This window comes from Bradyrhizobium sp. CCBAU 45384, from assembly GCF_028128665.1.
GTDB classification, from domain to species: domain Bacteria; phylum Pseudomonadota; class Alphaproteobacteria; order Rhizobiales; family Xanthobacteraceae; genus Bradyrhizobium; species Bradyrhizobium manausense.
The window spans coordinates 1-54794 of sequence record NZ_LBIZ01000086.1 but is presented as its reverse complement, the minus strand read 5'-3'; the positions used below and the strand labels follow the sequence as shown (position 1 = coordinate 54794).

General features: G+C 61.7%; 62 protein-coding genes and 3 pseudogenes (1 of these 65 running past the window's edge). 31 read left to right on the top strand and 34 right to left on the bottom strand.

Going from position 1 to position 54794, the window contains the following annotated elements:
• Positions 1–930: the 5' portion of an aspartate transaminase gene (locus tag XH80_RS06165; RefSeq protein ID WP_271597787.1), read on the bottom strand. It extends 279 nt beyond the left edge of the window; the window shows 930 of its 1209 coding nt (coding positions 1–930); the start codon lies at positions 928–930; its stop codon lies off the left edge, out of view.
• 142 nt (positions 931–1072) lie between these two features.
• On the opposite strand from XH80_RS06165, the gene nac reads away from it, so the two are divergent.
• From nac to XH80_RS06105, 12 genes are all read left to right on the top strand, one after another.
• On the top strand, positions 1073–2011 hold the full coding sequence (gene nac / locus XH80_RS06160; RefSeq protein WP_271597786.1) for a nitrogen assimilation transcriptional regulator NAC: 939 nt from the start codon (positions 1073–1075) through the stop codon (positions 2009–2011).
• A gap of 112 nt (positions 2012–2123) precedes the next feature.
• Positions 2124–2564, top strand: coding sequence for an acetyl-CoA carboxylase biotin carboxyl carrier protein (locus tag XH80_RS06155; protein WP_271597785.1), 441 nt, complete (start codon positions 2124–2126; stop codon positions 2562–2564).
• A gap of 4 nt (positions 2565–2568) precedes the next feature.
• Positions 2569–3921, top strand: a complete 1353-nt coding sequence (gene accC / locus XH80_RS06150; protein ID WP_271597784.1) for an acetyl-CoA carboxylase biotin carboxylase subunit — start codon at positions 2569–2571, stop codon at positions 3919–3921.
• Positions 3918–4577, top strand: a complete 660-nt coding sequence (pxpB, locus tag XH80_RS06145) for a 5-oxoprolinase subunit PxpB (RefSeq protein ID WP_271597783.1) — start codon at positions 3918–3920, stop codon at positions 4575–4577. Before accC ends, pxpB begins: the two co-directional genes overlap by 4 nt.
• Positions 4574–5560 carry a biotin-dependent carboxyltransferase family protein gene (locus XH80_RS06140; RefSeq protein WP_271597782.1) on the top strand — a complete coding sequence of 329 codons (987 nt, stop codon included), beginning with the start codon at positions 4574–4576 and terminating at the stop codon, positions 5558–5560. The genes pxpB and XH80_RS06140 overlap by 4 nt, the downstream gene beginning before the upstream one ends.
• Positions 5557–5976, top strand: a complete 420-nt coding sequence (locus tag XH80_RS06135) for a hypothetical protein (protein WP_271597781.1) — start codon at positions 5557–5559, stop codon at positions 5974–5976. The genes XH80_RS06140 and XH80_RS06135 overlap by 4 nt, the downstream gene beginning before the upstream one ends.
• Entirely contained in the window at positions 5973–6749 is a 777-nt protein-coding gene (locus XH80_RS06130; RefSeq protein ID WP_271597780.1) for a LamB/YcsF family protein, read from the top strand. Before XH80_RS06135 ends, XH80_RS06130 begins: the two co-directional genes overlap by 4 nt.
• Positions 6750–6850: 101 nt before the next feature.
• Positions 6851–7618 carry an SDR family oxidoreductase gene (locus tag XH80_RS06125; RefSeq protein ID WP_271597779.1) on the top strand — a complete coding sequence of 256 codons (768 nt, stop codon included), beginning with the start codon at positions 6851–6853 and terminating at the stop codon, positions 7616–7618.
• A 14-nt stretch (positions 7619–7632) separates the two neighbouring features.
• Entirely contained in the window at positions 7633–8334 is a 702-nt protein-coding gene (locus XH80_RS06120) for an amino acid ABC transporter permease (RefSeq protein ID WP_271597778.1), read from the top strand.
• A gap of 2 nt (positions 8335–8336) precedes the next feature.
• The gene (locus tag XH80_RS06115; RefSeq protein ID WP_442869123.1) at positions 8337–9095 is read left to right on the top strand and encodes an amino acid ABC transporter permease; all 759 of its coding nucleotides are present in this window, start codon (positions 8337–8339) and stop codon (positions 9093–9095) included.
• A 39-nt stretch (positions 9096–9134) separates the two neighbouring features.
• Positions 9135–9869 carry an amino acid ABC transporter ATP-binding protein gene (locus tag XH80_RS06110; protein WP_271597777.1) on the top strand — a complete coding sequence of 245 codons (735 nt, stop codon included), beginning with the start codon at positions 9135–9137 and terminating at the stop codon, positions 9867–9869.
• Positions 9870–9909: 40 nt separating this feature from the next.
• Positions 9910–10755, top strand: coding sequence for an ABC transporter substrate-binding protein (locus tag XH80_RS06105; RefSeq protein ID WP_271597776.1), 846 nt, complete (start codon positions 9910–9912; stop codon positions 10753–10755).
• A 104-nt stretch (positions 10756–10859) separates the two neighbouring features.
• On the opposite strand, the gene XH80_RS06100 is transcribed toward XH80_RS06105, so the two are convergent.
• Positions 10860–11756 carry a LysR substrate-binding domain-containing protein gene (locus XH80_RS06100; protein WP_271597775.1) on the bottom strand — a complete coding sequence of 299 codons (897 nt, stop codon included), beginning with the start codon at positions 11754–11756 and terminating at the stop codon, positions 10860–10862.
• A 108-nt stretch (positions 11757–11864) separates the two neighbouring features.
• Here XH80_RS06100 and XH80_RS06095 point away from each other — a divergent pair, with 108 nt between their 5' ends.
• The 5 genes from XH80_RS06095 (at position 11865) to XH80_RS06075 (ending at position 17593) form a co-directional block, all read left to right on the top strand.
• Entirely contained in the window at positions 11865–12614 is a 750-nt protein-coding gene (locus XH80_RS06095) for an SDR family NAD(P)-dependent oxidoreductase (protein WP_271597774.1), read from the top strand.
• A 24-nt stretch (positions 12615–12638) separates the two neighbouring features.
• A complete protein-coding gene (locus XH80_RS06090) occupies positions 12639–13478 on the top strand; it encodes a transketolase (RefSeq protein WP_271597773.1) in 840 nt (279 codons plus the stop codon).
• Positions 13475–14485 (top strand): transketolase family protein, encoded by a 1011-nt coding sequence (locus XH80_RS06085; RefSeq protein ID WP_271597772.1) that lies wholly within the window; start codon positions 13475–13477, stop codon positions 14483–14485. Before XH80_RS06090 ends, XH80_RS06085 begins: the two co-directional genes overlap by 4 nt.
• Before the next feature lie 193 nt (positions 14486–14678).
• On the top strand, positions 14679–15704 hold the full coding sequence (locus tag XH80_RS06080; protein WP_271597771.1) for a TRAP transporter substrate-binding protein: 1026 nt from the start codon (positions 14679–14681) through the stop codon (positions 15702–15704).
• Positions 15701–17593, top strand: a complete 1893-nt coding sequence (locus tag XH80_RS06075; RefSeq protein WP_271597770.1) for a TRAP transporter large permease — start codon at positions 15701–15703, stop codon at positions 17591–17593. Before XH80_RS06080 ends, XH80_RS06075 begins: the two co-directional genes overlap by 4 nt.
• A 46-nt stretch (positions 17594–17639) precedes the next feature.
• Here XH80_RS06075 and XH80_RS06070 read toward each other — a convergent pair whose 3' ends face one another.
• The 7 genes and pseudogenes from XH80_RS06070 to XH80_RS06040 all read right to left on the bottom strand — a co-directional run.
• The gene (locus tag XH80_RS06070; protein ID WP_271597769.1) at positions 17640–18530 is read right to left on the bottom strand and encodes an SMP-30/gluconolactonase/LRE family protein; all 891 of its coding nucleotides are present in this window, start codon (positions 18528–18530) and stop codon (positions 17640–17642) included.
• A 34-nt stretch (positions 18531–18564) separates the two neighbouring features.
• Positions 18565–19668 carry an ABC transporter ATP-binding protein gene (locus tag XH80_RS06065; RefSeq protein WP_271597768.1) on the bottom strand — a complete coding sequence of 368 codons (1104 nt, stop codon included), beginning with the start codon at positions 19666–19668 and terminating at the stop codon, positions 18565–18567.
• A gap of 10 nt (positions 19669–19678) precedes the next feature.
• Positions 19679–20518, bottom strand: a complete 840-nt coding sequence (locus XH80_RS06060; protein ID WP_271597767.1) for a carbohydrate ABC transporter permease — start codon at positions 20516–20518, stop codon at positions 19679–19681.
• The gene (locus XH80_RS06055; protein WP_271597766.1) at positions 20515–21438 is read right to left on the bottom strand and encodes a carbohydrate ABC transporter permease; all 924 of its coding nucleotides are present in this window, start codon (positions 21436–21438) and stop codon (positions 20515–20517) included. Before XH80_RS06055 ends, XH80_RS06060 begins: the two co-directional genes overlap by 4 nt.
• Before the next feature lie 62 nt (positions 21439–21500).
• A complete protein-coding gene (locus XH80_RS06050; protein WP_271597765.1) occupies positions 21501–22937 on the bottom strand; it encodes an ABC transporter substrate-binding protein in 1437 nt (478 codons plus the stop codon).
• A 136-nt stretch (positions 22938–23073) separates the two neighbouring features.
• Positions 23074–23349 (bottom strand): hypothetical protein, encoded by a 276-nt coding sequence (locus XH80_RS06045; protein ID WP_271597764.1) that lies wholly within the window; start codon positions 23347–23349, stop codon positions 23074–23076.
• Positions 23350–23414: 65 nt separating this feature from the next.
• Positions 23415–23729 (bottom strand): annotated as a pseudogene (locus tag XH80_RS06040) (ABC transporter permease subunit); the annotation flags it as partial.
• On the opposite strand from XH80_RS06040, the gene XH80_RS06035 reads away from it, so the two are divergent.
• The 5 genes from XH80_RS06035 (at position 23686) to XH80_RS06015 (ending at position 27122) form a co-directional block, all read left to right on the top strand.
• Positions 23686–23922 (top strand): hypothetical protein, encoded by a 237-nt coding sequence (locus tag XH80_RS06035; protein WP_271597763.1) that lies wholly within the window; start codon positions 23686–23688, stop codon positions 23920–23922. The pseudogene XH80_RS06040 and the gene XH80_RS06035 overlap by 44 nt on opposite strands.
• Before the next feature lie 303 nt (positions 23923–24225).
• Positions 24226–24627, top strand: a complete 402-nt coding sequence (gene tnpA / locus XH80_RS06030; protein ID WP_271597762.1) for an IS66-like element accessory protein TnpA — start codon at positions 24226–24228, stop codon at positions 24625–24627.
• Positions 24628–24650: 23 nt separating this feature from the next.
• Entirely contained in the window at positions 24651–24971 is a 321-nt protein-coding gene (tnpB, locus tag XH80_RS06025) for an IS66 family insertion sequence element accessory protein TnpB (protein WP_425304745.1), read from the top strand.
• 45 nt (positions 24972–25016) lie between these two features.
• On the top strand, positions 25017–26678 hold the full coding sequence (gene tnpC, locus XH80_RS06020; RefSeq protein WP_271597761.1) for an IS66 family transposase: 1662 nt from the start codon (positions 25017–25019) through the stop codon (positions 26676–26678).
• A 306-nt stretch (positions 26679–26984) separates the two neighbouring features.
• Positions 26985–27122, top strand: a complete 138-nt coding sequence (locus XH80_RS06015; protein ID WP_271597760.1) for a hypothetical protein — start codon at positions 26985–26987, stop codon at positions 27120–27122.
• Between the two features lie 286 nt (positions 27123–27408).
• Here XH80_RS06015 and XH80_RS06010 read toward each other — a convergent pair whose 3' ends face one another.
• The 11 genes and pseudogenes from XH80_RS06010 to XH80_RS05955 all read right to left on the bottom strand — a co-directional run bounded on the left by XH80_RS06010 (position 27409) and on the right by XH80_RS05955 (position 38188).
• Positions 27409–28632 (bottom strand): MFS transporter, encoded by a 1224-nt coding sequence (locus XH80_RS06010; RefSeq protein WP_271597759.1) that lies wholly within the window; start codon positions 28630–28632, stop codon positions 27409–27411.
• Positions 28633–28804: 172 nt separating this feature from the next.
• Positions 28805–29023: pseudogene (locus XH80_RS06005) on the bottom strand (hypothetical protein); the annotation flags it as partial.
• Positions 29024–30180: 1157 nt separating this feature from the next.
• Positions 30181–31584 carry an adenylate/guanylate cyclase domain-containing protein gene (locus XH80_RS05995; RefSeq protein ID WP_271597758.1) on the bottom strand — a complete coding sequence of 468 codons (1404 nt, stop codon included), beginning with the start codon at positions 31582–31584 and terminating at the stop codon, positions 30181–30183.
• Between the two features lie 213 nt (positions 31585–31797).
• Positions 31798–32184, bottom strand: coding sequence for a nuclear transport factor 2 family protein (locus XH80_RS05990; protein ID WP_271597757.1), 387 nt, complete (start codon positions 32182–32184; stop codon positions 31798–31800).
• A gap of 44 nt (positions 32185–32228) precedes the next feature.
• Positions 32229–33089 carry an alpha/beta fold hydrolase gene (locus tag XH80_RS05985; protein WP_271597756.1) on the bottom strand — a complete coding sequence of 287 codons (861 nt, stop codon included), beginning with the start codon at positions 33087–33089 and terminating at the stop codon, positions 32229–32231.
• 126 nt (positions 33090–33215) lie between these two features.
• A complete protein-coding gene (locus tag XH80_RS05980) occupies positions 33216–33779 on the bottom strand; it encodes a cytochrome P460 family protein (RefSeq protein ID WP_271597755.1) in 564 nt (187 codons plus the stop codon).
• 214 nt (positions 33780–33993) lie between these two features.
• Entirely contained in the window at positions 33994–34947 is a 954-nt protein-coding gene (locus XH80_RS05975) for a LysR substrate-binding domain-containing protein (protein ID WP_271597754.1), read from the bottom strand.
• Between the two features lie 96 nt (positions 34948–35043).
• A complete protein-coding gene (locus tag XH80_RS05970; RefSeq protein ID WP_271597753.1) occupies positions 35044–35601 on the bottom strand; it encodes a carboxymuconolactone decarboxylase family protein in 558 nt (185 codons plus the stop codon).
• A 108-nt stretch (positions 35602–35709) separates the two neighbouring features.
• Complete coding sequence (locus XH80_RS05965; RefSeq protein WP_271597752.1) at positions 35710–36387, bottom strand: DJ-1/PfpI family protein; 678 nt, start codon at positions 36385–36387, stop codon at positions 35710–35712.
• 220 nt (positions 36388–36607) lie between these two features.
• Positions 36608–37159, bottom strand: a complete 552-nt coding sequence (locus XH80_RS05960) for a carboxymuconolactone decarboxylase family protein (RefSeq protein ID WP_271597751.1) — start codon at positions 37157–37159, stop codon at positions 36608–36610.
• A 141-nt stretch (positions 37160–37300) separates the two neighbouring features.
• Positions 37301–38188 carry a LysR substrate-binding domain-containing protein gene (locus XH80_RS05955; protein ID WP_312016668.1) on the bottom strand — a complete coding sequence of 296 codons (888 nt, stop codon included), beginning with the start codon at positions 38186–38188 and terminating at the stop codon, positions 37301–37303.
• Between the two features lie 145 nt (positions 38189–38333).
• On the opposite strand from XH80_RS05955, the gene XH80_RS05950 reads away from it, so the two are divergent.
• Both XH80_RS05950 and XH80_RS05945 read left to right on the top strand, forming a co-directional pair.
• On the top strand, positions 38334–38720 hold the full coding sequence (locus XH80_RS05950; RefSeq protein ID WP_220003184.1) for a hypothetical protein: 387 nt from the start codon (positions 38334–38336) through the stop codon (positions 38718–38720).
• Between the two features lie 13 nt (positions 38721–38733).
• Complete coding sequence (locus tag XH80_RS05945) at positions 38734–39204, top strand: MarR family winged helix-turn-helix transcriptional regulator (RefSeq protein ID WP_271597750.1); 471 nt, start codon at positions 38734–38736, stop codon at positions 39202–39204.
• A 162-nt stretch (positions 39205–39366) separates the two neighbouring features.
• Here the strand turns inward: XH80_RS05945 and ku are convergent, their stop codons facing one another.
• Complete coding sequence (ku, locus tag XH80_RS05940) at positions 39367–40293, bottom strand: non-homologous end joining protein Ku (RefSeq protein ID WP_220003182.1); 927 nt, start codon at positions 40291–40293, stop codon at positions 39367–39369.
• Positions 40294–40460: 167 nt separating this feature from the next.
• Here ku and XH80_RS05935 point away from each other — a divergent pair, with 167 nt between their 5' ends.
• Complete coding sequence (locus XH80_RS05935) at positions 40461–40691, top strand: hypothetical protein (protein ID WP_060910194.1); 231 nt, start codon at positions 40461–40463, stop codon at positions 40689–40691.
• Positions 40684–40932 (top strand): hypothetical protein, encoded by a 249-nt coding sequence (locus XH80_RS05930; protein ID WP_220003181.1) that lies wholly within the window; start codon positions 40684–40686, stop codon positions 40930–40932. The genes XH80_RS05935 and XH80_RS05930 overlap by 8 nt, the downstream gene beginning before the upstream one ends.
• Before the next feature lie 7 nt (positions 40933–40939).
• On the opposite strand, the gene XH80_RS05925 is transcribed toward XH80_RS05930, so the two are convergent.
• The 7 genes from XH80_RS05925 to XH80_RS05895 all read right to left on the bottom strand — a co-directional run bounded on the left by XH80_RS05925 (position 40940) and on the right by XH80_RS05895 (position 45428).
• Complete coding sequence (locus tag XH80_RS05925; RefSeq protein WP_271597749.1) at positions 40940–42127, bottom strand: extracellular catalytic domain type 1 short-chain-length polyhydroxyalkanoate depolymerase; 1188 nt, start codon at positions 42125–42127, stop codon at positions 40940–40942.
• Between the two features lie 5 nt (positions 42128–42132).
• The gene (locus XH80_RS05920; protein ID WP_028150805.1) at positions 42133–42552 is read right to left on the bottom strand and encodes a CopG family transcriptional regulator; all 420 of its coding nucleotides are present in this window, start codon (positions 42550–42552) and stop codon (positions 42133–42135) included.
• 91 nt (positions 42553–42643) lie between these two features.
• Positions 42644–43756: a glycosyltransferase family 4 protein gene (locus XH80_RS05915; RefSeq protein WP_220003178.1), complete on the bottom strand. Its 1113-nt coding sequence runs from the start codon at positions 43754–43756 to the stop codon at positions 42644–42646.
• A 13-nt stretch (positions 43757–43769) separates the two neighbouring features.
• A complete protein-coding gene (locus XH80_RS05910) occupies positions 43770–43904 on the bottom strand; it encodes a hypothetical protein (protein ID WP_264653567.1) in 135 nt (44 codons plus the stop codon).
• Positions 43898–44107 carry a hypothetical protein gene (locus XH80_RS05905; RefSeq protein WP_028150804.1) on the bottom strand — a complete coding sequence of 70 codons (210 nt, stop codon included), beginning with the start codon at positions 44105–44107 and terminating at the stop codon, positions 43898–43900. The genes XH80_RS05910 and XH80_RS05905 overlap by 7 nt, the downstream gene beginning before the upstream one ends.
• A 461-nt stretch (positions 44108–44568) precedes the next feature.
• Complete coding sequence (locus tag XH80_RS05900; RefSeq protein WP_271597748.1) at positions 44569–44946, bottom strand: response regulator; 378 nt, start codon at positions 44944–44946, stop codon at positions 44569–44571.
• 116 nt (positions 44947–45062) lie between these two features.
• Positions 45063–45428, bottom strand: coding sequence for a PRC-barrel domain-containing protein (locus XH80_RS05895; RefSeq protein ID WP_211391507.1), 366 nt, complete (start codon positions 45426–45428; stop codon positions 45063–45065).
• A gap of 158 nt (positions 45429–45586) precedes the next feature.
• Between XH80_RS05895 and XH80_RS05890 the strand changes: the two genes are divergently transcribed.
• On the top strand, positions 45587–45727 hold the full coding sequence (locus tag XH80_RS05890) for a hypothetical protein (protein ID WP_220003176.1): 141 nt from the start codon (positions 45587–45589) through the stop codon (positions 45725–45727).
• A gap of 298 nt (positions 45728–46025) precedes the next feature.
• Here XH80_RS05890 and XH80_RS05885 read toward each other — a convergent pair whose 3' ends face one another.
• Entirely contained in the window at positions 46026–46493 is a 468-nt protein-coding gene (locus XH80_RS05885; protein ID WP_028153401.1) for a hypothetical protein, read from the bottom strand.
• Between the two features lie 36 nt (positions 46494–46529).
• Positions 46530–46757: a hypothetical protein gene (locus XH80_RS05880; RefSeq protein ID WP_035681739.1), complete on the bottom strand. Its 228-nt coding sequence runs from the start codon at positions 46755–46757 to the stop codon at positions 46530–46532.
• A 216-nt stretch (positions 46758–46973) separates the two neighbouring features.
• Here XH80_RS05880 and XH80_RS05875 point away from each other — a divergent pair, with 216 nt between their 5' ends.
• The gene (locus XH80_RS05875) at positions 46974–47636 is read left to right on the top strand and encodes a protein-L-isoaspartate(D-aspartate) O-methyltransferase (RefSeq protein ID WP_271597747.1); all 663 of its coding nucleotides are present in this window, start codon (positions 46974–46976) and stop codon (positions 47634–47636) included.
• A gap of 74 nt (positions 47637–47710) precedes the next feature.
• On the opposite strand, the gene XH80_RS05870 is transcribed toward XH80_RS05875, so the two are convergent.
• Positions 47711–47902: a CsbD family protein gene (locus XH80_RS05870; RefSeq protein WP_028153403.1), complete on the bottom strand. Its 192-nt coding sequence runs from the start codon at positions 47900–47902 to the stop codon at positions 47711–47713.
• Between the two features lie 361 nt (positions 47903–48263).
• Between XH80_RS05870 and XH80_RS05865 the strand changes: the two genes are divergently transcribed.
• Positions 48264–49154, top strand: coding sequence for a 3'-5' exonuclease (locus tag XH80_RS05865; protein WP_271597746.1), 891 nt, complete (start codon positions 48264–48266; stop codon positions 49152–49154).
• Positions 49155–49163: 9 nt separating this feature from the next.
• On the opposite strand, the gene XH80_RS05860 is transcribed toward XH80_RS05865, so the two are convergent.
• Both XH80_RS05860 and XH80_RS05855 read right to left on the bottom strand, forming a co-directional pair.
• A complete protein-coding gene (locus XH80_RS05860) occupies positions 49164–49952 on the bottom strand; it encodes a hypothetical protein (RefSeq protein WP_271597745.1) in 789 nt (262 codons plus the stop codon).
• Positions 49953–50029: 77 nt separating this feature from the next.
• Entirely contained in the window at positions 50030–50713 is a 684-nt protein-coding gene (locus XH80_RS05855; protein ID WP_271597790.1) for a methyltransferase domain-containing protein, read from the bottom strand.
• 12 nt (positions 50714–50725) lie between these two features.
• Here XH80_RS05855 and XH80_RS05850 point away from each other — a divergent pair, with 12 nt between their 5' ends.
• Positions 50726–51748, top strand: a complete 1023-nt coding sequence (locus XH80_RS05850) for a site-specific integrase (RefSeq protein ID WP_271597744.1) — start codon at positions 50726–50728, stop codon at positions 51746–51748.
• 718 nt (positions 51749–52466) lie between these two features.
• Here XH80_RS05850 and XH80_RS05845 read toward each other — a convergent pair.
• Positions 52467–52700, bottom strand: coding sequence for a DUF6894 family protein (locus tag XH80_RS05845; protein WP_271597743.1), 234 nt, complete (start codon positions 52698–52700; stop codon positions 52467–52469).
• Positions 52701–53916: 1216 nt separating this feature from the next.
• On the opposite strand from XH80_RS05845, the pseudogene XH80_RS05840 reads away from it, so the two are divergent.
• A pseudogene (locus XH80_RS05840) lies at positions 53917–54794 on the top strand (nuclear transport factor 2 family protein); the annotation flags it as partial.

Genomic DNA, 54794 nt, shown 5'->3' with positions numbered 1-54794 from the left:
GCGCGTCAGCACGTGGTCGCGGCGGGTACGGTAAGTAGCGACGCTTTCAGAAACGAAGCTCTGATCGCCGTTGAGCGCTTCGACAGCGGCGGCCTGGCTGATCGAGCAGGCGTTGCCGGCTGCCTGCGACAGCAGCGTGTTCAGCGCACCGATCAGATCGGAGGGCCCGGCGATCCAGCCGATCCGCCAGCCGGTCATCGCGTAGGTCTTCGACACGCCGTTGACCGCAAGCACGCGGTCCGCCAGCTCGGGCGCGGCGTTCAGCAAATGCGGCGTCGCGCGACCATCGAAGCGGATGTGTTCGTAGATGTCATCGGTCATGACGAGCACGTGGGGATGCCGTGCGAGGACGTCGGCCAGCTTGCGATATTCCGCCGCCGAGTAGCTCGCGCCTGTCGGATTCGACGGCGAGTTGATGATCAGCCATCGCGTCTTGTCCGTGATCGCAGCTTCGAGCTGCGCCGGCGAGATCTTGAAACCCTGGCTTTCCGGGCATGCGACAATCTTCGGAACGCCGTCGCAGACGATCACCATATCGGGGTACGACACCCAGTAGGGTGCCGGGATGATCACTTCGTCGCCGGCCTCGATCGTCGCCTCCAGCGCGCTGTAGATACCGCTCTTGCAACCGTTGGTGACGATGATGTCGGAAGGGGAGTACACGAGATTGTTCTCGCGCTTCAGTTTCGCGGCGATTGCCTGGCGCAGATCGACGGAACCGGCCAACATCGTGTAGCGGGTTGCCCCATTGTCCATGGCCTTTGAGGCCGCGGCACGAATGTTTGCGGGCGTATCGAAATCCGGCTCGCCAACGACGAGGCTGACGATGTTCTTGCCCTCCCGCTTCAGCGCCGTTGCCCGATCGGCTGCCGCCGAGCTGGGCGAAGGCTTGATGCGCCTCACGCGCGCGGAGATACGAGGATGGCTCATAGTGATTGACCCTGGCTAAGCGAGGTGCGACGCTAGAGACAGAGCCGGGCGCTGGCCAACACGAGTTCAATCTGGCTTGATAGGCATATCTTATGGATACTCTGCTCCCGGTCCAGAGCAGAAGGTGGTCTGAGGAGACGACATGAATCTCAGGCGACTGCAGTATTTCGTGAAGATCGTCGACGTCGGGAGCCTGACGCAAGCCGCCGATGTGCTGCATGTGGCGCAGCCGGCGCTCAGTCAGCAGCTCGCGACTCTGGAAGGCGAGGTGCGTCAGCAGCTTCTGGTTCGCACCAAAAGCGGTGTAGTGCCGACCGAGGCCGGCAAGGTGCTATATCGCCACGCCCAGCTCATCCTCCGGCAATGCGATCAGGCGCGCGCCGACATGAACGCGGCCGCCAAGAACATCTCCGGCGCGGTGGCCGTGGGATTGGCGCCAGGCACTGCGGCGGCAGGACTGGCCCTGCCGCTGCTGCGCGTGGTGCGGGCGCGGCACCCCGGCATTCTGCTGTATTTGAACGAGACCTATGGCACCACGCTTTCCGAGCTCGTAATGAATGGCCGCATGGACTTGGCGGTTCTCTACGGCGGCAAGACTGCCGTCCACGGCCTCGCATTCCAGCCGCTGCTGCGGGAGCCGCTTTATCTCGTCGGCCGTGGCAGCATGGTGGCTCCGCCGGCCGAAGTGCCGCTCGCGATGCTCGTTGACACCGAACTCTACCTCGCGCGCCCCTACAATGTCGTCCGCAAGATGGTGAACGACGCTTTTGCGGCCATCGGCAAGCTGCCAAAGGTTGTGGCGGAAATCGAATCAGCCAGCACTCTGACGGCCGTGATCTCTGATGGGCTTGGCGCCACCATCCTGCCCGAATCGATGGCGCGGCAGGTCGCATCGTCCTGCGATGCCTGGCAATCCTGCATCATCGATCCGGTGATCGAGGCGCCGCTGGCGTTGTGCCAGTCCGATCATTTGCCGCTCTCCGAACCGGCACAGGCGATCAAGGAAATCCTGCTGGAGCTTGTGGCCGGTCTGCCGGGAAACCTCGTTGCGCATGACGAGCGGTCTCAAAAGGCGTCATAGCGCTCCCTTATAGGGGCAAAGCCAATCCGTCTTGGTCGTCAGGATTCGATAGCGTTAGCGTCGAGGCCGGCTTTGCATGTGCAAGGCCACGATCCCGTATGGGTAGCGAAACATGGATTTGGACCGGATCAAGTCCCTGATCGATGCGATGACGGCGTCTGATCTGAACGAGATGGAATTCAGCGAAGGTGGCTGGTCGCTCAGGCTGGTCCGTCGGGCGCAGCCGAACGATATGGTTCAGGCGCCGGTCAACACGGCCCCATCCACACGCTCCAGACAGCGGCCAACTCGCGCCGAGCCCGATGCAGCGCCGAACAGAGAGGCGAACGTCGCAGCACCCCTGTTCGGAATTGTCCATCTGCAACCGGCGCCGGATGCGCCGGCCTTTGTTTCGGTAGGTCAGGCTGTGACGGCCGGAACGCCACTCTGCGTCATCGAGGCGATGAAAATGTTTCACGAGGTTCGCGCCGAACAAGACGGCACGGTGTCGGCGATCCTGGTTGCGTCCGGTCAGGAAGTCGAGGCCGGACAAGAACTGATGCGGTTCGCGTGACCCCATGTTTAACTCGGTCCTCATAGCCAACCGGGGAGAGATCGCCCTGCGCATCCAGCGGACGTGCCGGCGTCTCGGGCTGCGAACAATCGTGGTCCATTCCGAGGCCGATCGGGAGGCGCTGTATGTGAGCCATGCCGACCAGGCGCTATGTATTGGGCCGGCCGCGGCAGCGCAGAGCTACCTGAACCAGAAGGCGATTTTGTTTGCGGCCGAGGTCAGCGGCGCCGAGGCGGTCCATCCAGGCTACGGATTTCTGTCCGAGAATGCCGGCTTTGCCGAGCAAGTTGAGGCTGCCGGCCTGACATTCATCGGTCCGACCGCCGCGAGCATGCGCGTCATGGGTGACAAGATCGCGGCCAAGCGCGCCATGAGAGCGGCGGGCGTTCCGTGCGTTCCCGGTCCGGATGCAGCGCTGACTGAGGATCTCGATGTCGTGCGCATGGCGGCGCGCGAGATCGGGTATCCCGTGATCCTGAAAGCCGCGGGCGGCGGGGGCGGTCGCGGCATGCGGGTGGTGGAGAGTGAGGGAGGCTTGCGCGACGCGCTGCTCCTAACCCGAGAAGAAGCGCGGCGGGCGTTCGGCAACAGCGAAATCTATGTCGAGAAATTCCTGGGTCGCCCACGCCACGTCGAGATCCAGGTGATCGCCGACACCCACGGTGAGGCGGTCTGGCTTGGCAGCCGCGATTGCTCGCTACAGCGGCGACATCAGAAGGTGATTGAGGAGGCGCCAGCCCCGCTAATCCCGGATGCGCTGGTCCGTGAAATCGGCGAGCGCTGTGCGGAGGCTTGCCGGCAGATCGGCTATCGCGGCGTCGGCACTTTCGAATTTCTGGTCGAAGATGACGCGTTCTACTTCATCGAGATGAATACGCGCCTCCAGGTCGAACATCCCGTGACCGAGATGACCACCGGAATCGATCTTGTCGAGGCTCAGATCCGTGTGGCGCAGGGTGAAAGGCTGCCGTTCGGGCAGGGTGACATCGCCTGTCACGGTCATGCCCTCGAGTGCCGTATCAATGCCGAAGACCCGGACAACTTCGTGCCTTCACCCGGCGTGATTGACACCTGGCAGATGCCAGGCGGGCCTGGCGTGCGCATCGACAGTCACGCAAGTGGCGGTTACCGCGTGTCGTCGTATTACGACTCGCTACTCGGCAAGCTTGTCGTTCACGGCGCGACGCGCGAGGAGGCGTTGGCACGGTTGCGGGTTGCGCTCGACGAGGCTCGGATCGAGGGCATTGCAACGAACCTGCCGCTGCACCGGCGCCTCGTCGCCGATCCCGATTTTATCCGCGGTGGTGTTAGTATCTACCATCTCGAGACGAAACTTCGCCGGAGCGGGCAACCATGACGACGGATCGGCCTCGCACAAGCCTGCTCGGGACGACGGCCCTGCTGTTTGAGGCGCCCGGCGAAACCACGCTCAAAACACAGCGGCGGATTTGGGCCATGGCGCACGAGGCTGCTGAGTTTTCCGGTGTGCGCGAGGCCGTGCCAGGCGTGAACAACCTCATGCTGGTCTTTGGCGAGCCGCCGCGACGACCACAAGAGATCGAACACAGACTCGTCGAACTCTGGAACGGCGTCGAGCCGCTTCCGATCGCAGGGCGCTGCATCGATCTGCCCGTCACCTATGGCGGAGAAGCCGGGCCGCATATGGCTGATGTCATCGAACATACCGGCATGAGCATCGATGAGATCGTCGAACGCCACAGCGCGCCGACCTACACCGTGTTCGCGCTCGGAAGTCATCCGGGCTACTGCTATCTCGGCGGCATGGACGCGCGTATCGCGACGCCGCGTCGCAAGGTGCCGGTGCTGAAAATTCCACGCGGAGCCGTGTCGATCGGCGGCAGTCAGACTGGCGTGTCTGCCTCCGATGGACCGAGCGGTTGGAATACGATCGGCAGCACACAGGTCGCCTTCTTCGATGTCAATCGCAGCCCGCCCGCGCTGCTTCAGCCGGGCGACAGCATCCGCTTCAGGGTTGTGCGGGTGCTGCGATGATCAGGATCTTGTCAGCAGGCGCGCTTGCGACGGTCCAGGACCTCGGCCGCACCGGTGGCCTCAATCTTGGCGTTGGGGTATCGGGCGCCATGGATCCGCTCGCGCTTGCCGGAGGCAATATCCTGTTGCGCAACGAGGAGAACGCCGCAGCCATCGAGATTCCGGTTCTTCCTTTCAAGGTTCGTTTCGAGCACTCGACGGTTTTTGCTCTCACCGGCGCCGACTGTGCGGCAAGGATCGACGAGACGGCAATATTGCCGTGGTGGGCGCATCGCGCCGAAGCGGGGCAGGTGCTATCGCTGTCGCTTCCCAGGCAAACGACATGGCGCGCGAGCCGCGCCTATCTGTGCGTCGCGGGTGGCATCGACGTGCCGGCCGTCCTCGGCTCGCGCAGCACGCAGTTGAGAGGCTCGTTTGGTGGCCACGAGGGACGGCCGCTCCGCGATGGCGACGAACTGCCGACCGGACGTTCGAGCGGCCGAGCCACTCCCGGCTTCGGCCTGGTCCCGCCCGCGCTGTCGCTGCCGCTCGAAGTCGATGGTGTGCCCGCCGTTCGTGTGTTACCGGCCGCCGAGTACGACTGCTTCACCGATTCATCGCACGATGCATTGTGGTCGACGCCCTGGAAGATCACCGTGCAGAGCGACCGCTACGGCTACCGGCTCGCCGGACACGAGCTCAACACACGACGTCCGTTGGAATTGCGCTCGCATGGCATCGTGCCCGGCGTGATTCAGGTGCCCCACGGCGGCCAGCCGATCATCCAGATGCGCGATGCACAGCCCTCCGGCGGCTATCCCAAGATCGGCACGGTGATCGAGGCAGACCTCTGGCGCCTCGGCCAGGCTCCGATCGGGAGCAGCGTCCGCTTCAACCGCTGTAGCTGGGACGAAGCGCTGGGTGCCTCGGCGGATATCCGCCGCTGGCTTGCCAACGCCCGCCGTCTCGTCGAGCTTTACTGCGGCGAAGGGGGAGGCCGATGAGCAATCCTCTCGATCACGTCGACCAGTTGGGCGTCTGGCTCAAGGACGCCGGCCTCGCGCTGCTCGAGCTGCGCAGTCCGAGCGCGACGTTGCGCCTTGTCAACGACGGCGCATCGGTGCGCGTCGTCGAAGGTGAGGAGATCCCGTCCGCGGATGCGCCGTCAGTGACCGTCCACGCTCCATCGCCAGGCATTTTTCTCGATCGTCACCCGCTTCACGAGCACGCAATCGCTTTGACCGACTCCAATGTCGGGGCTGGCGAGCCTCTCGGCTTCCTGCAAATCGGGCCTTTGCTTTTGGCCGTGCCTGCGCCCCAGGCAGGGACGGTGACCGATGTGCTGATCGCCCACGGCACCGTCGTTGGCCACGGCGAGCCGCTGTTCCTACTGCGTCCGATTGAAGGTGAGACCTCATGAAGATCGATCTCAACGCCGATATGGGCGAAGGTTTTGGTCCGTGGCCCATGGGCAACGACGAGGCGCTGCTCGACCTCGTATCTTCGGCCAACGTCGCATGCGGCTTTCATGCTGGTGATCCCCTGATCATGCAGCGCACGGCGGAGCGCGCCAGGGCGCGCGGCGTCGACCTTGGGGCGCATGTCGGGTTTCCTGACCGTCAGGGATTTGGCCGGCGCGTGATGCAGATCGCCGCCGCCGAGCTCGCCGCCATGGTCACTTACCAGCTCGGGGCACTCGACGGCATCGCGCGGGCCGTCGGGCATCGCGTCACGCATATGAGCTTTCACGGTGCGCTCGGCAACATGGCAGCTGCCGACGCCGATCTTGCCCTGCCATTGGTTCGCGCGGTCGCCGCGTTCGATCCCAATCTCATGATCGTTTCCTCGAGCAGTCGCGCCATCGAGGGTGCGGCGGCGCAGTGCGGTATCAGGGTCGCCACGACCTTCCTGGCGGACCGGGCTTATGACGACGACGGCCTGCTGGTGTCTCGGGCAAAGCCGGGTGCAGTCATTCACGATGCCAGGGCAGTCGCCGAGCGCGTCGAGCGTCTGCTGCGCGACGGAGTGGTCATTGCCGCCAGCGGAAAGGCTCTCGCGATGCCGGTCAAATCGATCCTGATGCATGGGGATACCCAAGGTGCCGTCGAGCTGGCCCGAAGGATTCGGGCCTCGATCGAGGCCGCGGGCGGCGAGATCGTGCCGATTTCCCGGCTTGTGGCGGGCTCCGGCTGAGCGGGTGGGCGATCATAAGGGGACCTTATCCCACCACATTTAATCCGTCTTGGCGGGAAAGTTACGCGATCGTTTAGCGTGTTGAAAAGGCGAGGAGCCAGATGCCATTCTCCGATTACAGGACTGCTCTCATTACCGGCGCCTCGTCGGGCATCGGTCTTGCGGTCGTCGAGCGGTTGGCGCGCGAGGGACTCAAGGTTCATGCGCTCGCGCGGAGCGGGGATGCGCTGAACGCCTTGGCCGATCGCACCGGCTGCATCCCGCACGCGATCGACGTCAGGGATAGCGCTTCTATCACCAAGCTTGTCCAGGGCATCGAGGTCGACGTGCTCGTCAACAGCGCGGGCGTCGACCGGCCGAAGAAGTTTCTCCAGGCAGATGCAGAAGACATCGACCTCCTGGTCGACGTCAACCTGCGCGCGATCCTGCATCTCTGCCGTCTGCTCGTGCCGGGCATGGCTCAGCGCGATCGCGGCCATGTGGTGAATATCACGTCGATTGCCGGCGCTTACAACTTTGCAGGCAACTCGAGCTATCACGCGACCAAGGCGGCCGTCAGCATGCTGACCAGTCAGCTCAGGGTCGATTGCTTCGGCAAGCGCGTGCGCGTCACCGAGATCTGCCCAGGCCGGGTTGCAACCGATATCTTCGCCCATGTCCACGGCGACAGCGCCGAAACGCGCGCGAACTTCATCGAAGGCTTTGAACTGCCCGAGGCAAAGGACATTGCCGATGCGATCGCGTTTGCGATTGCGGCTCCGGTCGCGGTGAATGTCGGCTACATCGAGATCACACCGACCTTGCAAGTGCCGGGTGGCTTATCGACCACGCGCCCCGAGGGCTCTCCAAAGCCCGTTCTTCCGACCTAGACGAGGGGCGCGCGATGAAGGGTTTCGACCTCATGGCCGTCCTGCTCAATCCGGAGTTCAGCCGGATGCTGGTCCATGGGGTGAAGATGACCTTCATCATCTTCGTCGGCTCCTGGCTGCTGGCCATGAGCCTTGGAATGATCCTGCTTGCGGTCCGGATGCTGCCGAGCCGGATCGCCAGCGGTTTCGTCGCGATCTACGTCTCCTACCATCGCAATGTGCCGACGCTGGTGCAGCTCATGCTCTGGTATTTCGGCATTTCGAGCCTGCTGCCGGACTCCGTTCAGATGTGGCTCGGCGACCACAATGGCGAAGCAGTGTTCGCGGTCGTTGCTCTTGGGTTGTGCCAGGCTGCGTATTTCAGTGAGGATCAACGCTCCGGTTTGCGTGCCGTGCCGAGGGGGCAGTGGGAAGCCGCCCGTGCTCTGGGGCATAGTTACGTCGGAGCCATGGCCTACATCTTGCTGCCGCAGGCCGTTCGCAACGCGATGCCGGCGCTGGTGAACCATACGGTCTCCTTGTTCAAGAACTCCAGCCTTGCAATGGCGATCGGCGTCGCCGAGCTGACTCACGCGGTCAAGGAGGTCGAGAACCAGAGCTTTCGCCCGTTCGAAACCTACCTGATTGCCACGATCGTTTACCTCGTCTGCTCGCTGTTGCTGATGTGGCTTGGTCACTATCTCGAGCAGCGCAGCCGCATGGCCGGAGCGGTCTGATCATGTCGCTGCCCCTGAGCATGATCGAGATCGTCAGGGACAACTGGCTGTTGCTGCTTGTCGGCCAGTATCCGAACGGCCCGCTAGGTGGCATCGCAGCCACCCTTATCCTCTCCGTCCTCGGCATTGCCTTGGCCTTTCCGCTGAGCGTCGCGATGGCGCTGGCCAGCCTGTCGCCGTGGCGCGCATTGCGCTGGCCGGTCATGGCTCTGGTCTACGTCACGCGCGGCGTGCCGCTGCTGCTGATCATCCTGTGGGTCTATTTCGTGCTGCCGCTCTTGATCGGGCATAGCGTACCGGCGTTCGCGACTATGCTGGTCACGCTGGTCGGCTATGAAGCCGCATTCCTGAGCGAGATCGTGCGTGCCGGCATTCAGGCGCTGCCACAAGGTCAGATGGACGCCGCCCGGGCGCTCGGACACAGCCGTCTGGGCGCGATGCGCTACGTGATTCTGCCGCAGGCTCTGTTCAACATGATACCTAGCATCCTCAGCCAGTTCGTCTCCACCATCAAGGAGACCACGCTCGGCTACATCATCAACGTCCCGGAGCTCACCTTTGCAGCCGGCCAGATCAACAACCGCTTGCTGACCAAGCCGTTCGAAGTCTACTTCATCCTCGCCATCTGCTATTTCATCGTTTGCTGGACCTTGACGCAGGCCATCAACATGGTCGAGCGGCGGATTACCGCGCGCCGAACTACAAGTGTGGCTGCCGCGTCCATACTGCCCGCCACATCCGCAAGCGTATCAGGGGCATGACACATGACGCATGAAACTCCATCCCCAGACGCCGCTCCCATGATCCAGTTCGTCGCTGTCCACAAATTCTTTGGAGCGTTGGCCGCGCTGACGGATGTCAACGCCGAGGTCAAGAAAGGCGAGGTAGTGGTGGTCTGCGGGCCGTCCGGTTCGGGTAAGTCGACGCTCATCCGCACCGTCAACAGGCTTGAGGATATCCAGTCCGGCTCGGTGCTGTTCGAGGGCAAGGACGTGCACGCCAAGCTGCGGGGCTCGGCGCTGAACCACCTCCGGAGCCGTATCGGCTTCGTCTTTCAAAGCTTCAACCTGTTTCCACATTTGAGTGCGCTCGACAACGTCATGCTTTCGCCGATGAAGGTGAACGGCGTCAAGCGCAGCGACGCGCGCGAAACGGCCCTTCGGCTGCTGGATCGCGTCGGGCTCGCGGCCAAAGCACAGAACTATCCGGGCCAGCTCTCCGGCGGACAGCAGCAGCGCGTGGCGATCGCCCGTGCGCTTGCCATGGAGCCGCCGGCGATGCTGTTCGACGAACCGACCAGCGCGCTCGATCCGGAGATGGTGGGCGAGGTGCTTTCCGTCATGCGCGGGCTCGCGCGCGATGGAATGACCATGATGTGCGTGACCCACGAGATGAACTTCGCGCGCGATGTCGCCGATCGCGTCTGGTTCATGGACGCCGGAAGGGTGCTCGAGACGGGAGCTCCGGTGGACTTCTTCCGCTCACCACAACATCCCCGTGCGCAGCGTTTCCTGTCGGACCTGCACACAAGGTGAGCGCGCTGACTTGATGTGACCAATCTGGAGGAGAACACGAATGTCTTTCAAGAATCGTTCAATCGGCCTGGTGGCCGCGATCGCAGCCCTTGCCGGGATTGCGCCGGCGGCGTACGCCGATCAGCTCTCGGACATCATCCAGCGAAAGGAGCTGCGCTGCGGAACCTTCGCTGACGTGCCGCCATTTGCGGCCCCGGATGCCAAAACACGCGAGATGGTCGGCTTTGACGTCGACCTCTGCAAGGCGATCGCCCAACACTGGGGCGTTGCCGCCAAGGTCACGCCCCTCTCGGTCGAGGCGCGGGTGCCTGAAGTCAAGCTTGGTCATGTCGACATCACGGTGGCGAACCTCGCCTATACGCTGGGGCGCGCCGAGCAGATTCAGTTTTCCGACCCCTATTATATTGCCAAGGAGATGCTGGCAGTGAAGGCGAGCGACCCGGGGACCGCCAAAGCCGATTTCAAGGGGAAGCGGCTGGCGTCAACCAAAGGATCGACGTCGGAACTCGCGATCAAGATGAATGAATCCGACCCGCTGACCTTCGTCGACACCGGTTCAGCCTTCATGGCGGTTCAACAGAACAAGGCGGTCGGAATGGTGGCGAATACCATGACCATTACCAAGCTCGTCAGCCAGTCCAAGGAGGCGGGGCAGCCCCTGAAGATGATCGACGAGCCCATGGTGCTGCAGCCGATCGGCATCGGCATGAAAAAGGATGAGCCTGCGCTGCTCGCGAAGGTCAACGAGACCCTGCTCGCGATGGACAAGGCCGGGGAGATCAACCAGATCTGGGACAAGTGGCTCGGTCCCAGCACCGAGTTCAAGATGACCCGTACCGACAAGGTCGCGCCGCTCAGCCAGCTGAAGTTCACGCCGCTCCCGTGAGTGTGGATTTGGCGCCATTCGCACCCTTCAGAGGAGCTGGACTAGGCGCCCGCAGGCAGCTCCTTCGCGGGGCGTGTGTACCATCGAACGTGGTGCGAAGAACTTCAGCGCGGGGAAATGGCATCCTCGCCACCGAGTTGCGCTACTAGCCAATCTGCAAAGGCTCGTACTGCAGATCTCTGCCGGCTGGCGCGCGGGTAGATTAGGCGGTGACCGACGTAGCGGATGTCGTTTGCGCGCCCTGCCAAAGGAGCGACCAATCGTCCGCTCGCCAGTTCGCGTTCGGCCAGAAGCGTTGATTCCAACGCTACTCCCAATCCCTCCGCAGCCGTTGCGATTGCCAGAAAGCTGCGATCGAACCTCATCCCGTGCAGCGCAGGTGCTTCCAATCCATTCGCCGCGAACCATTGGTGCCACTGAACCTGCTTCACGTCGGAACGGATGAGCGTTTGATCGAGGAGATCGGCAGCAGTCCTGATTGATTTTGCGAGCGCCGGGGAGCAGAGCGGCGTGACCGTCTCTTCCGGCAGAGGAACGACCTCGACACCTTCCGCTCGCGGCGGGCCGTAGACGATATCGATATCGAAATCATCGTTGCTGAAGCGCGCGTAGTCCGTGCTCGCAGCCAGCCGGACTTCGAGCTTCGGATGGGCGGCGAGAAACTGTGCAAGCCGAGGAGCCAGCCATTGCGCAGCAAAGCTCGGCGCGGAATGGACGCGCACCAATTGCGGTCCGCGCGCGGCGACTTCCTCGAGGCCGCGGCGAAGCTGATCAAACGCAGCGCCGGTATGACGCATCAAATTCTCGCCCGCCGGTGTGAGCCGCACGGAGCGCGCGCTGCGCTCGAATAGAACGGTCCGAAGCGTGCCCTCGAGCTTGCGGATGGCATGACTGACCGCACTCGGCGTCAGGTGAAGTTCATTCGCCGCATCGCGAAACGAGCCGGTGCGGGCAGCCGCTTCAAAGGCACGAATTGCCGATATGGGGATATTCGACAGCATCCCATAAGTGAACCAGATTCATCGATCCGTGACAACTGCGCGCTTGTCCGCTGGCCGCCGGCGGGTCATTCCTAAGCGCCAAGGAAGAACAATTTGCGGGAGGAACTGATGCTGCTCAGCGGTAAGACGGCCATCATTTCGGGCGCGGCCTCGCCGCGCGGGATCGGGCTTGCCACCGCCCGGCGGTTCGCCGCCGAGGGCGCTCGGGTCGCCATTCTGGATATTGACGCCGGCGCTGCGGCGGATGCTGCGGCATCGCTCGGGACATCGCACATCGGACTAGGGTGCGACGTCGCCAACAAATCGTCCTGCGAGCAGGCAGTCGCCCGAGTGATCGAATCCTTCGGCGCCATCGATGTCCTGATCAACAATGCCGGCATCACCCAGCCGGTGAAGTTCCTGGAGATTTCGGCAGCCGATTGGGATCGCATTCAGGACGTCAATCTCAAGGGCATCCTGTTCCTCTCCCAGGCGGTGATCCCGCATATGCGCGGACGGAAATCCGGATCGATTGCATGCATGTCGTCGGTCTCGGCCCAGCGCGGTGGTGGAATTTTTGGCGGCCCGCACTATTCGGCCGCGAAGGCCGGCGTGCTTGGTCTCGCCAAGGCGATGGCCCGTGAGTTCGGCCCGGACGGCATCCGCGTCAATTGCGTCACGCCCGGCCTGATCGGCACCGATATCACCGCGGGCAAGCTGACCGACGAGATGAGGGCGAAGATCCTGGAAGGCATTCCGCTCAATCGTCTCGGCGCAGCGGAAGACGTCGCCGGGATCTACACCTTCCTGGCCTCGGATCTCTCCGCCTACGTCACTGGCGCCGTGATCGACGTCAACGGCGGCATGCTCATCCACTGAGCCGGCAAGACAAGGTCTAGATCGATGGAAACGCTGACCAACACGCCCAAGCTGGCGGACCGCGCCTACAACATTCGCCGCAATGCGCTGCGCATGGGCGAGGTCCAGGGCCAAGGCTATATCGCACAGGCGCTGGACATCTCGGACGTCCTCGCCGCGGCCTATTTTCACGCGATGCGCTACAGGCCGGAAGATCCCTCCTGGGAAGACCGCGACCGCTTCCTGCTCTCGAACGGGCACTATGCCATCGCGCTCTACGCGGCTTTGATCGAGGCGGGGATCGTCCCCGAGGAAGAGCTCGAGACCTATGGCAGCGACGAGAGCCGCCTGCCGATGTCGGGCATGGCCTCCTACACGCCCGGAATGGAAATGTCGGGCGGCTCGCTCGGGCTTGGGCTCAGCATAGCAGTCGGCATGGGCCTGGGGCTCAAGCGCAAGAAATCCGACGCGCGGGTGTACACGTTGTTCTCGGACGGCGAGCTGGACGAAGGCTCGGTCTGGGAGGCCATCCAGTCGGCGGGCCATTACAAGCTCGACAATCTGATCGGCATTGTCGACGTCAACAATCAGCAGGCGGATGGTCCCTCGACACAGGTCATGGCATTCGAGCCGCTGGTCGACAAGCTTCAGGCTTTCGGCTGGTTCGTACAGCGGATCGACGGCAATGATCTCGATGCGGTCATTGCGGCGTTCGATGCTGCCAAGTCTCACCGCGCGCCCAAGCCGCGGATGATCGTCGCTGACACGCTGATGGGGAAGGGCGTTCCCTTCCTGGAGCAGCGCGAGAAGAACCATTTCATCCGCGTCGAGCAGCACGAATGGCAGCTCGCGCTGGCCGCGCTGGAAGCCGGGAGGCAGGCATGAAGACCGTCAGATCAGCTCCCCAGCCGGGCAAGCCGCGCCTGACCACCTCAGCCATGATCGCCTCGATCGCGTCCGAGGGACAGAAAACGAAACCGGCGCCGTTTGGACATGCGCTCGTCGAGCTCGCGCGCAGCCGTCCCGATGTGGTCGGCATGACGGCCGATCTCGGCAAATACACCGACCTGCACATCTTCGCGAAGGAATTCCCGGACCGCTACTATCAGATGGGCATGGCCGAGCAGCTTTTGTTCGGCGCCGCCTCTGGCCTCGCCGCCGAAGGCTTCATGCCATTCGCGACAACCTACGCGGTGTTCGCGTCTCGGCGGGCTTATGATTTCATTCACCAGACCATTGCGGAGGAAGACCGCAACGTGAAGATCGTCTGCGCATTGCCGGGCCTGACCTCGGGCTACGGCCCGAGCCATCAGGCCGCGGAGGACCTCGCGCTGTTTCGCGCCATGCCGAACATGATGGTCATCGATCCCTGCGATGCCCACGAAATCGAGCAATTGGTGCCCGTGATCGCGGCACATCAGGGGCCAGTCTACACCCGCCTGCTGCGCGGCCAGGTGCCGGTCGTTCTGGACGAGTACGACTACAAATTCGAGCTCGGCAAGGCCAAGCTGATCCGTGACGGGAAGGACGTCCTGGTCATCTCATCCGGCATCATGACCATGCGTGCGCTCGAGGCCGCGCAAACCTTGAAGGACGACAGCATCAATATCGCGGTGCTGCACGTTCCAACCATCAAGCCGCTCGATACTGAGACGATCTTGCGTGAAGCCGGCAAGTCGGGCCGCCTTGTCGTCGTTGCCGAGAACCACACAACGATTGGCGGTCTCGGCGAGGCGGTTGCCGCACTTCTGATGCGTTCAGGCATCCATCCGCCTTTCCGCCAGATCGCATTGCCCGACGAATTTCTTGACGCCGGCGCACTTCCGACGCTGCACGACCGCTACGGGATTTCAACCGCAGAGGTTGCACGGCAGATCAAGCAGTGGCTTTAGGGTACCGGCGCTAAGCGCCAATCGAGCCAAGCCCAGGTGAGGAGCTACGTCCGCCGCAGGTTGCGGCGGCGAGTAATTGCTCCTGCCCAAATGCCGGTGGTCGAAAGCCGGCAAGGGAAGAACCCGGAAAGCTGCACGCCAGCGTGCGCTGATGCAGCGGGCCGCAACGTCAATGAAGGACCAGGAGGAAAACATGACAGTATCGAAGCCCGGAAGCATCAGCCGCCGTTCGCTGTTGATGGCCGCCACGGCCGTACCTCTCTGCGGGATTCTGACCCGTCCGGTGTCTGCCGCCGAGTTCGTGTACAAGTTCGCGACCGGACAGGATCCGACGCATCCGGTGAATGTCCGAGCCCAGGAGGCCATCGACCGTATTCGCGAAGCGACCAGCGGCCGGCTGGAAATCAGGCTGTTTCCGGCCAACCAGCTCGGCTCCGACACCGAACTTTTGACCCAGGTTCGCAGCGGCGGCGTCGAGTTCTTCAACCAATCGTCCTCGATTCTTGCCACCCTCGTCCCAAGTGCGGGCATTGTGAACACCGGCTTCGCATTCGCCGACTACGATAGCGTATGGAAGGCGATGGACGGCGACCTCGGCTCCTACATCCGGGCGCAGATCGCCAAGACGCCGATCATGGCGGTGTCGAAGGCCTGGGACAACGGCTTTCGTCAGGTGACCTCGTCGGGCCGCGAGGTCCGGACGCCGGATGACCTGAAGAATTTCCAGATCCGCGTTCCGCCCGCGCCGCTGATCACCTCGCTCTTCAAGGCGCTCGGCGCCGGGCCGACGCCGATCAACTTCAACGAGGTCTATTCCGCGTTGCAGACCAAGGTCGTCGACGGCCAGGAGAATCCGCTGCCGATCATTGCGACGGCGCGTCTCTACGAAGTGCAGAGCACGTGCAGCCTGACTGGGCACGTCTGGGACGGTTACTGGATCCTGGGCAACAAGCGCGCCTTCGAGCGTCTGCCGAAGGACGTGCAGGAGATCGTGACGCGCGAGCTCGATCGCTCCGCCGTTGACCAACGGGCCGACATCGCGAAGCTCAGCCAGTCATTGCGAGCCGATCTCTCGGCCAAAGGTCTCAAGTTCATCGAGGTCGATCGGACTGCCTTCCGCCAAGCCCTGTCCAAAACCAGCTTCTACGCCGACTGGAAGGGCAAGTTTGGCGAGGAGGCGTGGTCTCAGCTCGAAAAAGCAGCGGGCCAGCTGTCATGACCAGCATAAGCCATACACCGCATGTGGATACCGGGATCGCGGTTGGCACATCTCAAGCGAACTCGCGCAGATGGGTGGTGCGGGCCAACACATTACTGGGCCACGTCGTCGCAGTCCCGGCGGCATTGCTCGTGCTGGCGGAGATCACCGTGCTGTCCGCAGGCATCGTGAGCCGATACGTGTTCCGCTCGCCGATCGTCTGGTCCGACGAGCTCGCCGGCATTCTCTTCCTCTGGCTCGCCATGTTCGGGTCCGTGATCGCGTTCCAGCGCGGCGAGCACATGCGAATGACCGCCATCGTCGGCGTTCTCAGCGCGGAAGTTCGTGCGTTCCTGGATGTCGTCGCGGCCGCGGCATCTCTGGCATTCCTCGCGCTCGTCGTTTGGCCGGCCTATGAATTCGCCGCCGACGAGGCATTCGTCACGACCCCGGCGCTCGAGATCGTAAACACCTGGCGTGCGGCGGCGCTGCCGATCGGCATCGGATTGATGCTGATCGCAGCCGTCCTCCGGCTCATCCGCATCGCGAGCCTGCGCAGCTTGCTGGCTTCGCTCGCGATCGTCGCAGGCATCATCGGGACGTTCGTTCTGCTGGCGCCGGTCTTGAAGCCGCTCGGCAATCTGAACGTGCTGATCTTCTTCGTTTTCGTGGTCGGCGCGATGGTCTTTGCGGCCGTGCCGATCGCGTTTGCATTTGGCCTCGCCACGGTCGGCTATCTTGCCCTGACAACCAGCACGCCTGACGTAGTGATGATCGGACGAATGGATGAGGGCATGAGCCACCTGATCCTGCTCGCCGTGCCTCTCTTCGTCTTTCTCGGCCTTCTGATCGAGATGACGGGCATGGCGCGCGCGATGGTCAGCTTCCTTGCGAGCCTTCTGGGCCACGTGCGCGGCGGACTGCACTACGTGCTGGTCGGGGCGATGTATCTGGTCTCCGGCATCTCCGGGTCCAAGGCGGCGGACATGGCTGCCGTAGCGCCGGTGCTGTTTCCCGAGATGCGGCAGCGGGGGGCAAAGCCCGGCGATCTCGTTGCGCTCCTGGCCGCGACGGGGGCGCAGACCGAAACCATCCCGCCGTCACTCGTTCTGATCACGATCGGCTCGGTGACCGGTGTCTCGATCTCCGCGCTGTTTACCGGCGGGTTGCTTCCGGGCGTCGTGCTCGCGGTCATGCTCGCAGCCGTGGTGTGGTGGCGATACCGTCGCGAGGACCTGTCTCATGTCAGACGGGCGACGGGGCGGGAGATCGGCCGCGCCTTCGTGATCGCGATACCGGCCATCGCGCTGCCATTCGTGATCCGCACCGCCGTCGTCGAAGGCGTTGCGACGGCAACGGAGGTCTCGACCATCGGCATCCTCTACTCGGCCTGTGCGGGTCTCTTCATCTACCGGCAGTTCGACTGGCGCCGTATCTATCCGATGCTGGTCGAGACGGCCTCGCTGTCGGGGGCGATTCTGCTCATCATCGGCGCGGCGACGGGCATGGCCTGGGCACTGACTCAGTCGGGATTTTCTGCCTCTCTTGCAAAGTTCATGACCAGCCTTCCTGGCGGAGTCCCTGTCTTCCTAGCGGTGACCATCGCGACCTTCGTGATCCTGGGCAGCGTGCTGGAAGGTATCCCGGCCATCGTCTTGTTCGGCCCGCTCCTGTTCCCGATCGCGCGGCAGGTGGGGGTGCACGACGTCCACTACGCGATGGTGGTCGTTCTCGCCATGGGCATCGGGCTGTTCGCGCCGCCGTTCGGCGTCGGCTACTACGCGGCCTGCGCCATTAGCCGCATCAACCCGGACGAGGGCATGAAGCCTATCGTGGGCTATATGATCGCCCTCTTGATCGGCACATTGATCGTCGCAGCCGTACCCTGGCTATCGATCGGCTTCCTTTGATGCCTCGGCGGAGCGCCTCGCAGGGACATAACCGCGAGGCACCCCGTCAGGCGAATTTCGGCAGATGCAGCGGCAGGCCTTCGCAGGGCATATCGATCTCCTCGACCTGCCCCTTGCCGACTTCAGTGACACGTAGCGTCTTGCCTTCGAGCGTAAAGGCACAATTCGTTGGCTGGGGTCCATCCAGGATCAGACGATCGGCGACCTCACCCCGGCGGTCCAGAACCGTGACGTTCTTCTGGTTGTAGACCGTGCAATAGAGGCGGCCATCCGTGCCGAAGGCCATCCCGTCCGGACCTTTGAAATCGGGATTGGCATCCGGTTGCAGGACGTTGCCGAAGACCACACGTTTCGGCGCGGTCTCACCGATGACGTCATATCGGTAGATCTCGCCGGTAAAGGATGCGTTGGCATAAAGGTGATTGTCGGGGCCGAAAGCAATGCCGTTGGTGAAGCGGATCTTGCAATCGAGCACGCGTAGCACCTTCATGGCCGCCGGATCGATCTCATACACACGGCCGTCCCAATCAAGCTCCATATAGCCGTCGACGAAGGCCTGACCGTTGATGAAGTCCTCCGCGGCCATGCCGGAGTCAGTCATGTAGAGCAGTCCGTTCGGGCCGAAGCAAAGATCGTTCGGAAACAGAAAGCGGTCCGCACCTTCGCCCTGCATGCGCCGGATCTCGTTTCCACTTTCGTCGATGCAAATCAGCGCCCGCAGGCCGGCTTCCGCGATCCAGATCCGGCCGTGGCCATCGGTCGACAGTCCGTTCGGACGACCGCCCGTCGTCCGGATCACCCTACGATTGCCGCGATGGTCGAGCCGCGTGACGCAAAGAGTCGATGCGGACATTTCCGTGACATACATCGACCCGTCCGGCAGGCACACCGGGCCCTCGGGCGCTCCGATTCCGGTGGCAAACAGTCTCGACGCCATTTTTTCCTCCCGTTCTCCAGATTGCCGGCGCTCGTTACGAGATGACCAGGCCGCTGGCCGGATCGATCAGCACCACGCGATTGAGGTCGATGGCGAGGTCGATCCGCTCGCCATGGCTGCTGACGTCATGCGCCTGCAGCTCCGCGACCGCATCGACGCCGCCGATCTTGATGGTGGTGAATGTACGGGTCCCCGTCGGCTGAATGAGATCGGCAACGGCCGAATAGGAGACCTCCCCGTCGCGCAGGGATCCACCGCCTGCCCGGCTGAAGTGCTGGGGGCGAATGCCGACGAGAACTTCTTGGCCATCCGCACCTGTCAGCAATTTGGCTCTCGCGCTCGGAAGCGTCAGCGCATCGCCGGACTGAAACACAACTGCCGCGCTGCCGCCGCTTGTCTTGAGGGTCGCTGGGACGAGGTTGATCGACGGAGACCCGAGGAAGCCGGCCACAAAGCCCGTACGCGGCTGCTCGAAAAGTTCAAGCGGGGCCCCTTGCTGTTCAATCAATCCATCGCGGAGCAGCACGATGCGGTCGGCGAGCGTCATAGCTTCGACTTGATCGTGGGTGACGTAGATCATCGTCGTCGTGATCTCGTGATGCAGACGCTTGATTTCGGTCCGCATCTCGTCGCGCAATTGAGCGTCGAGATTCGAGAGCGGTTCGTCGAAGAGGAACAGGTCCGCCTTGCGGACGATGGCGCGTCCGATGGCGACCCGCTGACGCTGTCCGCCGGAGAGCTGACGCGGATAGCGCTGAAGGAGATTTCCGATGCCGAGCATGTCGGCGGCTTCGCTGACCCGCTTCCTGATCTCGATCTCTGGAGTCTTGCGGGCGCGCAGACCGAAGCCGATGTTCTCGTTGACGGTCAAATAGGGGTAGAGCGCGTAATTCTGAAATACCATCGCGATGTTGCGCTCGCGCGGGCGCAGATCGTTGACCACCGCGCCACCGATCGTAATGGTTCCGCCGTCCGGGTCTTCAAGACCGGCTATTGTTCGTAAGAGCGTGCTCTTGCCGCAGCCCGATGGCCCTACAAGAACTGCGAATTCGCCATCGGCGATGGTGAGATCCACACCCCGAACCGCGTGCACATTGCCATAGTATTTGTGGACCCCGGACAGCTTGACGTCGGCCACTCCGCTCTCCCTAACCCTTGACTGCGCCCAAGGAGATGCCGCGCACGAGATAGCGCTGCATCACCGAGACCGCGACGAAGATCGGCAACGTTCCCAGGACGGACATCGCCGCGATCTTTGCCCAGAAATTTGATTGTCCGCCGAAGTAGTGCGTCAGCATGACGGGAAACGTGATGACTTCAGTGCGCGTGAGCACCAGCGCGAAGAGGAAGTCATTCCAGGCGAAGACGAAGGTGAATACCGACGTCGCCATGAGCCCCGGACGGACCATCGGAAAGACGACTTTCCAGATCACTTCCCATCGGTTCAGGCCATCGACGAGAGCGCTTTCTTCGAGCTCCAGCGGAACGTCGACGATATAGCCGCGCATCATCCAGATGACGTATGGGAGATTGAACGCCGTGTAGAGCAGGATCAGCCCGAAATAGCCGTCGACGAGACCAAAATAGACGTAGATCAGGAAGATCGGGAAGACGACCGCGATCGGCGGGATCATGCGCTGGGAAATGATCCACATCGCGAGGTTTTCGCCGCCGGTGCCGAACCGGGCGAGGCTGTAGGCGCAGAGCGTCCCGAGCACGATCGCAATGCCGGAACTGACGCCGGCGACGACCAGACTGTTCAGGATGGCAAGGACGTCACCATCCTTGAACAGCACGTAATAGTTCGAGAACTGGATCTGTCCGGGGATCCATAAGGGCGGCACATGATAGATTTCGTCCGGCGTCTTGAACGAAATCATGAACAGCCAGTAGACCGGAAACAGAAACAGCAGGGTTACGACGCCCGCGCCGAGATAGCGAAGCGCCAGGATGCGGGCTTTTCTCGCCGGAAGTCTGCCGACCCTCATCGCGCAAGCTCCATGCGCTTGAGGACCAGGGTGGTGATGAGCGTCAGCAGCGCAATTACCAGGAACGAGATCGCGGCCGTATAGCTCGTCTCGAATTGCGAGAAGCCCTGCACATAGGTGTAGAGCGAGATGGTCTCGGTCATCGAACCCGGACCGCCTTCGGTAAGAGCCCAGATGATGTCGAAGATGCGGACGAGGTCCAGGCCCCTAATTAGGCAGGCGACGGCGACCACGGGGGCGATGGCCGGCAGAACGATCGCGCGGAGCACGCGCAGGTATGATGCGCCATCGATCTCCGCAGCCTCGAGCTGCGACTGGTCGACATTCGAGAGCGCAGCGAGCAGCAGCAGGAACATGAAGGGCGACCACTGCCAGACCTCGCAGATGATGATCGCGAGATAGACGTAGGCAGGATTGACCGTCCAAAGGATTCGCACCGGCTCGCCTGCGATGAAGCTCAGGATCTCACCGACCGGACCGAAGCGAACGTCGAACATCAGCCGCCAGGTCGCTCCCGCGACGATCGGAGAGATCACAGTCGGAAGCACCAGCAGCGCGATGAAGAGCTGGCGTCCGGGCATGCGATCGATGAAAAGCTGCGCCATCAGGAAGCCGATCAGCAGCTCGAGGGGGAGGGCGATCGCGGTGATGATGGCAGTGTGGCCGAGCGAGGCCCAGAGGCGAGCATCCCTGAACAGCTCGGCATAGTTCAAGAAGCCAACGAAGGACGTGTCGTTCTCAGTCATCGTGATGCGCTGAAAGCTCACGATCAGCGAATAGATCAGGGGGAACAAGCCGACCAGGAGAAGGATCAGAATGGCCGGTGCGACGATGAGATAGGGCAGGCGATCCTCGAGCATGCGCCCGAGTCGGCTCGGGCGGCGCTGCTCGGCACCATTGAGACTTGCGGAAAGCGTCATCATCAGTCCAGGGAACGACACAGCACGGGAGGGTTACGCCTCCCGTGCTGTGTCCAGGGCAGCTATTTCGGATAAGCGCCGGGCTTTGCCGCCCAGACCTTGTAGACGGACTTTTGATTGTCGATGCCGACCTTCTCGGTGATGGCGTCGAATTGTTGCGCCATGCGGTCGAGAATGGCCTTGGGATCTTCGCCGGCCCAGAGGCTCGAGATCGCCTTGGTCATCGCTTCATCGTACTTGTCCTGCTGTAGCAGCGACAGATCGAGCAGGCCCTTCTCGCCCGACGTCTTGATTGTGTCGAGATAGGCGGGAGCATCGGGCCACAGCGCACGGTATTTCTCGCTCGCATAGTGCGAGAGGCGGAAGGGATCGCGTAGCGTATAAGGGAGCTGGACGCGCTCGAGACTGGTCTTCTTGCTGTTCAGCCATTGAATGAAGAGGTAGGCCGCCTCCTTGTTCTTGCTGGTGGCCGACACCGACAAGTCGAAGCCGACGCCAAGCTCCGGACGGCCGAGAGGCGTGAGCGCGTAGCCGACCTTGCCGGCGACTTGCGATTTCGGCACCCACTTCAGCGCTTCTTCGCCCGAGCCGTAGCCTGCAGCCCACCGTCCGTACGGCGGCCAGGAGATCGTCATCGCCGTCGTGCCTTGGAGGAACGCGGCAAGATTGTCGACGAAATTCCACTGCTCCACGCCCGGCGGCATGAATTTGTTTTCCGCCAGCATATCCTTGAACACCTTGAGGCCGACATCGCCATTCACCGTGGCCTTCATGGTGTCCGCATTGAAGAACTTGCCGCCCTCCATGCGGAAGCGCTCCTGGAACATGTATTGGGGGTAGGGCGCTGTGCGGAAGAAGCCGGCGCCGTACACCTTGGGTGCCATCTTGTCGGTGATGAACTGGCCGATCTGGTCGAACTGCTTCCAGTCCTTTGGCGGTGCAAGTTCGTAGCCGAACTTGGCCTTGAACTCCTCCTTCACCTTCGGATCCTCGAAGATGTCTTTCCGGTAGTAAAGCAGCATCACGTCGCCGTCGTCCGGAAAGCCGAAAATCTTCCCGTCATACTGCATCTGGTTGGCGCGGTAGGCGGTCGCGATGTCCTGCAACTCGTCGCGATAGCCGAACTTGTCGACATATTTGTCGAGAGGCTCGAGTGCGCCGGCGCGCGCAAGATCAGGCATCCAGGACGGAATGACGTTCAGCGCGTCGTAGGCTCCGGCGCCCGATTTGAAATCCTGCATGATCTTGGTGAACATCTGGTCGGTGGGCACTTCGACCACTTTCACCTTGATGCCGGTGAGCTTCTCCCACTTGGGACCCGAGTAATTCAGTGGGTCGAGCGATTGGAGGCCGGCCTCCCAGACAATGCTGATCGTCGTGCCCGCGTACTTCTTTGCAGCTTCGACTGCGACGTCGGCGGCATCCTTATCGGCAGCTGGCGCCGAGGCACCAGTAAGCGCGAGGACAGCGACTGCGCCGAGAAACGTCCTGAACTTCATCACTTCTTCCTCCTCTTGGGCGTCCGGAGCCCGGGAAAGTCGGCTTCGGAGCACTTCTCACGTGTCTGTCCGGTTATTCAGCCACAGGCGTGAACCGACCTGTCGACGCCGGCCGGGCCGAAAGAAGCAAATTCATCTATGCCGGGGATTTGCCACGAAGGCGCATCGCCGGTCGGGGCTTTTCGCCCCAACCTGCATGCACGCCAGATGGCGTTGTAAGCACGCATCCTCCCCAAAACGCTCGAGGGCGTTTCGCCTCGGCTTCGGAAATATCCACGCAGAGAAGCTCCGCGCCGGCTCCCGCAAGCGCACGCGCGACCGCCGGACCTATGCCTCCGCCGCCGGCGCCGAGGAGAATAAAGCCGCGATTCTGCAACCTTGCCTTTTCGAGGTAATCCGGATTGTTTTCCATTCTTGTTTTTCCTTGGCTCATAGACGATGTGCGTCGTATGTCCGAACCGCGATGCGCTCTCGGACTCAGTGCTTCCGTTCGGGCGTGCCGCGAAGCGTCCCAACTATGCCGGCTGGGAAGAAGTAAACGGACAGGACAAACAGAAGTCCCAACCAAAGCAGCCAGCGATCCGGCGACAGCAGCGCGGCGAACGCCGGAAGCGATGCGGCTGCCTTGTTTCCCAGCGCGAGCAGATCCTGGAGGTAGTTCTGCGCAACGATGAAGATGGCGGCTCCGATCGCTGCGCCATAGATCGTGCCCATCCCGCCGATCACGACGATGAGAAGGATGTCGACCATGATTTCCATGCTTAACTCGGAATACTGGCTGCTTTGCCTTACGGATCACGATAACGACAATTCCAACTCTGCGTCGACCGTCGGCAACGAAAGATCGACTGGAGACCGCGGAATTGGTGGTTGCGATAACAACGATGACAGCTACGTGCACCGTCCCGAAGAATATTATTTTGGCATTGAAGACGGCGGTCACGGCGGTTATGAGATCGTGCACGGCATATTGCCGTTGGAATGAAATATCGTTGGACTGCCGTTGGCTTGATCGTTGATGTGTCGACTGCGACGTCTAGGTGGTTGCAAGGATCGGAGGGGGACGCGTCGGAGGTAGTCTCAAGCCCGGGTGAGAACCGTCTTTTCATGCGCTTGAAGAAGCAGCTTTCTGGAACGAGCGTTGGGTGCGGAGCTGACCCACCACCTTGGCTATTCAGAAGGGCGACCCGGGGGCAACAGCGTACGCCTCCGACGAGGACCGTCTTGCGTGACGGGTGGTAATTCGCGAAGCGTGTGACCTTAAGTCTAGCTTTAAGGTCATCAGGCGATGCGGGTCGAGGTTTTGGGCGGGCTCGAGCGGCGGCGGCGTTGGTCGCAGGACGACAAGGCACGGATTGTCGAGGAGACGCTGGCACCCGGCGCGAAGGTAACTGAGGTTGCGCGGCGCAACGGAGTAGCGGCCAGCCTGGTGTTTACCTGGCGTCGACAAGCACGGACATCGGAACAAGTTGCACCATCTTTTACGCCGGTGCAGATCGCCGGCGTAGCGGCCTCGGCTGAAGAAACTCCGAAGCTTTTGCCTACGGTTGATGGCCGAGTTCGTTCGGCGGCAGCCGCGCGTACTGGATTGATAGAGATCGATCTCGGCAACCGACGGTGCATCCGGGTGGATGCGCACGTCGATCCAGAGGCGTTGGCGCGGGTCCTCGATGTGCTTGGACGCCGATGATTTCTGTACCAGGGAATGTGCGAGTGTGGCTGGCTACAGGCTACACGGATATGCGCAGAGGCTTTCCATCGCTGGCCCTCCAAGTGCAGGAGGTGCTGCACAAAGAACCGCTTAGCGGTCATTTGTTTGTCTTCCGTGGTCGCCGCAGCGATCTTGTGAAGGTGATCTGGCACGATGGTCAGGGAGCCTGCTTGTTCACAAAAAAACTCGAGAGAGGAAAGTTTATCTGGCCATCGGTTGCCGGTGAAGCGGTAACGATCTCGCTGGCGCAGTTGAGCTACCTGCTGTCCGGGATCGATTGGCGCAATCCGCAAGAAACCCAGCGTCCGACGCGGGTCGGATAATCGTTTTGGGTTTGAATCTGATGCTCGATCTGATTCAATGGCTTCATGACATCGAAGCCGGACGATCTTCCGTCGGATCTCGCAAGCGCCTACCTTGCGCTGCTGGCCGAGCGCGAGGCGTTGCAGGCTGAACGCGATGTGGCAGTCGCGGATGCCGCCAACGCGCGGGCGGAGCTGTCGGACAGCGAGGTGCTGATCGCTCATCTTGAGCTACGGATCGAGAAGCTCAAACGCGAACTGCACGGGCAGCGCTCCGAGCGCACGGCGCGGCTACTCGAGCAGTTGGAATTGGAGCTCGAAGAACTCGCCACCACGGCGACCGAGAATGAGCTGGCTGCGCAGGCTGCCGCGGCAAAAACCCAGAGCGTGAGCGCCTTCACGCGCAAGCGGCCGGTGCGCAAGCCGTGGCCGGACGACATCGAACGTGAGCGCGTCGTCATCGAGGCTCAAACGACCTGCGCCTGCTGCGGTGGATCGCGGCTGGCGAAGGTCGGCGAGGATGTGACCAAGACGCTGGAGGAGATTCCGCGTCGCTTTAAGGTCATCGAGACGGTACGCGAGAAGTTCACCTGCCGCGATTGCGAGAAGATCAGCCAGCCGCCGGCACCGTTCCATGCGACGCCGCGCGGCTTCATCGGCCCACAATTGCTGGCGACGATTCTGTTCGACAAGTTCGGCATGCATATCCCGCTCAACCGCCAGAGCGTGCGCTTCAAGGCCGAGAGGATCGATCTGCCGCTGTCGACGCTGGCCGACCAAGTCGGCCACGGAACGTTCGCCGTCATGCCGCTGTTCCAGTTGATCGAGCGTCATGTGCTCGCGGCCGAGCGCCTTCATGGCGATGACACCACCATCCGCATCCTGGCCAAGAGCAAGTGCACGACCGGGCGGATCTGGACCTATGTGCGCGATGACCGGCCGTTCGCCGGGCCTGCGCCGCCGGCGGCGGTCTATTATGCCTCGGGCAATCGACGGGGCGAAAATCCTCAGAGGCATCTGGCCGCCTTCGCCGGCATTCTGCAGGCGGATTGCTATGGCGGCTTCGAGCCGTTGTTCGACCCAAAAAGGAAAGCAATGCCGATCACGCCGGCATTTTGCCTGGCCCATGCGCGGCGGGGATTCTTCGAGCTGGCTGACATCGAGAAAGCCGCCCGGGAAGGCAAGGGCAAACCGGTCTCCCCGATCGCGCTGGAGGCGGTCAGGCGTCTGGATGCGTTGTTCGAGATCGAGCGCGCCATCAACGGCCGTAGTGCCGACGAGCGGCGTGCCGCGCGCCAGGAGCGGAGCAAGCCGCTGCTCGACGACATGCACGACTGGCTGCTCCACGAGCGAGAAAGCCTCTCGCGCTCCGCCGAGGTCCTGAAGCCCATGAACTACATGCTTAAGCGCTGGGACGACTTCGTCCGCTTCCTCGACGATGGCAGGATCTGCTTGACCAACAATTGCGCTGAGCGTGCATTGAGAGGCATTGCCTTGGGAAGGCGCAACTGGACCTTCGCTGGCAGCCAGCGTGGCGCCGATCGTGCAGCTATCATGCTGACGATGATCACGACCTGTCGCCTCAACGACGTCGATCCCAAGGCTTGGCTCGCCGACGTCCTCGCCCGGATCGCTGATCTTCCCACCTCGCGTCTGCGCGAACTGCTGCCCTGGGAATGGAAGCTCCTGCACCAAGCCGGCAAGTCCGCCGGTCAGCAAGCCGCCTGACCTTCACGCAACGCCATCGTAGAACTCGCCGTGCTCGCGCGCATGCGTCAATCAGGCGGCCTTCGTCGTATGCGTACGCAACAGCCGCAAAGGCACCAGCAGCAAGGCATTGCTGACGGACGATGGTGCGCTTGAAATCGCGGTGCCGGCGCAACCGCGGCGGCACGTTCGAACCGGCGATTGTCGCTCGAGGGTCAACCCCGCTTCGTCGGCTTCGAGGGGAAGATCGTCAGTTCCCATGAGCGCGGGCATGACCGTACGGGAGATCCAGAACCATCTTGTCCGATCTGATCGGCAAGGTCACTGATGATCGGCAAGGTCATCAACGCCGGTCTCGACGAGGGCCCGCAAATGATTGAGCCGGCCGCTGGAATCGATCTATCCAGTGATCTTTTTCGACGCGCTCATAGTCAAAAGGGGATGGTCGAGAAAGAGGCGGTCTAAGTTGTACCGGGCATCACTGTCCGGGCCGAAAGACGTCGCAGCCCAAGGCGCCAAATTCCGGCTCAGTCATGAACGGTCTGCGGAACGAGGCGGCGAATTCCTGATCCCGTCGTCGACGGCCTCGAGATCCCGCGGCGATCAACAACGTCTTTCCTGCGGCGAGATGGTTCAGACCTGCATCGTGAAGTTGATCCTTTGTGTCCAGGAGGCCAGCGCCGAACCCGATTCAGGTTCGGTGGCTTACGTGTTTTTCGCAGTCGACTATCGACCTTGGCAACGTCGCGGCTCAGGCGCCTTCCTTCATGGGCTCTTTCGTGAGCATCGTCCATATTTGCGAATGAACTAACAAAAGTAACACAAGCAACATCATTGACAACGCCGGCAATAGCATTGCTATGCTTAGCCCCCAGACAGCGCAGACAGTTCCAGCAATAAGGGAGCCGATAGGGCCGCCGCCGCCCATGCCCAGCTGAAACAACGACATGAGGCGCGCCCGGTGGCTGGGCGGTGCCATGAGTTGCACAATGGTACGGGCTTGCGTCAGGGTAATGCCGGCCCCGATTCCCCAAAGGAAGTTCAGAGCGACGAAGACGGGAAACGGGGGAAGTGTTGATAGACCCGTCAACACCAGAGTGCCAACTCCCACCGCGATCACAATCACTCTGCCGCGAAGGTCGAGACGCCGCGCTACGCTGGCCATACCCATGCTTGCAATGATCGTACCAGCCCAGAAGGCGAAGCTGGTATATGCCAGTTCCGCCGAGCTCCCAGCATAGGCATCTCGCACAGCAAGCGGAATCACAGCCATGAATGGACCGACATAGAATAGGCCGATACCAAAGTTCAGCAGCAGCACCGGCCAGATTTGTTCTGATCGTGCAGCTTCCGACACGCCTTCGGTAACACCACGCCAAAAACTCCCTTTCTTTGGGTTTGAATCGCGCGGTGGGTCAGAGATCCAGGAGAGAGCGACGCAACCCAGCAGTAGAACAATGCTATTCGCTAGCAAGAGCGGCGGTGCGCCGAAGCGATCAGCTTGGGAACCGCACGCAATACCAAGCAGCTGGCCGACGAATTGCATAGCCGTGACGTATGCGACTGCGGACGGTAATTTAGCGCGGGGCACGATGGAAGGTAGGAGAGCGTCTCGGGTCGGAAGGGCGAAGGCGCTAATTGCACCCATCGTGACGCCGTACCCAATTAGCAACGGATAGCTGAGCTCTGTCTTCCAAGACATCCAAGCAAGCGCGAGCGGCGGCAACGCATATATGATGTGGTAGAGCGCTAGCAGACGACGTGGGTTTCCACGATCAGCGACCAAACCGCCCAGTGGCAGGAACAGCAGGCCCGGTGCCATGAGCGCGGCCTGCGCAATACCGACGGAAAAAGCGTCCATCCGCAGAACAACGGCCACCAGCCAAGGGAATAGCACCATCTGTACGCCAAGCGGTGCAAACCAGCTCGCTAACCCCAAAAGGTAGGCAGATAAAGTGGATCGGCTTGAACTCACCTAGCAATCCCGTTCACGCTATACCAATCACCATCAACTTTCGGAATGTAGGCCTCAAGCAAGCCGACGTTGATCAAAGGGATATGACGCATTTAGTGTCCCAAGTGACAAGTCTCATCACGATCAACCACAAATTGCTGATTGTCAATTTCAAATCGTCCGGCGGTCACGACACAGAAATCCAGGAGTGGATGGCCAAGACGCTGCGCCACCGCACAGTTCGTGCGGCGAAGACCGGGACAACCGCTTCGGGATCCGCTGTAGCTAAAGGCAATAGTCGTGCGCTCGAGCGGTCGGCGGTCTGCCGGTTACCCCTGCCGTCACCCGTAAGGCGGTAATAGCCGAAGCAGAAAGCGGCACTAGGCCACGCGGGGAGGTAAGCACGTGACATTAGTGAAGCCGTCCGCGCGCGCGTAGAATCTTAACGCAGTGGCGCAGTGACAGTCTCGCTGACGGGTGGAAAGCTACGGTGAGCTATTGCTGGGACCATCGTTGTGCACGCCGTAGCTATTCTTCCGAGGTGCAAGAAAAGTCCACTAAATCAACAAGGTTGACAAGACACCATTTCGCGGAAAGGAGCCTCCTATGAGAGCCAAGATCTTCAGTTTGTCGAGAATTTTAGCGCTTAGCGAATATTCTGGATAACGTTGCAACGCACGGTTCGCGGTCCTCAGCCGAAAAACTGAGGGTCCACACCAACTTTCGCATTTTGGTCGCGCAATGGCCGCGACGGCGCGGGGGCCATCGAACGGCCGGACAAGTGGGCTCCTGCTCTTTGACGGTATTTGAACATACGCTCAAGCAGGGCGGTAACGGCAGTCTTGACCACCCGGCAGCGCTGATGAGTCGATTGACTCCGATAGCTGGTGAAATCGCCCAGAACGCGAACGGCCCAAAGTTTTCTGTGAATTCAAGACCAAAAAAATCCGGCGGGTATACCGCCGGCGTTTGTCCGTCAGGCTTGAAAATTTGTGCTTGCAAATCAACGACGAAGCGCCGTTCGAAACGATAGAGTGGGAGTAGGGCAATCGGGTGCTAATGCGAGGTTTAGCGTAGCTTCGGTGTGGTGGTCTCGCACACGTGCGTTGGCCTCGACTTAACTCGAACAATGCTCGGCGCTCCAGCGAGTGTTGGTTGGCGAAGTATCGCGTCGAACCATAGCGTGCAGAAAGGCCTGAGCTGCTAGCCGATGCGCTATTTTGAGGCCGGCCGAGGTTGCGCCTAAGGACTGAGGATTGGAGCGCTTGCGGAGGAACAATCCAGTTGTGCCAATCCAAGTCAATTTCTATGAGTTCCGGCGCGTGCCGTTCGACGGCCGACAATTAGGGCGCGCGGACTAACACTACTTTGCTAACATCCGGTCCAAAAGTAATCGCAGCGAGCGGAGTCCTTATCTAAATCGCCGCAATCAGGTTGAGCGGTTCTTCAACCGAATCATGCAATGCCATCGGGGGCAACGCGCTACGACAAACTTGCGGCCAACTACGTAGCCATCGTCCAACTCGGATCAATCAGGCTATTGCTCCGTGCTAATGAGGCCGGGACCTACTAGTTCTCTGGCACACCCGCAAGGCGCAGACCATGATAGAACTTTTCGTAGATCCATAGCTCTCGACCAGCCTTGGCTGCATCCCATGCGCTAATCGGAAAGCTCGGCGAGAGTTGTTGGAGTCGCTGAGCAGCGTTCCTCGCAGCTTCAAAATCGCCAAGATACGCCGTGGCAATGGCTATGGCAGCCCAGCCAAAGACCCATTGTGGCATCTCATGAGCCGTTCGACGCGCGTACTCAAGAGCTTCTTCGTACTTCCCCTTCGCGATGTAGGCGTAAGCGAGGCCGCTATGCGCAAATCCGAGCTGTGGGTCCAGCGGACTCGACGTTATGGAACGCAAAGATTGGTCTATGGCACTGTCGATGGCTCCCACCCCACTCCGAACGTGACCACTGGAGTTTGGCTTCACCGACGCGCGGCTGATCTCGGCCTGTGTGATGGAGAGCTCGATCGCACCCACGACCCTCAAAGTCACCTCGTCCTGCAACGCGAACACGTCGTCTAGCGCGCCATCTATCTTGTCGGCCCACAAATGCGCGCCAGTGGCCGTTTCGACAAGCCGGCCAGTGACGCGTACGCGCCCACCCGCCCTGCGCACGCTGCCTTCCAAGACATAGCGCACGCCGATTTCTCGCCCGATCTGCTTGATGTCAACTGCCTTGCTCTTATAGGTGAAGCTCGAATTTCGGGCGATAGCGAATAACCACTCGAAGTGCGACAGCGCCGTGATGATGTCTTCCGCTATGCCAGCAGAAAAATAATCCTGCTCGGGATCAGCGCACATGTTTCTAAACGGCAGCACCGCGATCGACGGCCCGCCGAGCAGCGGAAGAGGCTTGGTGGCTTCCGCGATTGGCGCGCTCGCGGCCGATATCAACCCGGCAGGACGCGTCCCATAAAGCCGCACCGGTCGGTCAATGTTCCTCAATGACCTCTCGCCGAGATCGTAGAAGGCGAGTCTGGTTTTTCCGCGGACTTGCTCGAAGGCGCTGCCAGACAGGCACACGCCGCCCGGCTCGCATTCGTTCTCGACGCGGGCTGCGACATTGACGCCATCGCCGAAAATATCGCTGCCCTGGACGATGATATCGCCGACGTTGATACCGATCCGAAAAGTGATCTTTGGTTCTGTGCGCCCGCTACCCGCCCTCATCTGATCCTGCAAGACCAGCGCGCAGGTCACCGCGTCAACGGCGCTGGCGAACTCTATAAGCATCCCGTCGCCGGTGGTCTTAACGATGCGGCCGTAGTGCGCAGCGATGATTGGATCGACCACTTCGCGACGGAGGGATTTTAGGACGGCGAGAGTTCCGACCTCGTCTGCGCTCATGAGTCGCGAGTAGCCCTCGACATCTGCCGCCACTACCGCAGCCAGCCGCCGTTCGATACGTTTACCTGGCACGAAGCGCCTCGTTTTCGTCCCCGGCGGCCAGCAAACCAATTTTGGAAAGCTGAGCGTCCCGCCCAACTCTCGCCCTGTCGCAGCCAGAGTGTTCATTGCGTTCTGAAAAAGTGGCTCTCCAAGAGGTTCGATAGACCGGGGCTGCGCTTATCGATCGCTTCTGCATTACGCGAGGGAGCCGTCGTCGCTCTGGCCTGTCAGGATCGCGATAGGTCATGACCGGCGCGCCTCGGCGACGGCCAGCGTGTCGATGTACTGGCGGAACTGGGTGATCTTGCCGTCCTTAACGATCCAGACATGCGCATAGCGGGCTTCGGCCTTTTTGCCCGTCGCGCCGTGTACCCCCGTGAAATCGCCGAGCGACACGACCGTGTTGCCCTCCGTAATGAATTCGGTGGGGACGAGCGCAAAGCTTGACCACTCCGCCACCAACGGCTTGAACAGACCTTCGGCCACGCGCTCGGGCCCGCGGCCGTCGACCTTATAGTGCCACATCGTGATCCATTCGATATCGGGCGACATCAGGCCCAGCGCGCCTGGCGCATCGCCGGCCGCCAATCTGTCGTAGAAGCTTCGAACGATTGCGGTGGGTGTGGTCACGTTAGATCTCCTGAAAAGGCGGCACGACGCGGCGTGTCGGGATGTCAGCCGACGTGCTTGGCGAGAAAGTCGCGCATCGCTGCCGCGATCTCGCTTGCGTGGGTTTCGAGTGCGAAGTGACCGCTGTCGACGAAGCGGACGTCGGCCGAGGGCACGTCCCGCTTGAATGCTTCGGCACCGGGCGGAATGAAGAACGGGTCGTTCTTGCCCCAGACGGCGAGGACGGGCGGCTGATGTTGGCGCAGATAGGCTTGGATCGTATCGTACAGCGCTACGTTCGATCGATAGTCGAGCAAGAGGTCGAGCTGGATCTCGTCATTGCCTGGTCGCGCCAGATAGAAATCGTCCAGATTACGCCCGTCGGGCGAGACCCGGCTCGGGTCCGCCACGCCGTGCGTATATTGGAAAAGCGTCGTCTGCGGCGCCAGGAAGCCGCGGAGCGCGTCCCGGTTGGCCTGGGTCGGTTCGTTCCAGTAGGTTTGGACTGGTGCGAAGGCGTCGGATACGCCCTCAAGATAGGTATTGCCGTTCTGGGTGACGATCGCGGTGATCCGCTCGGGGTGCTTCACCGCCAGTCGGAACCCGACCGGAGCGCCGTAGTCGAAGACATAGATCGCGAACTTGTCCAGCCCGAGGACTTCGGTGAAGCGGTCGATCACCTTGGCGATCTTCTCAAATGTGTAGGTGAATCGATCGCGTGCCGGCTGCTCAGTCATGCCGAACCCGGGCAGATCAGGTGCAACGACGTCATAGCGATCGTCGAGTTGCGGAATCAGATCGCGGAACATGTGGCTTGCGGTCGGGAAGCCATGGAGCAGCAGAACGGTAGGCCGGGACGGATCACCGGCCCGACGGTAAAAGACCTCGAGGCCGTCGACATCGATGGTTTTGAAACTGAGTGGCATGTGGATTTCCTGAAGCTAAATTAGAGTTCGCAAGAGAACTGGAAGTGCGCCGGTTCACCCGTTCAGCGACAGGAGAGCGAGCACCTGTCGAATGCATCTATCGGTCAGCGCAGTAGAGGCACGACTTCAACGTAGCGACGGGTAACCCTGCGTATAGACCCAATCTGTGGCCTGGGCGGGAGTGTGACAGGGCAGACAATCGTTGTGGTAGTCAGTCGCGGTAGTGCGGGTGGGGGCCCCCACGTCGAAATGGGACCATCCCCAACCGTCGCCCCACAAGGGATTGCCGGGGTGCCGTTTGGTGGAATCCTTCACCAAAACGAACCAACCGTTGAGCTTATCCTGGTGGCTCGCCGTACCCGAGGTCATGTTATCCGTGCTTGCCTCGAACTGCTCCTTGACCAGCACGGTCCCGTCGGGAAACTTTCCAGTCTTTTTGAAAGCCTCGCGTGTTCCTGGCGATGCGTAGACCGCGTGGATCTGCTTGGCGCCCGGTTTGTCGTCATCCGCCACGGACCAACTGCCCAGATATTCGTAGAGCTCGCGATAGTCGCTAGGGACGTGCAGGTTGCCGGCGGCATCCTCCACGTTCGAAGACTTCGCGGGCCGCTCGTCGGCTGCGAGGACGAGCGCTACGGAGGCGCTGAAGGCGAGTGCGACCGAGACGACAAACAAACTCCTACGATTCATACGATGCTTCTTTCAGCGTTTTCGGTTTGGGATCCGGCAGTCGCCCTGTCGACGTCGCCTGCGTAGAAGCGCGACGGCCAGCGTAGGAACGCCGCCTGTTGTCCGGAACGCTAGTCAGACGCGCGCCGATCTCAAAATCGATTGTTCCGATTGGAGCATCGAACTTTCCCATAAATGGATTGCGTCAAATTCTTCTGGACGATGCCGTTCAGGTTCAGCTTGTTGAAGGCGGAGACTCTTGGGCCCCTTCGTACGCATGCGCATGCAGAGCGGTGCGGGCGTCTACCAGATGCGGCCTGTCGGCCGGCGCTTGGTCCGCCATCGCGAGGCTATCGGCAAGATGGTTGGTAAGCTCGTTGACCACGCGGGAATTGCTCCGCTGGCTTTGTGAATACGCCAGTTCGACTGCAGGCAACTGAGGGAGACGTAATCCGTGAGGGACGATCTTCAGCGGGGGCTTGACCAGTGCGCGGGCGAGCACAGTGATTCCCATGCCGTCTATCGCCGCCGATTTGAGGCTGTCGAAGCCGGGACCGACGAAGCTGATATGGCTGGGTGAACCGTGAAGCTTCAGAGAAGCGAGGGCGCAACGGCGATACAAGCAGCCTTCCGGAAACAAGACCAGCGGTATGGAGTTCATCTCATCGCACTCGAAATTCGGTCCGGCAACCCACACCAACTGCTCGCGCTGGGCCACCGTGCCGAGCTGGGCACCCATGTCCTGCTTGAAGAAAGCCAGGTCGAATTCTCCGCGCGCGCTCCGCTTCTGCAATCCTTCGGACTGGTTGGCTTCCACCTCCAGCCCGACCATCGGGTGCTTCGCCTTGAACTGCGCGAGCCAGGCCGCGAGCTCGCGACCGAAAAAATCGAGCGGAACACCCAAACGGATGAAACCGTCGAGTGGTTCTTCCGACATCGACCGGCAGGCCTCGTCGTTCAGTTGCAGAATTCGTCTTGCATAGTTTACTAGACAGTCTCCATGCGGAGTGAGCTGCAAAACCTTGCCTTTGCGACGCGACAGCAATGCCTCGCCGATTTGCCCTTCCAGTTTTGCGATTTGCGCACTGATCGTGGACTGCGACCGACCGACGGCTTCGGCGGCCCGCGAAAAACTCATCGTGTCCGCCACCAGAACAAGCGTACGGAGACAATCGATATCGAGGTTCATAGCCATCTCCATGATTGCTGCAGCCGATCGCGGTCACTCATGCGTCGCCGATGTCCGCAAGGAAAGATCGCGTGCTGGAGCGCGTCGGCTCGCTCGCTACCCGTCCCGCCCTTCGAGAGCTTCTGTCCGCACGATCGGGAAATCTATGTCGGTCTCGGCCACCTTGTTCAGGTAGTTCGTGAAGACGTTTTCGGTCACCAGGGCTACGATTTCGACGATCTGTGCGTCTCCGTAGCCGGCGAGCCGCACCGCAAAAAGGTCGGCATCGCCGACATGACCACGCTTGCGAACCACGTTCGCCGCGAACCTCACCGCCGCATCCGCCTTCGGATCCTTGGATGCGCCCATTCGATTGAGGGCGATCTCCTCCGGAGGCAGTTTGGTGAAATTGATCGCGAGATAGCTGTGGGCCGATAGGCAGTAGTCGGAACCGTTGACTTGAGCCACCGCGAGGGCGATCCGTGCGCGTGTCTTGGAGTCAAGGGTCCTGGATAACCCGTCCTGAAACGCGGCGAACGCATCGAGTGCGATCGGGCTGCTACCGATCAGACGCGACAGATTGGGCACGACGCCCAGCTTCCGATAAATGCTGTCCAGGATGGGTTTACTGGCTGCAAGCGCACCGTCGCGGGTCGATATTCGCAAGCGGGACATGATCTCTCCTTACAGGTTTATCCCGATTTTCTTCCGCAAGGCGGGCGCAGGCCGCAAAGCACCGCCCGCCATCTGGCCCCTTTTCTGAGGGGCGTTCGTCCGCGACGACTATTGGTGGGCTCGGCTTGCGACCGACTCGACGCGTCGGCGCGTGTCGCCCATCATTTTTCCCATCTGCTCGATCACCGCGTAGCGGATGTGCGCCGGCGCAGTATCCGCATCGCCGGATTGGAAGGGAGGGGCAGGCGCATATTCCAGGGCCAGCTGCACGCACTGTGCGGCATCCTCACCGCGCAGTTCAGCGATCAGCATCAGCGCAAAGTCGGCGCCGGCGGTGACGCCACCGCCCGTCAAGATGTTGCCGTCGCGAACGACGCGGGCTTTTTCGGGGATCGCACCGAATGCCGGCAGCATGTCGAGCCACGCCCAGTGCGAAGATGCTCGACGTCCCTTCAGTAATCCAGCCGCTCCAAGGATCAGAGATCCGGAGCAAACGGAGGTCACGTAGGTGGCGGTGCTCGCCAGTCTGCGTACGGCCGACATGAAGCGGGTATCCTCCATGGCGTCGATGCAGCCGAGGCCGCCGGGGACGCAGAGAACGTCGCAGCTGCCGATGGTTTCCAGATCCGCCAGCCTTGCGAAAGAGAGTCCGTGGGAAGTCACCGGCGTTGCTCCGATCGACGCGACGATCACCGTGATGTCAGGAATCATGGTCAGAAACTGATGAGGCGCGGTGAAGTCGAGCTGAGTTACTTCGTTGTAGACGGGAATCACGACGGTGGTCATTGATACCTCCTCAAAGCCGTGCTCTTTGACGGCGGGACTGTTGTCGGATGGGTTGCGTGTGTCTCAAACGGGGACGCGAAGATTTGGTCATCGCCCATTCGGGTATCGAACGCGGCAACGAATTCGTCGCTCACGAACAAACCTTGAAGCGATCTGCGCCGACGCGAGGTCCGGCCAGCGGAAGGCTGAAGGCCATCCGCCGGCCAGGCCGATACCTCGATCAAGCCGCTTTCCTGGTGTGAAGCTCCGGAAATGACGGGTCCAAGTCTGTTTTGAAGGTGTTGTTGAACAGATTGGTGATGAAGCTGAAGGCGGTCTCGGCGACGATGTCGATGATCTGCGCGTCGGTAAAGCCCGCAGCGCGAACGGCCGCGAAATCCGCATCCTCGATGTGACCGCGCGATTTGGCGACCTTGTAGGCGAACTGTAGCGCGGCATCGGCCTGGGGATCGGTGGAATGACCCTCGCGATTGAGCTCCATGTCCTCCTTGGTCAGACCGTTCAGCTTGCCGGCCAGATAGCTGTGGGCCGTCAGGCAGTAGCTGCAGCCGTTCACTTCGGCGGTCATGATGTGCAGGCGTTCGCGGGTCTTGTGGCCGATGCTCTTGCCGAGCGTCGCGTGCATATCCGCAATCGCCTTCAGGGCATCGGGCGACTGGGAGATCAGAGAGAAGAAGTTCGGCACCACGCCGAGAACCTTCACGTAGTTCTCAAGGATCGGTTGGGACTTGGTGGGGGCCTGTTGAATGGAAGGGATGGGGGCGCGAGCCATGAGGTTTCTCCTTTGCAACCGAGCCACCTTGGCTTCGGTGAGGAGAACATCGGATGTTTCATTGGAAAGAATAATCCGGTAAGAATGGAAGTGTCTCTTTCATGCTGTGGAAGGGGAAGCGGGGCCGTCGTGACCATCCTCTCATCCCAGCTTCGATAGGGCCGATCGCAGCTGGCTGGCGGCAAAGTCCAGAAAGACCCGCATCTTGAGCGGCAATTGCCCGCGTGCTGCGTGGACGAGGTGGACGGGAATGGGTTCGACATCGAACTTCTGCAGCACCTGGACGAGCTTTCCGGATCGAAGCTCATCGGCGCAATGATAGCGGTACACTCTGGTGAGGCCGGTGCGCCGGACTGCGGCCTGAACGGCGGATTCGGCGGCCGTGACCGATAGACGCGGAACGATGTCGACTCCAAATTCGCGCTTGTTCGCGGGATTCCGAAAGGACCAGATTGCGGAGGAAGGGCCAGTGAAGATCACACAGGGCAGCCTTTGTAGATCCTTCGGGTGTTTCGGAACGCCGTGAGCCGCCAGCAGGTCCGGTGAGGCGCACACCACCGTGTCCATAGCCCCGACGCGCGTCGCGATCATGCTGCTGTCCGGTAGTTCGCCCAGACGCACGGCCATATCGACGTGATCGTCGTATAGATGAAGGTTTCTGTCCGACAGAAGGAGCCGAACGTTGATTTCGGGATAGGCCGCTAGGAAGTCCGTGACGATGGGCAGAATGTACATCTGACCGAACAGGAGTGGCGCCGTCAGAACGAGCTCGCCGCGGGGAGTGGTGTACTCGCTGGATGCCGCTCTTTCGACTTCTTCGATTTCCTCCATGATGCGCTTAATCGAAGCAACATAAGACTGACCCGCGTCCGTCAGGGTGAGCTTGCGCGTCGAACGCTGCAGCAGCTTGGTCCCGAGATAGGCTTCGAGGTCGCTAAGTTTCCGGCTGAGCGTCGGCAGCGGCATGTTCAAGGCTTTGGCCGCCCCCGTCAGGCTGCCTTTTTCGACCGTCTGCAGCACGATCGACATCGCTTCCAGCCTATCCATCCCTGACTTTCATTTATTGGAAGCCACAATCTCTGAAACGAGAGATTATTTTTCCCTGCGCAACATTGCAAGGTGCGCTCAACAGTCCGCTCGCGCTGAAAGCGGGACTGCTGACGGAGTATCGATCATGACAACAACAGCATTGCTGTCCGCCGCGGCGCGTCTGGTTGAGCGTGTTCTTCCGAGCCACGCGGATCTCTGCACGGAGTTAGGCAGAAATCGGACTGCCTGCGTCGGCGTCAGGGCATTCGTGGCTCTTGCGGCCACCATTATGCCGCCCGGTAGCCTGGCCGCGCAGGACCTGATGGCCATCGCGTACTTGAACGTGGTCGTTCTCAATTCCACCGCCTACCGCCTGAGTTCGATGCGACCCGTCCGGATCTTTCGCGTCGGCGTCTTGAGGTCAGTGAAGGACGTTCTCAGTGCAACGGAGGCCGCGCTTCACTTTCCATGGAATTTCGCCCGCGTCCGTTCTCTACGGTCAATGCGCGCGGACGCGGCCGGCGGGCGCTAGGCCGCAGACGCACATGACACACGATTCCCATGACGTAGGTTCAGGAGCGATAGATCTGGATGAAGACGTGAGCTTCGCGGTGTACGCGGCCGCCCTCGCGTTCAACAAAGCATACAAGTCGCTGCTTCATCCGCTTCGTCTGACGTACCCCCAATTTTTGGTGATGATCGTGTTGTGGGGGCGCGATAACGTCACCGTCAACGAGCTAGGCACTCGGCTCTTCCTCGATTCCGGCACTCTAACGCCCCTTCTGAAACGGCTGGAAGCCGCGGGGTATCTCCGCCGCAAGCGAGATCCGACCGACAACAGGAAGGTCCGCATAACTCTCGCTGATTCCGGACGGGCGCTCGAACCTGCGGCGAAGAACGCCTCTGAGAAACTCTCGCGTGCTATCGATCTCGGGACGGAACGCACGATCTCTCTAAGGCACGCGTTGGCGACGCTGCGTCTAAAACTCGGTCGAGCGACCAATAATGCGTCATGAAGACGCCTGGCAGCAGAGAGTCAGTGATCCCAAATGCCCTCGACCATATCGACGAGGATCTTGCGTATGAGCGCCTCGTCTTCGACGAGCCGCCGCCGAGAAGCGCCTCGGCCGCCGCGCGACCGAGTCCGTCCGTGCTGCCCGTGATGAATACAGTCGCCATCAAGCCGATTTCCGCCGCGCTCCCGTCGCCGGCCTTTTCGCCGTCGCTTCCTTCGCCGCCTTCTTCCCCTCGATCGACATCAGCATTTCCTTCTGGCCGGTCGCCGCCTTTCGCGGCTTCTTGGCGGGCTTTGCGGCCTTCGCCGGCGCGGCCTCCTTGCCGACGGATCGGCGCAGCGCCTCCATCAGATCGACGACGTTGGTCGATGCTGGGCGCTCCTTCGGCGTGATCGGCTTGCCGGCGCGCTTCTGGTTGATGAGGTCGATCAGCGCGGTTTCGTAGTGGTCCTCGAACTTGTTCGGATCGAACCGCCCCGCCTTTTGACTCACGATGTGCTTGGCGAGATCCAGCATGTCTTTCGTGACCTTCACGTCCTGGATCTCGTCGAAATATTCCCGCTCGCTGCGCACCTCATAAGGATAGCGCAACAGCGTGCCGACCAAGCCCTTGTCCATCGGCTCGAGAGCGATGATGTGCTCCCGGTTGGTCAGCACCACGCGACCGATGGCGACCTTGTTCATCTCGCGGATGGTCTCTCGGATCACCGCGAAGGCGTCATGCCCGACCTTGCCGTCGGGACGGATGTAGTAGGGGCGGATCAGATAGCGCGGATCGATGTCGGTCCTGTCGACGAACTCGTCGATCTCGATGGTCCGCGTGGACTCCAGCGCGATCTCCTCGAGCTCCTCCTTGGAGACCTCGATGAACTGATCCTTCTCAAGCTGGTAGCCCTTGACGATGTCCTCGTTGGGCACTTCGTCGCCGGTGTCGGCGTCCACCTTGAGATACTTGATCCGGTGGCCAGTCTGCCGGTTGAGCTGGTTGAAGCTGATCTTCTCGCTCTCCGACGTGGCCGGATAGAGCGCCACGGGGCAGGTGACGAGCGAGAGTCGCAGGAAACCTTTCCAGTTCGCGCGGGGGGCCATGGGTACGCAACGCTCCAGGGTACGGGACACGGACTCAAGACGAACGGGGCGGCGCGGTTCCGACACCGCCACGGGCCGTCCACGGAATTCCGCCTGCCCCTGCAGCGGCGCCCGCGAAACAGAGCGCCGGCGCTTGACTCTCGTGAACAAAATGAGAACATAATCTGATGACCGCTACGCCCGAGCCCTCCAGACCGGCCACTTTCGACCTGGAGGCCGCCGCCGACCAGGCCATCGCGGCCTGCGGCGGAGACGCCCGGGAGGCGGTCAAGGCACTGCTCGTCGCCGTCGACTTTCTCGAGGCGGAGACCGACGAGCTCCGGACGAATGTGTCGAAAGGCTACGCCCGGGGACGGCTCCCAGGGGCGCGCGAACGCAAGGATGAGGCAGATGTCTGAAGTGACCTACTATGTCGCTCTGCCGTTCGTTTTCTCCGACGACGGCATGGCCGCCGGCGAGGCGGCGGAATGCCTGAGCGCCAATGCCGCGGTGATGCGGGCCGAGGCGCTGGCGCGCAAGCCCGGACACGCCGGCGCCGTCGCGTTCAGCCGCAGCGGGGCCCCCGCAACCGGGGACTTCGGCGACGCGAAGCTGATCCGGAAGTTCGGGGACGTGCCGGACGATCTGAGCGCCTTGTGAAGCCCGACTAACCCGGCAGCGAATGCTCAAGGAAGAAGCGCAGCATCTCCCTCGTCGCGTCCGGCCCGCGGGGATCGGTGTACGAGCCGGCGGGACTGCCGCCCGACCAGGCGTGGCCGGCGCCGTGAACATTCCAATGCTCGGAGACGGCGCGCCCGTCCGCGTCGGCAAGGTTGGTGCGGGTGTAGGCGTGCCCATGGGGCACCCGTCCGTTGCTCACCTTCGCTTTCAAGCCTGCCGCCTTGGCGGACTGCTCGACAATCCGGTCGCCGTTGTTCGGATGCACCGTGGTGTCGCGGTCGCCATGGAAAACGATGGTCGGCAATGGCGGTCCACCAGCGGCAATTTTAGACCCGCCGCCCTGACGCATGGCGACGAACGCTGAGGGAAGATCGCTTGCCGCCCCGCAGGCGAGGCCGGAATGGATCCCGACGGCCGCGTACAGATCGGCGTGGGTCGCTGCCATGATGGCGGCGGCCGCCCCGCCGGCCGACAGACCTGCGACGTAGACCCGCTTCGGATCGATCGGATAGTCCAGCATGATTTGGCGAGTGATGCCTGCGATCAGCGAAGGCTCCCCGCCCTCCCGCTGCTGGTCGCCCGTGCGAAACCAATTCCAGCATTTCGCCTGGTTGGCTTCATTGGGCTGCTCCGGATAGACCACGAAGCAATTCCGCTCTTCCGCCAGGAAATTCATCCGGGTGCCTGCCGCGAAGTCGTCCGGCGACTGGGTGCAACCGTGAAGCATGACCACCAGGGGAAGCGGTTTTTCCTGCGAGTGGCTTGGGACGAACAGCTTGTAGTTCCGGCTGCCATTCGCGTTGCGGAAGGTGCCGGCGATGAACCTCGTGCCTTCGGGTGCGATATCCGTCGTGGCAGGCGGAGCGCGGGTCATCGGACCACGCAGGTTGAGTCCGGGGAAGTCTTTCAAGCGATCGAACCGGGCGATGCTTTTGCGTTGCAAAGGAGCGGGAGAAACCCGGGTGGTTCGTCGGCTTTCCTTCTCCTCGACGACGTTGGCCTTCACGTCGATGGTCGGCGGCTCGAGCCGAGCTGGCGCGACGCGGGCAGTCCTGTCCGACGGCTCGGAGGCGCTCTCGCCGCGGAGCATGCGCTGCAGGAGCGCGGTGGCCTCGGCCAGGTGGCCCGCACGTGTGAGGCGCGTAGCCTCGGAAATCATGTTCTGATTCAGCATCGCGTTCACCTAGTTCTGTCGGAGAGTGCGGCCTTGACCGCGGGAGTGGCGTGAAGGGCCCCGAGCACCGATACCGAAGCAATGGTGGCGCGGGCCAGCTCGGGGGTGACGTCCTGGGCGATGGTCGCGAGACCCAGCACGTTGATGTGCAGCATCTCGCCGGCGCGCCGCGCCGCTTCGAGATCCTCGCGGCTGTAGTTGCGCAGCCCCAAGTCCAGGCTCTTTCGGACCGTCGACTGCTTCACGACGTCCGCGTGGCGTTCGAGCTGGTTGCGGATGGCCGTCCGGATGAAATCCGTGCGGTTCGAATAGAACCCTTCCTGCACCATCAGATCGACCTGACCCAGATCGACATAGCCAAGGTTGATCGTGATCTTCTCAGTATCGGGGATCCGGGATCGCAGCTCGCGGACATTGTCGGCCATGAAAGCATCCATTTCTACCATCCAATGGGATGGCGCATGGATGTCAAATGGATGCTCCGGGGCCGTTTTCAAGGGGGCGGATAAAAATCGATTAGCCGGGGGCCGGAAGTTCGTCGGCCGGCCTCGGCTCGCGCCGACGTTCGGCGTGCGGCGCCGCGAATGCCGCAGCCGGGTACGCGGCGCCAGAGATCAATCGGCGGTACGCGCTTTCATACTCGCGCGCCATTCGGTCCGCGGAGAAGCGTTCCTCGAAGCGGGCACGTACTTTTCGTCTGTCGAGCCGGCCCAGATCGCCCACGGCCCTGACAGCCTGCTCCTCGTTCTCGACGATGAAGCCCGTCACGCCGTCCTCGACGACCTCGGGCACGGAGCCGGAGCGGTAGGCGATCACTGGCGTCCCACAGGCCATCGCCTCGATCATGACGAGGCCGAAAGGCTCCGGCCAATCGATCGGAAACAGCAGGGCCGCGGCCTCGGCGAGGAACGGCTGCTTCTTCGCCTCGTCCACCTCGCCGACGAGCTGGACCGCCAGACCGTCGATGTGGGGCTCAAGTTGCTTCTTGAAGAAGACGGTCTCGCCGCGCGGAATCTTGGCGGCGATGCGCAAGGGCATTCCGGCGGCGCGCGCGATGCGGATGGCGTCCTGGGGCCCCTTTTCCGCGGTCAGGCGGCCGAGGAACGCCAGATAGGATCCCTGATCGAAAGACGGGCGAAAGTTGTTCGATGGCAGTCCGTGCGGGATCGTGGCGATCCAATTCGCCTCCGGCAATGGCAGACGCTGATGGTCCGATATCGACACGAAGCCGGCGCCGGGAAACTGCCGCAGCACATCGGAAAGGCCCGGCAGGTCGAGCCGGCCATGCATGGTGGTCACGAAGGGCACGCCGAGCCGGCTGAGCAGCGGAAGCGGCAGCCAGTCGATGTGCGCGTGGATCACGTCGAAGTCTTTTGCGCGCTTTGCGATCGCTTCCAGCAGCACGGCGCAGGCGGCATTTGGATCGGCGCCCTTTCGTCCGAGACGCAGCGCGCGCGGCCACACGGCATGAAGCTCGCCTTTCGTCCGGGAGTCGCCGCTCGCGAACAGCGTGACGTCGTGGCCGAGCTCGACCAGCTCATCCACCAGCCACGCCACGACCCGCTCCGTGCCGCCGTAGAGCTTGGGAGGGACGCTTTCCGCCAGGGGAGCAAGTTGAGCGATGCGCATCGATGCCGACCCTCTAGACCGAAAACATCGAGCGGAAGAGCAGCACGACGGCCGCGGAGGCGAGTTCTGAGACGGCCAGCAACGTCCAATCCGGCCTGGCGCTGTCGACCGCAGCTCGCCTGACGAGCCCCTCCATCAGCCTCAACATTCGTCTTCGGGAAGGCGCTCAAGGTAAGCCAGGCCGAATCCCGTGAGTTCTTCGGCATCGCTCACACGCGCTTCCCATTTCCCTTGCAGATGACGCTCCAGCAGGCAGCGGCGGGTGTCGGCAGCATCGACGTCGCGATGCCTCGCTAGGTAGAGGGACCAGACCGTATGTACCGCCGTGCGCAACGGGACGTCGTCGACCATGTTCGGCTCCGACGAGAACAGACCTCGCCGGATGCCAACTCGTCTCCGAAGATGAAGTTTCTACTTTTTCCCGAAAAGTCGGGTCCCCGTCGAGCCGAGTCAGCCCTTTCGATAGGATCGACAACCGGCCTCGGCGCCAGAGCCGGATTTTTCTTAGCCGGCGGGCGGAGCGGGCTGTCCGCCCTTTTTTGGGCGGCGGGGTCGTGCAGCGGATCCTCCTCGCAGGCGGGGCAGACGTATCGCTCGCCGCCCCGGCCCGTCTCGTCGGGGACAAGCTTCATCGCCTTGCCATTTATCTCCAACCCCGACTTTCCGCGCCGCGTGGCCGAAGGCCTGCCGTTTATGCCAGACGACCAAGCGGCGTGGTTCGCGCAAGGACCAGAAGGGTATCTCGATTACCCGGCCATTGCGGACCGCCAAGCGCCGTTCATCCCAGTTGCGCGTACACCGCGAGCGCCCGGCTAGGCTCTGGTATCCAGTAGCTGCGAGACGGCGGCAGCCAATTGCGCCGGCGCAAAGGGCTTCTGGATCAAGACGCTGCCGTCGACGCCCTGCGATTGCCAGTCAGGCGCGCTGGCGCTCGTCATATATACCACAGGAAAGCCAGGCGTGATTTCCCTGATCTGCCGCGCCAGCTCCCAGCCGCTGATGCCGTCACCTAGGTTGATGTCCGTCAGCAGGACCCGACATCCCTCGCGGCCATCGCAAAAGGTGCACATGGCCTCCTCCCCCGAGTGGACCGAACAGGCCTCGAAACCGCCGTCGGACAAGGCGTCCTCGACGAAGCTTGCGATCAGAGCTTCATCCTCCACGACCAGAACACGAACGGCATCACTCACTTTCAAATCTCCTCGGCGACCGACCCGGGTCGTCTCGCGTGCGGCAGTGCGCTAGTCGCAGTCCGGCGGAAGAGCGACCTCCGCCGTCAGCCAGCCAGGCAACGTAATGAGCCGTGTCAAGCCACCGGCACACCGTAATAGGCGTTCACCGAGCGCGTCGTCGCCGGGTCGCTCCAATTCCAACTGCTCTCGTCGGCGTATTTGGGGGCGCTGCGGAGCTGGTCCTGGGAAATGCCGGTGACTACATAGCCGCCGAGGTTGGTGTCGTATTTCAGCGTCTGCCATGGCAGCGGATAGTGATCGTCGCCGATGCCGAGCAGGCCGCCGAAGCTGAGCACCGCGTACGACACCTTGCCGCTGATCTTGTCGATCATGACGCGCTCGATGTAGCCGACCTTTTCGCCCTTCGCGTCGTACGCGTTCGTGCCCTCGACCTTGTCGCTGCCGATCAGGCTGAACGTCTCGCGATCTTCCATGGTCATGTTGACCTCCTGGGTGTTGTCTTCGGGAATCAACGGGGCCACGATGCCTCTGTTCCTGGCACAATCCGGGGCGAAAAGTTGATTTCCCAAGGATGAAGCGGCCGGATCGGATGACGCGCCGCAATGTGCCGGACGAAGTCGGCGAGCGGAGTTAGAGCATGGAGCTGACCGATCTGGAGCGGGATTTTCTGAGGAAGCTCCTCGGCGAATCCTGGGTCAGCCCGCCGACGTTCGACCATGAAATCGTGGCGCGGCTCGTGGAGCTTGGTCTCGTGGAAACCGAACCGCTTCCATCCTGAGATATCGAGTATCGCATCACCGGGGCCGGACGGGCGGCGGCTACCGCGTGAACCACAGATCGGCGAGCCGCGGGCAGATCGGAGGAACGATAGCCTTGCCGCCCTATTGAACTGCAGGGACCGTCGCCCGCCGTTGAACTACGGCGCCTGTCGCGGATAGCCAAAGGTCTCACGACCCGCTATTCAGAACTAGCGCTCGCGAGGATAGCCAAAGGCGGCGGCCTCTCGGACTTCCGTGTTCTCGAAGCCACGGGCATAGGCACCCGCGCAGCCCGCGCGAGGTCCACCCGCACCCTCCTTATCTGCCCCTCAGCGAGAGGCTGATCCGCGTTACGATGTCGTCCCAGTCGCGCTCTTCGTTCGCCGGGTAGTTGATCAGGACGCAGTGAATCAATCCACTTGAGAAGTTGCACCGGTCGTACCAGACCTTGTCGCCCTTATAACTGGACACCGCGAAAAACCGAGGCGTCGTTCGCTTGTACTGAATGCGCGCGGGCGGATGCTTCTTTGCGAGAAATGCAGCTGGTGAATCGTTCGAGACGTTGGGCGTGGCCTGTATCGTAAGGTCGGCTCGGCCGTCAGCAGTCCTAAATCGCTGTCCGTAGCCGTCCGGCCGGCCCGCCTCTTCGGTAAAGATCGAGGCCGGAAAATCGACCGAGGTACCTGTCTGCGGGATGGAGTAGGTGGTCCATCTCGCCGGTTGAGCCGAGACCATGGAGGTCGTGACGGCAAGTCCAAGAACGAGCGCCGACACCGTCGATTTCATCGCGTCTCTCCAACACTATGGAGGCCGATCCGGAAATCACTTCTGGCCCGACGGCGCCTGGGCATTCGAATTGTTCGGGTTCTGCTTGTTAGCCTCATGATGGCCGATCGCGCAGCCGGCCGCCGCGCCGAGCTTGCCATGACCGGCCATGTGGCCGGCGACGCCGCCGACGATGGCGCCCTTGATGCAGCCCTTGGCGTCCGCGCCGGAGGCCGATGCCAGCGCCATTGCGGCCACGCATGCCGCCTTGAAGATCCATTTCATGAGCGTTCTCCGGGCTCGGTTTCCGCGAAATCAATTCGATCCGGAGGCGGTCGTTCCCGTTGCGGGCACGTTCCTGACGGCAGCTCCGCGATTCATTCATCGGCAGCGAACTCGGTCTCGTCGGCGAGAGCGACCCAGCCGTCTCGTCGAGGAGCAAGTCGCGGGCTTCCGAGTTTTCCATCTGTTGGAGCGAAATCGTCCATGCCTGGAGAGGTCATGCGCGCGGTCAGGGAGAGCAAACGGTCCAAGAGGTCCCGCTTCCTCCGCGACGCGATGGTCGACGTGCAGATTGCCAGCCGCGGCATTCGCAGCAGGCGGGTCCTGTTTGCGATGCGGCAGGTCCCCCGCGAAATTTTCCTTGATCGGCGGTTCGCGGAAGCCGCGTACGAAGACATTGCCGTACCGATTCCGAAAGGGCAGACCATCTCTCAGCCCTACATCGTCGCCAAGATGCTCGAGGCTGCCGCGATCGCTAAATCGGACCGGGTTCTGGAGATCGGCGCGGGTTCGGGTTACCTGGCGGCGCTCGCCGCCAAGCTCGGGCGGGAGGTTTGCGCGCTCGAGCGGCATGAGGCATTGGTGCAGCGCGCCCGGTCGCGCCTTCGGCATCTCGGCTGCCGCAACGTAGATGTGCGTCATGGCGACGGGACCGCAGGATGGCCGGAAGGCGGCGAGTTCGACGTGATCCTGGTGTCGGCCGCCGGCGCGCAGACGCCCGCGGTCCTGAAGGCTCAACTAGCTCCGTCGGGACGACTGCTCATCCCGCTCGGCGATCCTGACGGTGTGCAGTGGCTGACGAAGCTGACACGCGAGCCGGACGGTAGATTCGTCGAGGAAAGGATAGAGGAGGTCCACTTCGTTCCTCTGATCTCCGGCTGAAAGCCCGCGCCATCTCAAATGGCGCGAAAAAGGCCGCCCGGAGGCGGCCAGTTTTTGATCTTCGCTTCTTCTGCTTACTTCTTGAGGGCGTCAGCGGCGTCCCGCGCCGCATCCTTCACGTCCCCCGCAGCGTTGTGGGCGGATCCCTTGGCCTTGTCGATCTTGCCTTCGGCTTCCATGCCCTTGTCGCCAGTGAGCTTGCCGGCACCTTCTTTGATGGCGCCTTTTGCCTTGTCGGCGGCGCCCTTCACATGTTCGCGGTCCATGATCGTATCCTTTGCTGTCCGGAAGATCAGCACAACGATAGTGTTGCGCAGGGGTTCCTCGCAGAACAAAGCACGGTGTTTTCAACGAACACTCTGAACGTGGCCCTTGGCCGAGCGAGCTGCGGCGTTCGCAATGTGGGCTATTGGCGGCAGGACCGGACGTGCGGCCATGCATGTCCCAATCGCCGCCCGCGCTGATGATCAGCCACCGCTGCAACGACGAATGCAGACCGGATGCCCGCTATCGAATTCGCAACGGCCGAAAAGCCCGTGAATCGCTTGTTTTTCGAGTACCTCATTGCCGGCGCTCCGGATATTCTGCGGTGAGCAGCCGACCTTCTGGTAGCCTTTCCGAGTAAAGATGTTACAGGACACGACCGATCTGGTTGCCATGGCCGAGGCATTGAGCCGGTCACCCGACTACCGGATCCTTCGGCGCTTGGTTGCCCGACCGAGATGCATGCCGACTGTAGGGCAAGGGGTCAGGACCGGCATTCTGCTCGACACCGAGACCACCGGCCTCGACCACGCCAAGGACGAGATCATCGAACTCGGAATGGTCAAGTTCGACTACACGCAGGACGGACGGATCGTCGGCGTCAGAGACTCGTTCTCCGCTTTCAACGAACCGAGTGCGCCGATCTCCGCGGAGGTGACGGCACTCACCGGAATCACCAACGAAATGGTCGCCGGACACAAATTCGACAATGCCGCGGTCGCCGCCTTTGTCGAAAGCGGAGTCATCACGATCGCGCACAACAGCGGCTTTGACAGAAAATTCGCCGAACGCTATTGGCCCGTGTTCGAGCACAAGGCCTGGGGTTGCAGCATGAGCGAGATCGAGTGGCGCAAACACGGCTTCGCGGGCTCGCAGCTCGGCTATTTGCTCAACGGCGCCGGCTACTTTCACCAGGCGCACCGGGCGGTCGACGACTGTCACGCTCTGCTGGAGGTTCTCGCTTTCGAACTGCAGACGACGGGCTCGCCGGCGCTGGCCCTGCTGCTGGAGACCGCCCGCAAGCCGACGATGCGGGTGTGGGCGGAGCAGACCGCGTTCGAGCTCAAGGACTCGCTGAAGCGACGCGGCTATCGCTGGAACGACGGCAGCGACGGGCGCCCCAAGTCCTGGTTCATAGACGTCGACGAGACCGCGCTCGACGATGAGATTGCGTTCCTCCGGACCTACATGCAGGACGTGGACCCAACCGTGCAGAGGCTGACCGCTTTCACGCGATTTTCCTGCCGGGCGTGACGCGGGCCATCACGGCGTCCATCCCCGCGTTCCCAAGAGAATGCCGTGATTCCTGCCGGCAACGTTGAAATCGTAGATCTTGAGGTCGGACCAATCGAGCTTGCCTTGAAGTTCGGCAAGGGCGCGCTTATCCAACTTCTCATACACTTGAACGGCGAAAAGGATCCGACTGGCAGGAAATGCCTCGGCGAACTTCGCGATGATCTCGGTTATGGGAGGTTCTGTTCGGCGCAGATCTAGTCCTTCCGTCTCATTCAGCGCAGTGCCCCAAGGCGGCGCCACGAAGACGATCATGGCCTCATCGGGCGCCGTATGGAGTTGCCCCATCATGAGGCGATAATCGCCGTGCTTCAGATCGATGGTCCGGTCAAGGACCGCGAGGTTTTGCTTGGTGAGCTGAAAGATCTGAGGATCGAATTCGAAGGCGATCCCGCGCGATCGCGGCACGTGCCGCAATATCCAGTACAAGGTATTGCAAGAGCCGGCGAAAGGATCCACGACGACCCATCGCCCCCTTGCCGGAAGCGAGGCCGCGACAGCAGCGACGTCCTGCCCGATGCGGTCGGCAACGGCATCCCGGGTGCACTCGACTGCTGTCCGGCCGAGCAAGCGTACCCCTTGCGCGTACCACTGGGCCGGCGTCATGCCGTACAGTCGGACGAAGTCGGGATCGGAGAAACTGTCGCTGCCGTATCGACGGACTTCGTCCAAAGTCAGCAGCTCGTTACGTTTCGAACCGTGGAGGAGCAATATCCGGTCATAAGGCGGCGTCTCGGAATGCTTCGAATGCTCGTTCACGTGTGGTCCTCCTACGATCGGCGTTTCCAATTTCAGGACGCCGGCAGGCCGCCTGAACGAGTAGTCCCGGTCGAGCGTCAGCAAAGCGATGCGACGACGACGAAGGATTCCTGGGGAAACGTCAACCTGCCGTTCGCCAACGTTGAGGGATCGAGACGGGCGGCCACGTCGTCGGCGATCTCCGCGATCAATCGCGCGCGGCCGGCCTCATCCTCCCCCTTCAACAGCACAGCCATCGGGGTCGCGGTGAGCTGGAAGCGAACATAATCGAGCGCCGACGGAAAGCTGATCTGCTTGGTCACGGTCTCGACTTGGGCACGGTCGAATCCGGCCTGCCGCACCCAATTCCCCACCTCGTCGGCGCCGCAGGAAAGATGCTCGGCGCGTTTGGTCCGCGAGGACTCGGCTCCGAGAAACTTGTCCAGCGCCTGCACGAACGCGTAGGCGGCCGGCGTGCGCTCGATGGAGCTGTACACGCTCAGCCCCAGTCGTCCGGAAGACCTGAGGACGCGAGCGATCTCTCTGAGGGCCCGCGGCCGATCAGGGAAGAATTGCAGTCCGAGTTGGCAGAGCACGACATCGAAGCTGCGCGACGCGAAGGGCAAGCCCAGCGCGCTGCCCTCGATCCACTCTACCTCCCTGGATTTGGTCCGGGCGATGGCCAGCATCGCGCCGTTCAGGTCTACGCCGACAAGCCTTCCGATGTGGCCGCGCTCGGCCAGCCGGCGCGCCACGACGCCGGTCCCGCACGCCACGTCCAGGACGCTTTCTCCATGCTCCGGCTCGATTCGATCCAGCAGGTGATCGGCCCAGACATGGTCGCGCGCATCCGTCCCCTCGAATTGCTGATCAGGATCGAGCGCGAACTATCGGGCATCGACGCCTCCATCGTCGAGGGCAAGGGCCACCTGCTCGCCGATCTTCAGTGCAAATTCGAGCCCGACGCCCCGTCGGCCCCTCTCTCGTGGGTCGAAGCTCCGTCGGTCGAAGTTTCGTCGGTCGACGTCTGGTCCGGGAGTGCCGTCGCTTGCGCCCCTGTCGGGTCGTCGGAAGTCGCCGCAGCCGCCGACGGCGAGACGTCGGCGCCGCTGCGCCCCCTCTTCACGTCCTACAGCAAGGAAGCGCAGCTCTCGCCCACGACCATCAAGCGCTGGACCCCAGTGGTCGAGCGACTGATCGGTCATCTCGGCCATGACGACGCCGCGGCCATCACGCGCGCCGACCTCATCGCCTGGAAAGACGCGCTGCTCGCCGCCGGCATGAAGAACGTCACGGTGCGCGACGTCTATCTGGCCGCGACCAAGGCGCTCCTCCAGTTCGCGGTCGATCAGGGGCAGTTGCCCGAGAACCCGACCAAGGAAGTGAAGGTCCGGGTGAAGAAGAAGGTCAAGGAGCGCGAGAAGGGCTTCGACGGCGTGGAGGCCGCGAAGATCCTGACGGCGACGCGGCTCCCGTTGCCGGCGTCTTCGAGTTGCATCCTGTCCGGCTTCCCTATGCGTTCGCCAGATTGTGCGCGGGCCCGCTCTCTGCGCGAGCCGCGCGGCCCGGCTAGAGCCTATTGGTCTGCTGCACGACGACGAATTGAATTGAGCCCGTGCCTCTCCTGTTCGTTAAGCGTGCATTCTGATCCCAAGTCAGGCGATCCTCGACCAGGCCTGCGGCTGCGCCCGTCAAGTCTTTGTCGCTGTCTTGGCAATCTCTGTTTCGATCCCGGTGGCACATGCCTTGGCGAACGAGTAATCCATGCTGGTGGACGCCACATCTTTCACGAATTCGCTGACGATGTTTCCCCTTGAATAAGGGCTGGCCGCCTTGAACTTGGCCATAGCGCCGTCCGCGGCTGTGAACTGCGCGACGCAAAGCGGTACCAGAACGGACATTCTGCCATCGCTCTCCGCCGTGGCGCGCATAATCCTGGCGGTCTCCCCAGTGATCCAACCACCCCAGATAAATCCAATGGCCATGGTCGCCACCGCCCCGAAGGCGATGCCTTGAAGCACGCGCGTCCGTGCCTCGCCTAACAAGATTGCAGGAAGTTTCATGAAGGTCGTGCCTTTCTTGAGCGCACAGATGCACGCCTGCACCGCTGGCGCACCGTGGTGGACATAATTCTTATGATTGCGCCTTCCGATGGCACGGGAGCTGCTGCTACGACGTGGGGCGGCGACTTCGGAGGTCGCTGCTTCATGGGCAGCTTCAAGGAAAGCATCTGCTAACCTGTAGCCGAACGCTATACCGCTAACCTGGTCGTGTAAAGGGCGCTGTGTTCTAAGACGCGCTGCGCATCCAAGTTGCCGCTTGCGTCGAGACTGCGATGGCTAAGGTGCGCCGTCATCGAACCGCTCTTTGGCGGGCACGACTGGTAGGATTGGTTGAAGACATTTCCCGCTCTCCGACCCGGAGCATGTGGAGCTGTCAGTCGCCGATTCTTGCCAAGGCTCGGGCAGTATTGGTCCGAAGCTAAAGCAGAACGCGGCTCCCGAATAGAGCAACTTTAACCTGATCTCGGTGCGCCTACTGCAGTCGCCGCACAATCCAGTCAAGGTGCGCTTCTGCGACCCGCCCGGCGGCGTTCCGCACCTCGATCGAGAGGTGCTGCATCTCCGCACCTCTACTCATGTCCCTGGCTAAATCAGCAAGCGAGTTGGCGGCTTCTCGTTGAGCCGCTTCGATGCTCGGCAGCATCATTCCTTCCCCGTCGAGGGCCAATTCTTCGCCGTCGCGAATATCGAAAAAATACCGCTTCATCCCAACGCTCATTTGGCGGGAGCGCTGCCACGTGCCTCAACCACCGGCAATCGCCTTTCGGGAACGGTGAGTCATGCGGGTCAACGTTCCTTATCGCTTGTCGACGTAAGCTATCGCTCTGCGCTTTGCCGTGACCAATCTCAGAGTGAGCATGGCATGTACGCTCTGCGGCTGGTCGCCGATTTCAAGCGTCGCTTGATGGCGCCTTCTCGCGTGCGAGCCGTTCAGCTCGTAGTCGTTCTAGGTTCTTGCGGAAGGCCTTCTGCTCCTGTTCGTATTCAGTAACGGGTCTATCCGATGGACGTAAGGAATTGTCCGCGTCATATTCGCGTCTGCTCATGACGACCTTTCATTTACCTGGCGAGGCCTTAGCCGATCTCTGGATCGAGGCAGAGGATAGGCCGGCGGCTCATCTTGTTGGCATGGTGGCTGTAGCCCCGGGGAAGTCAGCCACTTATTGACTCCTAGGGCGACATCGATCTGCCGGGCTTTTTTGCAACAGCTCAATGCGGCGGATGCCACTAGGCATTCCTTGTGCCTGTTGGCGCAATTTGTCGCCTCTTGCGCTAGACGGTATTCGAACGTCGATGATTGTTCTGAAGATCGTCGAGCTGCCATGTTGCTGCTCCGCAAAGGGGTGAGCGGGAGCGCAGCTGCGTTCTCACCACCGATAGATGCTAGGGGGCCGCTCGATGGTAGGGCGACTATGCGCCTCGCTTAGCCGAATAGCGAGGGCCTTGTTACATGCTACGTCGGGAACCATCGGCAGTTGCCGAAAGTGGGCCGCTGGCTGAATCGTCGTCTCTTCGAGTCCTCTGAACGGCGTTGACCTGCTGTGTCCATAGCGCGGACACTGAAGCCGTCTGCGAGATGCTGCGTGGCGCCGACGGTCGGGTTTGGCCACTTGCTGGCCGTTCAAAATGAGAGGGGCCCTCGACCAAGACGGCCTTAGTTGTAGAACCGACGCAGGCTATGATGATCTCGCGATATCGTCCGTTGGCAGGACATTCGTGCCATGGTGCTATGACATTTCCTGATGACAAACTTTCGGAAAAGCGAAACATGAGCAATCCGCAGATTGATGCAGCGCGGCAAGGTGCCGGTCTTCGATTAGAAGTGCTGTGAAAAAGTTGATCCGCGTAAGTCTGGCTTCGGTCGATAGTTCAGATAAGCTTGCGACAGTTGCCGAAAGAACAAAAATCCTTGGGAGGAAATGATGCTCGACACCACGCCTAACGCGCGCATCCAGGCCTTTCTCGACAAATTCGAAGCGGCGCTTGTGGCAAGCGACCTGGACGCCGCCCTAGGGATGTTCGCACCCGAGTGCTACTGGCGCGACCTCGTTGCCTTCACTTGGAACATCAAGACAATGGAAGGTCGCGATCAGATCCGCGAGATGCTCAGCTCCTGCTTGGCGCACGCAAAGCCACGCAATTGGAAAATAGCCGACGGGGAAAATGCTTCTGAAGCAGACGGAGTGACCGAATGCTGGATCTCGTTCGAGACCGAGGTCGCCCGCGGCTACGGTCTAATCCGTCTCCAGAACGGCCAGATCTGGACGCTTTTGACGACGATGGTCGAACTGAAGGGTTACGAGGAGAAGGCGGGCTTCACCCGGCCGCTTGGCGCCCGCCACGGCGTCAATCCAGGCGCCAAAACCTGGAAAGAATTGCGGGACGAGGAAACCGAGCAGCTCGGCCTCAAAACGCAGCCGTACGTGCTCATTATCGGCGGCGGCCAGGGTGGCATCGCACTCGGCGCGCGGTTGCGCCAGCTTGGCGTGCCCACCATCATCGTCGAGAAGAACGCGCGTCCCGGCGACTCCTGGCGCAACCGCTACAAGTCGCTCTGCCTGCATGACCCGGTCTGGTACGATCATTTGCCCTACATCGACTTTCCGAAGAACTGGCCGGTGTTTTCGCCCAAGGACAAGATCGGCGACTGGCTGGAGATGTACACCAAGGTCATGGAGCTGAACTACTGGACCGGCACCACGGCCAAACACGCTGATTGGAACGACGCCAAAAAGGAATGGACGGTCCTCGTCGAGCGCGATGGCAAGGAGATTACGCTCAAGCCGAAGCAGCTTGTTTT

Excerpts from the sequence above, each read along its gene's own strand:
- nac (WP_271597786.1), top strand. The coding sequence starts at position 1,073 with ATGAATCTCAGGCGACTGCAGTATTTCGTGAAGATCGTCGACGTCGGG.
- XH80_RS06155 (WP_271597785.1), top strand. The coding sequence starts at position 2,124 with ATGGATTTGGACCGGATCAAGTCCCTGATCGATGCGATGACGGCGTCT.
- accC (WP_271597784.1), top strand. The coding sequence starts at position 2,569 with ATGTTTAACTCGGTCCTCATAGCCAACCGGGGAGAGATCGCCCTGCGC.
- pxpB (WP_271597783.1), top strand. The coding sequence starts at position 3,918 with ATGACGACGGATCGGCCTCGCACAAGCCTGCTCGGGACGACGGCCCTG.
- XH80_RS06140 (WP_271597782.1), top strand. The coding sequence starts at position 4,574 with ATGATCAGGATCTTGTCAGCAGGCGCGCTTGCGACGGTCCAGGACCTC.
- XH80_RS06135 (WP_271597781.1), top strand. The coding sequence starts at position 5,557 with ATGAGCAATCCTCTCGATCACGTCGACCAGTTGGGCGTCTGGCTCAAG.
- XH80_RS06130 (WP_271597780.1), top strand. The coding sequence starts at position 5,973 with ATGAAGATCGATCTCAACGCCGATATGGGCGAAGGTTTTGGTCCGTGG.
- XH80_RS06125 (WP_271597779.1), top strand. The coding sequence starts at position 6,851 with ATGCCATTCTCCGATTACAGGACTGCTCTCATTACCGGCGCCTCGTCG.
- XH80_RS06120 (WP_271597778.1), top strand. The coding sequence starts at position 7,633 with ATGAAGGGTTTCGACCTCATGGCCGTCCTGCTCAATCCGGAGTTCAGC.
- XH80_RS06115 (WP_442869123.1), top strand. The coding sequence starts at position 8,337 with ATGTCGCTGCCCCTGAGCATGATCGAGATCGTCAGGGACAACTGGCTG.
- XH80_RS06110 (WP_271597777.1), top strand. The coding sequence starts at position 9,135 with ATGATCCAGTTCGTCGCTGTCCACAAATTCTTTGGAGCGTTGGCCGCG.
- XH80_RS06105 (WP_271597776.1), top strand. The coding sequence starts at position 9,910 with ATGTCTTTCAAGAATCGTTCAATCGGCCTGGTGGCCGCGATCGCAGCC.
- XH80_RS06100 (WP_271597775.1), bottom strand. The coding sequence starts at position 11,756 with ATGCTGTCGAATATCCCCATATCGGCAATTCGTGCCTTTGAAGCGGCT.
- XH80_RS06095 (WP_271597774.1), top strand. The coding sequence starts at position 11,865 with ATGCTGCTCAGCGGTAAGACGGCCATCATTTCGGGCGCGGCCTCGCCG.
- XH80_RS06090 (WP_271597773.1), top strand. The coding sequence starts at position 12,639 with ATGGAAACGCTGACCAACACGCCCAAGCTGGCGGACCGCGCCTACAAC.
- XH80_RS06085 (WP_271597772.1), top strand. The coding sequence starts at position 13,475 with ATGAAGACCGTCAGATCAGCTCCCCAGCCGGGCAAGCCGCGCCTGACC.
- XH80_RS06080 (WP_271597771.1), top strand. The coding sequence starts at position 14,679 with ATGACAGTATCGAAGCCCGGAAGCATCAGCCGCCGTTCGCTGTTGATG.
- XH80_RS06075 (WP_271597770.1), top strand. The coding sequence starts at position 15,701 with ATGACCAGCATAAGCCATACACCGCATGTGGATACCGGGATCGCGGTT.
- XH80_RS06070 (WP_271597769.1), bottom strand. The coding sequence starts at position 18,530 with ATGGCGTCGAGACTGTTTGCCACCGGAATCGGAGCGCCCGAGGGCCCG.
- XH80_RS06060 (WP_271597767.1), bottom strand. The coding sequence starts at position 20,518 with ATGAGGGTCGGCAGACTTCCGGCGAGAAAAGCCCGCATCCTGGCGCTT.
- XH80_RS06055 (WP_271597766.1), bottom strand. The coding sequence starts at position 21,438 with ATGACGCTTTCCGCAAGTCTCAATGGTGCCGAGCAGCGCCGCCCGAGC.
- XH80_RS06050 (WP_271597765.1), bottom strand. The coding sequence starts at position 22,937 with ATGAAGTTCAGGACGTTTCTCGGCGCAGTCGCTGTCCTCGCGCTTACT.
- XH80_RS06045 (WP_271597764.1), bottom strand. The coding sequence starts at position 23,349 with ATGGAAAACAATCCGGATTACCTCGAAAAGGCAAGGTTGCAGAATCGC.
- XH80_RS06035 (WP_271597763.1), top strand. The coding sequence starts at position 23,686 with ATGATTTCCATGCTTAACTCGGAATACTGGCTGCTTTGCCTTACGGAT.
- tnpA (WP_271597762.1), top strand. The coding sequence starts at position 24,226 with ATGCGGGTCGAGGTTTTGGGCGGGCTCGAGCGGCGGCGGCGTTGGTCG.
- tnpC (WP_271597761.1), top strand. The coding sequence starts at position 25,017 with ATGACATCGAAGCCGGACGATCTTCCGTCGGATCTCGCAAGCGCCTAC.
- XH80_RS06015 (WP_271597760.1), top strand. The coding sequence starts at position 26,985 with ATGATCGGCAAGGTCATCAACGCCGGTCTCGACGAGGGCCCGCAAATG.
- XH80_RS05985 (WP_271597756.1), bottom strand. The coding sequence starts at position 33,089 with ATGCCACTCAGTTTCAAAACCATCGATGTCGACGGCCTCGAGGTCTTT.
- XH80_RS05980 (WP_271597755.1), bottom strand. The coding sequence starts at position 33,779 with ATGAATCGTAGGAGTTTGTTTGTCGTCTCGGTCGCACTCGCCTTCAGC.
- XH80_RS05975 (WP_271597754.1), bottom strand. The coding sequence starts at position 34,947 with ATGAACCTCGATATCGATTGTCTCCGTACGCTTGTTCTGGTGGCGGAC.
- XH80_RS05970 (WP_271597753.1), bottom strand. The coding sequence starts at position 35,601 with ATGTCCCGCTTGCGAATATCGACCCGCGACGGTGCGCTTGCAGCCAGT.
- XH80_RS05965 (WP_271597752.1), bottom strand. The coding sequence starts at position 36,387 with ATGACCACCGTCGTGATTCCCGTCTACAACGAAGTAACTCAGCTCGAC.
- XH80_RS05960 (WP_271597751.1), bottom strand. The coding sequence starts at position 37,159 with ATGGCTCGCGCCCCCATCCCTTCCATTCAACAGGCCCCCACCAAGTCC.
- XH80_RS05955 (WP_312016668.1), bottom strand. The coding sequence starts at position 38,188 with ATGTCGATCGTGCTGCAGACGGTCGAAAAAGGCAGCCTGACGGGGGCG.
- XH80_RS05950 (WP_220003184.1), top strand. The coding sequence starts at position 38,334 with ATGACAACAACAGCATTGCTGTCCGCCGCGGCGCGTCTGGTTGAGCGT.
- XH80_RS05945 (WP_271597750.1), top strand. The coding sequence starts at position 38,734 with ATGACACACGATTCCCATGACGTAGGTTCAGGAGCGATAGATCTGGAT.
- ku (WP_220003182.1), bottom strand. The coding sequence starts at position 40,293 with ATGGCCCCCCGCGCGAACTGGAAAGGTTTCCTGCGACTCTCGCTCGTC.
- XH80_RS05935 (WP_060910194.1), top strand. The coding sequence starts at position 40,461 with ATGACCGCTACGCCCGAGCCCTCCAGACCGGCCACTTTCGACCTGGAG.
- XH80_RS05930 (WP_220003181.1), top strand. The coding sequence starts at position 40,684 with ATGTCTGAAGTGACCTACTATGTCGCTCTGCCGTTCGTTTTCTCCGAC.
- XH80_RS05925 (WP_271597749.1), bottom strand. The coding sequence starts at position 42,127 with ATGCTGAATCAGAACATGATTTCCGAGGCTACGCGCCTCACACGTGCG.
- XH80_RS05920 (WP_028150805.1), bottom strand. The coding sequence starts at position 42,552 with ATGGCCGACAATGTCCGCGAGCTGCGATCCCGGATCCCCGATACTGAG.
- XH80_RS05915 (WP_220003178.1), bottom strand. The coding sequence starts at position 43,756 with ATGCGCATCGCTCAACTTGCTCCCCTGGCGGAAAGCGTCCCTCCCAAG.
- XH80_RS05910 (WP_264653567.1), bottom strand. The coding sequence starts at position 43,904 with ATGTTGAGGCTGATGGAGGGGCTCGTCAGGCGAGCTGCGGTCGACAGC.
- XH80_RS05905 (WP_028150804.1), bottom strand. The coding sequence starts at position 44,107 with ATGGTCGACGACGTCCCGTTGCGCACGGCGGTACATACGGTCTGGTCC.
- XH80_RS05895 (WP_211391507.1), bottom strand. The coding sequence starts at position 45,428 with ATGACCATGGAAGATCGCGAGACGTTCAGCCTGATCGGCAGCGACAAG.
- XH80_RS05890 (WP_220003176.1), top strand. The coding sequence starts at position 45,587 with ATGGAGCTGACCGATCTGGAGCGGGATTTTCTGAGGAAGCTCCTCGGC.
- XH80_RS05885 (WP_028153401.1), bottom strand. The coding sequence starts at position 46,493 with ATGAAATCGACGGTGTCGGCGCTCGTTCTTGGACTTGCCGTCACGACC.
- XH80_RS05880 (WP_035681739.1), bottom strand. The coding sequence starts at position 46,757 with ATGAAATGGATCTTCAAGGCGGCATGCGTGGCCGCAATGGCGCTGGCA.
- XH80_RS05875 (WP_271597747.1), top strand. The coding sequence starts at position 46,974 with ATGCGCGCGGTCAGGGAGAGCAAACGGTCCAAGAGGTCCCGCTTCCTC.
- XH80_RS05870 (WP_028153403.1), bottom strand. The coding sequence starts at position 47,902 with ATGGACCGCGAACATGTGAAGGGCGCCGCCGACAAGGCAAAAGGCGCC.
- XH80_RS05865 (WP_271597746.1), top strand. The coding sequence starts at position 48,264 with ATGTTACAGGACACGACCGATCTGGTTGCCATGGCCGAGGCATTGAGC.
- XH80_RS05850 (WP_271597744.1), top strand. The coding sequence starts at position 50,726 with ATGCTCCGGCTCGATTCGATCCAGCAGGTGATCGGCCCAGACATGGTC.
- XH80_RS05845 (WP_271597743.1), bottom strand. The coding sequence starts at position 52,700 with ATGAAGCGGTATTTTTTCGATATTCGCGACGGCGAAGAATTGGCCCTC.